The organism is Collinsella aerofaciens ATCC 25986, assembly GCF_964239575.1.
Classification (GTDB): Bacteria; Actinomycetota; Coriobacteriia; order Coriobacteriales; family Coriobacteriaceae; genus Collinsella; species Collinsella aerofaciens_BQ.
This window is the reverse complement of the sequence record NZ_CAXSQQ010000002.1, coordinates 57672-115342: the sequence shown is the minus strand read 5'-3', so window position 1 is coordinate 115342 and position 57671 is coordinate 57672. Positions and strand designations below refer to the sequence as shown.

Below are 57671 nucleotides of genomic sequence, written 5' to 3'. Positions count from 1 at the left end.
GACGTTTTGGCCTAACACAGCGCGCTTCGCTCCTCGCGTGCTGCGCTGGAAAACGCTTCGCGTTTCCTCAGCTCCGCACCCTTGCGGGTTCGAATCCCTCTGCGATGGGCCCAAAAAGGAAAGGCCCCCATCGCTGGGAGCCTTTTCAATCAAGTGGTGGGCGATGAGGGATTCGAACCCCCAGCCTTGTGCGTGTAAAGCACCTGCGCTAACCGTTGCGCCAATCGCCCGCAGGGATTGAGTATAGCGGAAACCCCGTGCTGTTCACCGCTAATTCATAACGAAACTTACGCGGCGACTTCGGCGCCCTTGTCCTCGTCGATAAAGAAGCGCTTGTACCAGATGAGGAACGTCAACGTGGTATAGATCTTGCGCTGGTTGAGCGCGCGACCCTCAAAGTGATCGTCAAGCAGTTTCATGAGCGCATCGGTGTCAAAGAAATCGGCAGCCCACGGTGCGGTGAAGTATTCCTTTACGTAGTCGTAGTACTTTTGCTCGCGCAGCCAGAACTTGACCGGTACGGGGAAGCCCACCTTCTTGCGCGTTGCCCACTCGTCGGGCAGCGTGCGGTTGGCAGCGTGACGCAGAACGAGCTTGCAGCCTTCTTCGTTAACACGGTAGTTGGCGGGAATGTGCTCGGCAAACTCCATGACCTTCTTGTCCAGGAACGGGACGCGAAGCTCCAGAGAATGCGCCATGCACATCTTGTCTGCCTTGAGCAGGATGTCGCCCGGCAGCCACATGTTCATATCCAGATACTGTTTCTTGGAAAGCTCGCAGCAGTTGGGAACTTGCTTGTAGTACTCGGCGCACATCTCCGCGGCGTTCTTGCCAGTGTCATAAGCGGGCTTGAGCACCTCGTCGACCTCGGAGGGATCGAACACCTTTGCCTGACCCACATACCAGCGCTCGGGAACCTCGGCGCATTTCGTCAGGAAGTTGTGGCCCTTAAAGTAGGGGAGATGCTGAACGAGCGAGCCCAGGGCGCGACGTACGCCGAGCGGCACGCGCTTCTTAAAGGAGCGCATCTCGGGGGTGTCCTCGTACCACTCGTAGCCGGCAAACAGCTCGTCGGCACCCTCGCCCGAAAGGACGACGGTGACCTCCTCGGAAGCCATCTGCGCCAGATAGTACAGCGGCACGCTGGACAGGTTCGATTGCGGCTCGTCCATGTGATACTGGATATCGGGCAGCGCATCGAAGAACTCGTCGGCGGTAATCATCTTACGCACGTTCTTGATGCCCAGCTTGTCGGAAAGCTCGGCAGCGTAGTTGGTCTCGTTGAAGTTCTTGTAATCAAAGCCGACAGAATACGTGGTGTCGGGCATGAGACAGGCGGCAATGTAGCTGGAGTCCACGCCGCCAGAAAGGAACGAGCCCACCTTAACATCGGCGATTCGGTGTGCAGCGACGCTTTCGTGCACGACCTTGTCGCACTCGTCCACGTACTCCTCGAAGGTCTTGGAGTTGTCGTCGGTGAAGTCACAGCTCCAGTAACGCTTGATGTCCATGGTGTTGGTCGTCAGGTCATACGTAAAGCAATGCGCCGGGGCAAGCTTGAACACGCCCTTAAAGAAGGTCTCCTCCGTGGCGGGGAATTGCAGCGTCAGGTAGGGGCGCAGCGCGTCGTGGTTGACAGCCTTCTCAAACTTGGGGTGGTCCAGGAAGCTCTTGATCTCGGAGCCAAACAGCAGCGAGCCGTCGGATGCCTGGTAGTAATAGAACGGCTTGATACCAAAGATGTCACGAGCGCCAAAGAGCTTGTTCTTGTTCTGGTCGTGAATCACGAACGCGTACATGCCGCGCAGGCGGTTGACCAGGTCCTCGCCCCACTCCTCGTAACCGTGTACCAGGACCTCGGTGTCGGCGTTGCAGTGGAAGGCGTAGCCGGCTGCCTCCAGCTCGGCGCGAAGCTCCTGGAAATTGTAGATCTCTCCGTTGAAGACAATCGTGACCTTGCCGTCGTCGCTCGACATGGGCTGAGCTCCAGCTTCGGAAAGATCAAGAATCGAAAGACGACGGAAGCCGAGGGCAACGTTGTCGACGATATGCTGGCCGCCCATATCGGGACCACGGTGGATGATGCGATTCATCATGGCCGTGAGAACCAGCTCACTCTGTTCATCTGTACCGGTAAAACCGACAAAACCGCACATGCAAGATCCTTTCTGCTGACGGCTCAGGTGTACTGCCGCAAGGATCGCGGCAGCTGATGTCAAATAATCTTTACTATCATGCCAATCTTTTGTTTCGTGATAGGGCATAAGCGCCGAGCGAACCGAAAAAACCACGGCCCGATCTTCAGATGAAGCGGCGGGTCGTGGTTGTGAACGCTATGTATGAGCGGTTAGCGCTTGCTGCGCTCGGCGAGACGGTGCTCCACCTTGGTGACGATGTGGATGAGCGGAATCGTCACGACCAGATAGTAAAGTGCGGCGCAAATGTAGGGCGTAATGTTGCCCGTGGTGGCCGTGAGGTTTTTGGAGAACAGCATGAGCTCCATGACACCAACGCTCGAAAGCAGCGACGTGTCCTTGTACAGCATAACGAACTCGCTGGTCATAGTCGGTATAACGTAACGTACAGCCTGCGGGACCACGATGCGCGACATAGCTTGGGACCAAGTCATGCCAAGCGAGTAGGCAGCTTCCGCTTGACCAGGCGTACGCTCTCGATGCCGGCACGGAAAATCTCGGCAAGATAGGCCGAGCAGTTGATGGCGAGCACGCCAACGCCGAGCGGCAGATTGGGCACGTTGAGACCGATCATAGGGAACCCAAAGAACGCAATGTAGATCTGCAGGAAGAGCGGGGTTCCGCGCAGGACGTTGATGTATGTCACGGCGATGCCGCGCAGCATACGACTATGACTGATTTTCATAAAGGCAAACAGCAAGCCGATGGGGATGGCGAGCGGAAAACCGATGGCGGTCACGGCAAGTGCTATGCCCCAGCCCTTAAAGAGCGAGGCGATTGAGGTGACGATAATCTGCGGCTTGCAGAACATGCCCAAAAACGGGTTGGAGTTCCATGCGGCAACCCAAGGCTGGGCATCGAGCCAGGCGACGATTTCTTGCACCATGGTGCTCTCCGAGACGCTGATGGTGGGGCTCTCGGGAAGATCTCGCTTGTCGCCGTCGGTGACATAGCTGCCGGTGACGGCATAGGCACCCGCGTTGCTCGGGAATACGACGTCGGGGACGACAACGCGAATCTGCGAGCCGGCAGCGACGGGATCGGCGAACTTGATGACGAGCTTTGAGCCGTCCAGCGAGCACGATGCCTTGACACCCGTCTGGTTCAGTCCGTCGAGCAGCGTGACCTTAACATCGGTGCTTTCAAATGACCCGCCTTCGGGCAGCTCAAGCTCAATTTGCGAAACGTCGCCCTCGTCGCTACCCGTTGTCGCTTCCCAGGTCAGGCGGGTTGCGATGCCGCCGAGCACGCCGTTGCCGCCGTCTTCGTTTGACTTGGCGGTCGCCGAGGTGACGGCGAGTGAAGCGCCCGTCGCGTCGTCTGGGCTCGAGACATCCTTGTTATCGGCCCCGCTCGTGGGTGCCATGCCAAACCACTTCTCGTACAGTTTGCCATAGGCGCCGGAGCTCTTGATCTTGACAAGGGCATCGTTGATGGCCTGTGTCAGCTCGGGGTTGTCTTTAGAGACGGCAATGCCAAACTGCTCGCCCGTCGGAACCTCTTTGATGATCTCCATACCGGTAAAGGAGTTCGAAACCATCCACTGCTCAACGGGAAGATCGCATACGACCGCCTGGCACTGACTACTCATGACGGCGGTGAAGGCTGCCGTCCAGTCGTCAAAGTTGACGGTGGTTGCCTGCGGCAGGTTCTCGATTGCCCACTCCTCGGATGTGGTGCCCGACTGCACGGCAATTTTGACGCCCGGTGCGTTGAGGCTGTCGACCGTGTCGTATCCAGTGTTCTTTGCAACTGCGACGCCCTGGTTGGAGTCGATATAGGGGTCGGTGAAGTCGACCTCTTCCTTGCGCTCGTCGGTAATCGTGATGTTGCATGCGCCGACATCGGTCTTTACACCCTGTTTGACCATGGGGATAATGCCGTCGAACTTTTGCGCCGGCAAGTAGTTGAGCTCCAGACCGAGCTCGTCCGCGATCATGCCCATGAGTTCATAGGTAAAGCCCTGGTCTTCGCCGGAATCGTTGACGTATTCAAACGGGGGTGTGGCCAAGTCACTTGCGACGGTGAACTTGCCATTCTCGACGAGTGTGTAGGTGCTCGAGGCGTTCTGGGAGGACGAACAGCCGCTCGCGCCGATGGTGGTGGCAAGGGCCACAACGATCGTCGCGAAGGCGCAGACGATGCGCCGGGTCAACTGGACATGTGCCGAGCGGTGGCGACGTTCGAAGTGTCGTTTCATCTGGAATCCTTTGCTTGGGCATGATGAGTCGGCATTGTGGGTCAATGAGGCGCATCAAGACATTTGGATAAAGAATAGCACCCAGATTTCCTTGTTTTTACACGGGGTGGACACTGTTGTCATTTATTGGCCCACAGCACAGTCCATGCAATTTTTTAGAAGGCTGCAGTGCGCGCAAGGTCAGGTGGCATATTAGGATGGTTGATAATACAGAATGTTTCATCGTTTCTGCCGCGGGACGTCTTTTGCCCTTTAAGGCTGAATTTAGCGAGAGAGGTCTTTGTATGTCGAGTCCGACACAAGAGAAGCTAACTCTGATGCGCTATATAGAGTTGCTCGAGGAAGATGACCTTGTTGTTTCCAGACCGAGCGCTTCGTGCGACCAGCGCATTGAGTTTGCGACTGACGACTCGCGCCAGGTGCGTCCGGGCACGTTGTTTGTCTGCAAGGGCCGCGCGTTTAAGCGCGAGTACCTGCTTTCGGCAATCGCCGATGGCGCCGTGGCCTACGTTTCCGAGGTCGATTACGATGTTGATCTTCCCGCGGTGATTGTGAGTGATATTCGTCGCACGCTCGCCGTGGTGGCAGATGCCTTTTATGGGCACCCGTCGGGTAGGGTGAAGGTCTGCGCCTTTACAGGTACCAAGGGCAAGTCGACCTGTAGCTTTTATCTGCGCGGCATTCTCGCCAACGAGGCCAAGCTTACGGGCTGTCATCGACCCGCTCTTAATACGGGCATTGAGTTCGACGACGGCATCGAGACGGGTCCTTCCAAGCTGACGACTCCCGAATCCTTTCTGCTGCAGTCTCGCATCGCACATGCTGCGGAGGCGGGTGCCCCGTGGCTGGTTATGGAGGCATCGAGCCAGGGCCTCAAATACGAGCGCACGGGCAAGATCGCCTTTGAAGTCGGCGCCTTTACCAATATCGGCGAGGATCACATTTCGCCGATTGAGCATCCGACGCTCGAGGATTACTTTGCCAGCAAGCTCAAAATTTTCTCGCAGAGCCGTTTTGCCGTGGTCAATCTCGATATGGATAAGGTCGATCGTGTGCTCGAGGCGGCATCTCGTTGCGAGCGCACGGTGACGTTCTCCCTGACCGACGAGCGTGCCGACGTGCTTGCGCTGGCGATTCGTAATGGCGACTGCGGCGTGGTGGCAACGGTGCGCACGCCCCGCTTTACGCGCGACATTGTGATTCCCACGCCGGTTAAGTTCAATGTGTCCAACGCGCTTGCCGCTATTGCCTGCGCCGAGGCCCTGGGCATTTCCGAAGAGGGTATCGTCCATGGCTTTGAGGGCGTCTTCGTTCCCGGCCGTATGGAGCTCTATCCGTCCGTATCGGGCAAAATCTTGGGCGTCGTCGATTTTGCACATAACGGCATGAGCCTCGAGACACTCCTGCGTGACCTGCACGAGAACTATCCCGAGCGCGAGCTGGCGGTTGTATTTGGCGCTACGGGCGGTAAGGGTGTCGATCGGCGCACCACAATGGGTATCGCCGCTGGCAAGTATGCCGACCGAATCGTGATTACCGAGGATGACCCCGGCCCCGAGGATGTCGAGGATATTTGCGCTGAGATCGCGCGCAACGTTCAAGCGCAGGGAAATGATAACTGGCAAATCGTGACTGATCGCGTTGCCGCTATCGAGACTGCCGTGCGCGAAACCGTCCGTCCTGCCGTGGTCATCGTGACCGGTAAGGGCGAGGAAGAGCGCATGCTGCGCAAGAACGGACCCGAGCCTTGCGAGCGCGACGGTTCGATTCTCAAGCGCACCCTTGCGGCGTACGACGCCTAAGACCAGAAGCCCCTTCTACGTAAATGGAGTGACCATGTCCCACAATACCCTGCCGACCGTCGCTGAGCTTTCGGGCGAGATGCGCGAGCGTCTTGCCAAGGTTAAGTACGTCTTTACCGACCTGGACGCCACCATGCTCGCGCCCGGCTCGTGCGTGCTGCGCGACAACGACGGCAACCCCTCGACCAAGCTCGTCGAGGCTGTCGTGGCACTTGCCCGCGCCGGCATCCAGGTGGTTCCCACCTCGGGCCGCAACCGTACCATGATCCACGAGGATGCGCGCGTGCTCGGCCTCAACTCCTACATCGGCGAGATGGGTGGCCTGGTCATGTACGATCTCAAGGCCAACGATTGGGAGTATCTGACCGGCGATATGCCCTACGACCCCGCCTGCGGCCTCACGCCGCATCAGGTGATCGAGCAAACCGGCGTGTGCGAGAAGATTCTCGCCCGCTGGCCGCATAAGATCGAGTACCACAACGACATGTCGACTGGCTACAAGTACCGCGAGGTCACCGTCGGCATGCGCGGTGATGTGCCCGACGACGAGGTCCAGGCCATTCTTGACGAGGCCGGCTGCGGCCTGGTCTGGGCCTGCAACGGTCACCTGACCCATCTGTCCAAACCGACGACGCTCGAGCTCGAACGCGTCGAGGATGGCCGCGCGTTTAACATCAATCCCGCCGGTCTCAACAAGGGCGTCGCTATCGCACGTTTCTGCGAGCACCTTGGTATCGAGCGCGAGGAGACGCTGGCGCTCGGCGATTCCGAGTCCGACTTCTACATGGCCGACCACGTGGGCACGTTCTGCCTGGTCGAGAACGGTTTGACCAGCGCCGGCGCGCCCGAGTTCCTGGATGTTTGCGATAACGCCTACGTCACGCGCGGAAAGATTGTCGACGGCTGGGCGGCAACGGCCGAGCTGCTGGTCGCGGCTCGTTCGTAGTGCGGTCCTATCGCGCTGAGCCATATCTTTTCGAGAGAGAATCTGGTGAGGTCATGTCCGATATTGAGAATCTGGCTGGCGACACACGCCCCATTGGCGTATTCGACTCGGGCCTGGGCGGTCTGACGGTTGCGCGTGCGATTGCGACGGCGTTGCCGCACGAGTCCGTCTACTACTTTGGCGACACCAAGCGCTGCCCCTACGGCACCCGCACCGAGGACGAGGTGCGCTCGTTTGCGCTGCAGGCGGGCCGTTGGCTGTCGAAGCACGACGTCAAGATCATGGTCATCGCCTGCAATACGGCGACCGCTGCGGCCTTGCGTCTGGCCCAGCAGGTGCTCGACGTCCCCGTCATCGGTGTGATCGCACCGGGCGCACGCGCGGCAATCAACAGCACCCGCACGCGCCGGGTGGGCGTGCTCGCCACCAACCTCACCATTCGCTCAGGCGCTTACACGCGTGCCATTCAGGACCTGGATGCCGGCGTCGACGTATACGGCTGCCCTGCCTCGAGCTTTGTCGAGGTCGTTGAGCACGAGCTCGCCTCGGGCGCACATCTGCAAGAGCAGTGGCTCGAGAACGAGGACATCTTTGATACGCCTGCCGTACGCGCGCTGGTCGGTGCCACGGTTGAACCGCTGCGCGACCACGGCATCGATACCGTGGTGCTCGGCTGCACGCATTTTCCGCTGCTCGTGGGGCCTATTCGCCATGCGCTGGGTCCCGGAGTGCGCGTGGTGAGCTCCGCCGAGGAGACCACGCGTGAGTTGACCGATATTCTCACGCGCCGCGAGCAGCTGGCGGGCGACGCAGCCGAGCCGCAGCATCGTTTTGCAACGACGTCCGATAACATTGCCGAGTTTGCGGTGGCGGGCAGTTTTATCTTTGGCCAGCCGCTCAAGAGCATTGAGCATATCGATATCGACGAACTGAAATAGATACAAGGTCACCGACCAAAGGCTCACGTTCACCTTTTGCCGAAAGGATTTTTCCATGGAGTATATGCAGGTCAATCGCGCCAACGGCCGCGCCGCCGATGAGCTGCGCCCCATCAAGCTTACCCGCGGCGTCATGAAGCACGCCCACGGTTCGTGCCTGGCCGAGTTTGGCGATACGCACGTGCTGTGCGCCGCCACCATCGAGGAGGGCGTGCCGGGCTGGCGCAAGGGCGCCAAGGCCGGTTGGGTAACGGCGGAGTACGCCATGCTGCCGGCATCGACCGGCAAGCGCTGCAAGCGCGAGCATGCCAACCGCAAGGGCCGCTCCATGGAGATCGAGCGCCTGATCGGCCGCAGCCTGCGTACCGTCGTCAACATGAAGGCACTCGGCGAGTACACCGTTACCGTCGACTGCGACGTGATTCAGGCAGACGGCGGCACGCGAACGGCGAGCATTACCGGCGCCTGGGTGGCGCTGCACGAGGCCCTTGCCATGTGGGTCGAGGCGGGTAAGCTCGAGCGCATCCCGCTCACGGGCCAGGTCGCCGCGATTTCCATGGGCGTTGTCGACGGCAACACCCTGCTCGACCTGGATTATTCCGAGGACAGTCACGCCGAGGTCGACATGAACCTTGTCGCCACCGATACCGGTGAGATGATCGAGCTTCAGGGCACTGGCGAGCAGGCGCCCTTCGACCGCAAGCGCCTCAATTCCCTGCTCGATTTGGGCGACAAGGGCATTGCCGAGCTCATCGAGCTCCAGCGCCAAGTCCTCGCCTAACCTGCCAAAAAGGGACAGGTTTATTTTGGCAGGTTTTATCTGCGGAAACGCCGATAGATAAGGTTGATGCCACATGAAAGGGGGAGACGCCGAAGGGTCAGTCCCTTTTACGTGACTTTGCTATACGGACAAGGAGACCACTCATGGCACTTGAGAAGATCGACATCGACACCCTCGACCCGGCGGCGACCATCGTCGTGGCAACGGGCAACGCCCACAAGCTCACCGAGATCGAGGCCATTTTGGGCAAGGTTATGCCCGAGGTTCGCTTTGTGGCGCTCGGTCAGCTGGGCGATTTTGAGGACCCCGAGGAAAACGGCACGACGTTTTTGGAGAACGCCATCATCAAGGCGCAGGCTGCCGTCGAAGAGACGGGGCTCATGGCCATTGCCGACGATTCGGGCCTGGTCGTCGACGCGCTGGACGGTGAGCCTGGTGTGTATAGCGCGCGCTACGCGGGCGTTCACGGCGACGATGCCGCCAACAATGCCAAGCTGCTCGTGAATCTGGAGGGCGTGGCCGACGAGGACCGCACTGCGCGCTTTATGAGCGTCGTCGCGCTCATCGACACGGACGGTTTGGTCACCTATGGTGAGGGCGCCTGCGAGGGCGTTATCGCGCACGAGGGCCGCGGCGATCACGGCTTTGGCTACGACCCGCTGTTCCTGCCGGTCGACACGCCGGGCAAGACCATGGCCGAGCTGACGGCGGACGAGAAGAACGCCATCAGCCATCGATTCCATGCGCTCGAGCACCTATCCGCCAAACTGACGGGCGAGGAGTAGGCCGTGCGTGCGGTGGTGCAGCGCGTGCTCAACGCCGGCGTGACGGTAGACGGCGAGTGCGTGGGCAAAATTGGGCGCGGCTATCTGGTGCTGCTGGGCGTGGGCCACGGCGACACGCGCGCCGAGGCCGATAAGCTGTGGGGAAAGCTCCGGGGCTTGCGCATTAACGAGGACGAGAACGGCAAGACCAACCTGGCACTTGCCGATGTCGACGGCGAGGTTCTCGTGGTGTCGCAGTTCACGCTGTTCGCCGATTGCCGTCACGGCCGCCGTCCATCGTTTACGGATGCCGGCGCCCCCGATGTCGCCAACGAGCTCTACGAGTACTTCCTGACGCTTGTGCGCGAGGACGTCGAGCACGTAGCGCATGGCATCTTCGGTGCCGACATGAAGGTCGACCTCGTCAACGACGGTCCATTCACCATCGTCCTGGACACCGATGCTCTGTAAGTAGCTAATTAGCTACTTGCGTATGGCCACAACAGGGTGCTATAGTATTAGAGTTTTGTCTATCTTAGGGGTATTATCCCCTTTTTGAATTGCACCTTCTGGAGGCCCTGTTCATGGAAGAGATGGAAGTCAATCACGTCGACGACATCCACGAGAAGCTGACCGATATGGTGGGCGATCGCGTTAAGGTGAAGGCCAACATGGGCCGCACCCGCGTCGTCGAGCGCATGGGCACCATCAAGAGCGTCCATCCGGCAGTCTTTATCGTCGAGGTCGACGAGCGCCGTGGCCGCAAGTCGCGTCAGTCCTACCAGTATATTGATGTTCTCACCGGCCAGGTCGAGTTGTTCGATCCCGAGAGCGGCGAGCACATTTTTACCCCGCTCGGCAATCAGCTCGAGGAGCACTAGCGGTGACCGATTGGTCCCTGACCCTTTCCGCGCCGGCAAAGATCAACCTCTATCTAGGGGTTCATACCGAGCGTGACGACCGCGGCTACCATAAGGTCGATTCCCTGATGGCAGCCGTCGGTCTTGTCGATACCGTGACGGTTACGCCGGCACAGGCGCTGACCGTCCAGACGATTCCGACATCCGACTTTCCCATGCAAAAGAATACGGCGTATCGTGCTGCGCTCGCTATGGCCGAGCATTATGGTCGCGAAGCCAATGTCTGCATCACGATCGAGAAGCGCATCCCGTTGTGTGCCGGCCTGGGCGGTCCTTCGACGGATGCCGCGGCGGTCATTGTTGCCTTGGCAGAGCTGTGGGGTATCGACCGCACCGATCCCGTGCTGGACAACATTGCGCGCGGCATTGGCGCCGACGTTCCCTTCTTTTTGCATGCCAGCCCTGCATTTTATGTGGGTGGGGGAGACGTGCTGGCAACCGAGTACCCCGCACTTCCCGCGACACCCGTCGTGCTGGTCAAGCCGCGTGAGGCAAGCGTTTCAACAATTGAAGCCTATCGACGTTTTGACGAGACCCCAGCGCCTGCGGACAAGCCTGGAGCGATCGCATCTGCCCTTCGCTCGGGAGACGCAGAGGCGGCCTACGCGCTCGTCCACAACAACCTGGGTGTCATTTCCGCGCAGATGGAGCCGCGGATTCAAACAGTGCTCGACTGGCTTCGTTCACGGGACGGTGCCATTGCCGCAAACGTGTGCGGTTCGGGTGCCTGCTCGTTTGCTCTCTGCGATAGCGCCGCCACGGCAGCCAATCTTTCGGTAGCCGCTCATCAAAACGGCTGGTGGGCTTATGCAACGGAGCTCGTTTCCGACACGGTTCGCATTGAAGCGCCAAAGAAGTAAAAATTTCTCTGGCACACGACGGAAATCTTTGTTACTATAGTCGAGCTAACGGGTTGTGGCTCAGTTTGGTAGAGCACTGCGTTCGGGACGCAGGGGTCGCTGGTTCAAATCCAGTCAACCCGACCAGAGCATGAGGAGGGACCGCTTCTTGCGGTCCCTTTTTTTAACTATTGTTGTGATACCGCGATACCCGCGGTATACTCATTCGAGCTTGTCTCGCTGTATTGTGGAGGTCTACATGTTTGGACTGAGGGCTCCTGAGCTCATCATTATTCTCGTCGTTGTCCTGATTATCTTTGGGCCCAAGAACCTGCCGAAGCTCGGTAAGTCCCTCGGCTCTACCGTCAAGAATATCCGCGAGGGTATGGAGGGCGACGATAAGGGCGAAACCAAGCAGGCCGAGGAGGTTGTGGTCGAGGAGTCCGAGGAGGACAAGGAGATCGCAGAGCTCGAGGCCAAGCTCGCTGCTGCCAAGCAAAAGAAGGCAGAGGACAGCGACGCGGACGCAGAGTAGTCCCATCCCTTTGGGGTGAGCACCTGACCGGCTTGCCCGCAGGCTAGCCGGTCTTTTTTCGTTTTGTTGACAGTTGATCGTTACATCATAGTTGGGGAGATATCCGTATGGACGCAAGCCAGATCGTACTGACCGCTGAAGGCCGCCAGAAGCTCGTCGAGGAGCTCACTTGGCGTGAGGGCGATTACGCCAAGGAGATCGTCGAGGACATCAAGGAAGCCCGCGCGTTCGGCGACCTTTCGGAGAACTCCGAGTACGATGCCGCCAAGGACAAGCAGGCCCAGAACGCCGCTCGTATCGCCGAGATCCAGGCCATCCTCGCCAACGCTCAGATCGCTGCCAGCACGGGCGACCTGACCGTCTCCATTGGCTCGACTGTTACCCTGGTCGACCCCAACGGTGAGCTTATCGAGGTCACGCTTGTCGGTACCACCGAGACCAACTCGCTCGAGCACAAGATCTCCAACGAGTCTCCGGTCGGTCACGCCATCATCGGTCACGGCGAGGGCGATTCCGTCGAGGTCGTTACGCCTTCCGGCAAGACTCGCGTCTACACCATCGCCAAGATCGCACGCTAGACCACGGTCCCGCGTAAAGGTATGTTTTCGCTCCCTGGGACCGAATCCTGGGGAGCGTTTTAGTTTGAGGAGCTAACTTATGGCAGAGAACCAGAACGCCGCCGATCAGGCATCGACGCTCAACGACGAGCGCGCCACCCGCCTGGCCAAGCGCGCCGCCCTGTTCGAGGCGGGCCAGAACCCGTATCCCGAGCACTCTGAGCTTGAGGACTACGTCGCCGATATCGAGGCTAAGTACGCCGAGCTTGCCGATGGCGAGGACACCGAGGATGTCGTGAAGATCGCCGGCCGCGTGGTCGCCAAGCGCGGTCAGGGCAAGATCATGTTCATCGTCGTGCGCGATGCGACTGCCGAGATTCAGCTGTTCTGCCGCATCAACGACATGGACGAGGCTGCCTGGAATACGCTCAAGGCCCTCGACCTGGGCGATATCCTGGGCGTGACCGGCGTAGTCGTGCGCACCAAGCGTGGCCAGCTTTCCGTTGCCCCCAAGAGCGCGACGCTGCTCTCCAAGGCCGTTCGCCCGCTGCCCGAGAAGTTCCACGGTCTCTCCGACAAGGAGACCCGCTATCGCCAGCGCTATGTCGACCTGATCGCCAACGACGACGTTCGCGAGACCTTCCGCAAGCGTTCGCAGATTCTCTCCACGTTCCGCCGCTTTATGGAGTCCGATGGCTACATGGAGGTCGAGACCCCCATCTTGCAGACCATCCAGGGCGGCGCTACGGCTAAGCCGTTCATCACGCACTTCAATGCGCTCGATCAGGAGTGCTACCTGCGTATCGCCACCGAGCTGCACCTCAAGCGCTGCATTGTCGGCGGCTTTGAGCGCGTGTTCGAGATCGGCCGCATCTTCCGTAACGAGGGCATGGACCTTACCCACAACCCGGAGTTCACTACGATGGAGGCCTACCGTGCCTTCTCCGACCTCGAGGGCATGAAGGCGCTCGCCCAGGGCGTCATCAAGGCCGCTAACAAGGCCATCGGCAACCCCGAGGTCATCGAGTATCAGGGCCAGACTATCGACCTGTCCGGTGAGTGGGCAAGCCGCCCCATGACCGACATCGTCTCCGACGTGCTCGGCAAGCAGGTCACCATCGACACGCCGGTTGAGGAGCTTGCTGCCGCCGCACGCGAGAAGGGCCTGGAGATCAAGCCCGAGTGGACCGCCGGCAAGATCATCGCCGAGATCTATGACGAGCTGGGCGAGGACACCATCGTCAACCCCACCTTCGTGTGCGATTACCCCATCGAGGTCAGCCCGCTTGCCAAGCGTTTTGAGGACGACCCGCGCCTGACGCACCGCTTTGAGCTGGTTATTGCCGGTCACGAGTACGCCAACGCGTTCTCCGAGCTCAACGACCCGGTCGACCAGGCCGAGCGCTTTGCCGCCCAGATGGCCGAGAAGGCCGGCGGTGACGACGAGGCCATGGAGTACGACGAGGACTACGTGCGCGCCCTCGAGTACGGTATGCCTCCCGCGGGCGGCATTGGCATTGGTATCGACCGCGTGGTCATGCTGCTCACCAACCAGGCTTCTATCCGCGACGTGCTGCTGTTCCCGCACATGAAGCCCGAGAAGGGTTTCCAGTCCGGTGCCGCTGCCGCCAAGGCTGCCGAGGCCGGCAACGCCGCGAGCCCGTTCGTTAAGTCGCTTAAGCCCACGCTCGATTACTCCAAGATCGCCGTTGAGCCGCTGTTTGAGGAGTTCGTCGACTTTGATACCTTCTCCAAGAGCGACTTCCGCGCTGTGAAGGTCAAGGCATGCGAGGCCGTCAAGAAGTCCAAGAAGCTGCTGAACTTTACGCTCGACGACGGCACCGGCACCGACCGCACCATCCTCTCCGGTATTCACGCTTATTACGAGCCCGAGGACCTGGTTGGCAAGACCTTGCTCGCCATCACCAACCTGCCTCCGCGCAAGATGATGGGTATTCCCAGCTGCGGCATGCTGATCAGCGCTGTCCACGAGGAGGAGGGCGAGGAGCGCCTCAACCTGATTCAGCTCGACGCCTCCATCCCCGCCGGCGCAAAGATGTACTAATTGGTTCCGCCGTTCTACCGAACGGCGGACCAGCCGACGCTGCGCGACGCCCAGGGCGACAATTTGTCATTCAAAAGGCAAGGCATGACCAGAAGGTCTATGCCTTGCCTTTTTCATGCCAACTTGTTCGCCCTGGACGTCGCTCGCTGTCGTTGCCAAGGCATCGGCGTTGCCTTGATTAGCACTTGGGGACGGTCCTTTTCGTCGGGGGGCCTACCGGCTCATTGGGGGTTTGCGCCTTCCATGCATGACAGTCGTCTCTTTTATGTTTCCTTTAGCCGTCGCTGTCTAGGATGGGGGTTAGTCGGTAGGAAGGGAGCGTCTATATGGACGACGCGAGCGAGCGTGCAATCGAAGAGGACATGCTCGATCAGTTCAATTACTTTGATGATGAGGACGAGGAGCTGATCGACCGTCGCGAGCCAGCGCCGCTTGATTCCTTTGATCTGGTCGATGGAGAGACTGATGAGGTTGAGGACGAATCAACGGAGTTCCCACAGTCTTCGCGCCTTAACTCGCTGCTTTCGAGAGCCCCCATGCACCACGGCGTTCGTGCTGGCGCGCTCCATATGAAAACTGACTGGCACCAGATCGTGACGGCAGGCGATGAACTTGCCGTCGATGCGCCGCTCACCGATAAATCATCCATCATCTGCCGCACCGGTATGCTTATGCTCGCGAGCGGAACGGGTGCCTGGCGTGTTCGCGATACCATGAATCGCGTCGCCGCCGTACTCGGTGTGACCATCCACGTTGACTTAAGTCTCCTGTCGTTTGAGTGTACTTGCATCGAAGATGGTCACTGCTTTAATGAGGTTGTCAGCTTGCCCACAACGGGCGTCAACACCCATCGCATTTGGATGATGGAGAGCTTCCTAAAGGAAATCGAGACATATGGTCGCCGTTTTACGGTGCATGAGTATCACGAGATGCTCAAGACCGTTGAGAGCTCAAAACCTGATTACGTGCCTTGGCAACAGGGCCTTGCGGCGGCCTCCGCCTGTGGCGCCTTCGTTTTTTTGCTCGGCGGCGGCCCTATCGAGATGGCCTGCGCGTTCGTGGGCGCGGGTGTCGGCAACTTTGCCCGCTCCCATATTCTCAAGCAAGGCCTTGGTCAGTTCAGCGCGCTGACGACCGGCGTTGCGCTCGCTTGCGTTTCGTATCTGCTGGCATTGCTCGGCCTTGGCCAGGTCATACCGGGGGCAATGTCGCACCAAGAAGGCTATATCGGCGCCATGCTCTTTGTGATTCCCGGCTTTCCACTCATTACGGCAGGCCTCGACATCGCTAAGCTCGACATGCGAAGCGGTATCGAGCGCCTTTCATATGCCGTATCGATTATTGTGATGGCGACCCTCGTAGGTTGGATGGTTGCCGAGTGTGTTGGCCTGGCGCCGGACGACTTTGCCCCACTGGGCCTTTCGCCGCTTGCCCTTACGCTCCTGCGCGTGGTGATGAGCTTCGTTGGCGTATTCGGCTTCTCGGTGATGTTCAACAGCCCGGTAAAGATGGCCGCGGCAGCTGGGTTGATCGGCGCCGTGTCCAATACCCTGCGTCTGACCCTTGTCGATGCGCCGACGATGATTCCCTTCCTGGGCCTCAGCACGGGAATGCCTCCCGAGGCAGCAGCGTTTATCGGCGCGCTGGTATCGGGGCTGCTCGCAAGCTTGGCTGAAGTCAAGCTCACCTACCCGCGCATCGCCCTCACGGTGCCTTCGATTGTCATTATGGTGCCGGGCTTGTATCTGTATCGCTCGATGTATTACATGTGCACCTTCGACACGGTCAATATGCTCGGCTGGTTTGTGCGCGCAGTGCTCATCGTAGCGTTTCTGCCCGTTGGACTGGGTGTGGCGCGTACGCTCACCGACCCTCGCTGGCGCCACACCAGCTAATTGGTACAAGGGGGACAGGTTACTTTGCACCAAATGAGTTGCGGTGAAATAGGGACTGAATTGCTGCTTAAAGGGTCAAAACAGTCCGTATTCCACCGCAACTTATGGGGTCGGGGGATTATCGGTGCCCTGCATCTTCATAAACTCAACGCTTACGAAGCGCATGCGTTTCGTGCTAGGCTGGTTCCACCACATAAGTAGTCGCAGACGCGCGTACCACGGGCGGGCGAGATGAAGTTCCAACAGCTCCATCTTGCCCGCCCGTTTTTGTTGCGTGGCGCCGCGGTACAACACAGAGAGGAATCTGCCCTTTATGCCTATCAACAAACGAGAGAGCCTGCTGTTCACCTTTATCATGTGCTTTTGCATGGTGCTCTGGATGAGCATCTACAACGTTGCCCTGCAGCACGGGGCCATCAACGGCGAGGTCGTTGCCACTGCGTGGCTCGGCTTCCCCGTTGCCTACATTTTTGCCATGTGCTGCGACTGGTTCGTCGCCAGCCCGCTCGCCAAGGGTTTCGCCTTTAAGTACTTGGTCACGCCGGGCAAGAGCTCGCCACTTGCCATGACGCTCGCCGTCAGCTCCTGCATGGTCGTTCCCATGGTCATCATCATGTCGCTGTACGGTGCCTGTGAGGGTCTGACGCACATGCCCGGCGGCATCCTTGCGAACCTGTATTCCGTGCCCGCGATCTGGATGATCAACATCCCGCATAATTTTGTGATGGCGCTGCCGTGGAACCTTTTGGTAGCCGGTCCGATTTCCCGCTTCGTCTTCCGTCGCGCCTTCCCTGTGGGGACGGTTTTCGAGGAGGAGCATGCCGAGCTCTTGGAGCAGGCTATGGCTCCTGAGTGCGAGTAGCTCGCTTAGGGATCTGCTGAGCGCGGGCGACTTGCTTGGTTGGAGCCCTAAGCGTGGATAGCTCTCTCGGCGACATCGCGGGCGTGAGCGGTGCGCATGACCGGAGGGCCCGTGCTGCTCCGTTGCCCGACGTGCTAGCGCGCAGAACAATCTGTTGGTGCATTCGGCGGCTGCTGAAGCGTTTCGGCAGCCGCTTTTTATACGGAGTTTAAATACAACAGTCTGTTGTATTACGTAGAGTGGTATATCTCTAGCGGGAAAAATGCGAGAGACGGAGCATTATGGCGTTGCTAGTAGGACTGGACGTAGGGTCGACGACGACCAAAGTTTACGCGATGCACGAGGATATGACCGAGGCGTGGTGGGGATATCGCCGCCACGGGGCGTGTCAGACAGCGAGCGTGCGCGCCATGCTCGGCGAGCTCGCCGAGCGCTTTCCCCATGAGTCACTGCGCGTTGCGGTGACCGGCTCGGGTGCGCGCGATATCGCGACCGCGCTGGGCGCCTCGTACGTTCAGGAGGTGGTCGCCAACGCGCTCGCGATCAGCAGGTTCTATCCGCAGACGCGCTGCGCCATCGAGCTGGGCGGCCAAGACGCCAAGATGATCTTCTTCCGCACCAACGATAAGGGAGACATCGAGGTTGCCGACATGCGCATGAACGGCTCGTGCGCAGGCGGTACCGGTGCATTTATCGACGAGATGGCAAAGCTCATGGGGGTCGGCACCGAATCGGGCGAGTTCGAGCAGCTCGCAAGCCGGGGAACGACCGTCCACGAGGTCTCGGGCCGCTGCGGCGTGTACGCAAAGACCGATATCCAGCCGCTGCTCAACGAGGGCATTCCTACCACCGACCTGGCGCTTTCGGCGCTTCACGCGGTCGCCCGCCAAACGGTCGGCGGTCTGGCCCAGGGTATCGACATCGAGCCGCCGGTAATCTTCGAGGGCGGTACGCTCGCCTACAACCCCACACTGGTCCGCGTGTTCCGGGAGCAACTGAATCTATCGGACGATCAGGTTATCGTCCCGCGCGATCCGCAGATCATGGTCGCGCGCGGTGCCGCCCTGTCGCTGACCGACATGTTCGCATCGTCCCAACCGATCGACCTTCCCGACGCTTTTGTCCGGCTGGATAAGCTCGAGACGGTCGCGCCCGCAAGCGGGGAGGGACGTCTTGCCCAGCCCTTTTTTGCCACACCTGCCGAGCAGGCGGATTTTACGGCACGCCATGGCAAAGAGACGCCGGCAAAGGGTCCGGATGCGTATGCGCCCGGAGAGACGGTGCGTGTGGCGCTCGGTATCGATTCGGGGAGCACGACGACCAAGTTCGCCCTGGTCGATGAGGCGGGTGAGCTTGTCGATTCGTTCTACGCGTCTAATAACGGCAGACCGCTCGACGTCGCCCAACAGGGTCTTGTCAGCTTGAAGAACCGCTGGGAGACAGCGGGAGTCACGCTTGCGATCGATGCCGTGGGCACCACGGGATACGGCGAGGAGCTTTTCGCGCGCGCGTTCCACGCCGACTACCATACGGTCGAGACGGTCGCGCACGCCCGCGCCGCGTGCGCATGCGTTCCCGATGCGACCTTCGTGCTCGATATCGGCGGACAGGATATGAAGGCCATCTGGCTCAACCACGGCGTGCTGACCGATATCGTCGTCAACGAGGCGTGCTCTGCGGGCTGCGGCTCGTTCCTCGAGGGTTTTGCCAAAAACCTCGGAATAGCCGTTGAGGATATCGCGACCGAGGCATTTTCGTCCAAAGCCCCCGCCGTTCTCGGCAGCCGCTGCACGGTGTTCATGAACAGCAGCGTCGTTTCCGAGCAGCGGCGCGGTAAGGGTCCGGGCGACATCATGGCCGGTCTCTGCCGGTCGATTATCGAGAACGTGTTCACCAAGGTCATTCGCGTTTCAAATCTCAACCGTCTGGGCGACAAGGTCGTCGTCCAGGGCGGCACGTTCCGAAACGACGCGGTGCTGCGCGCATTCGAGCAGTATCTGGGCAAACCCGTCACGCGTGCGCCCCACCCGGGGCTGATGGGCGCTATCGGTATCGCCCTGCTCGCGCGCGAGGAATGCCGCAAGGGCGACGCCGGCACGTCGTTTATCGGGCTCGATGCCGTGGAGCGCTTCGAGCATCGCGAGTTCGGCGGCGTTACCTGCCGTCGGTGCAACAACCGCTGCCAGCGCGCGGTCGTGGCATTTGGCGACGGCTCGCTTTACGTCACGGGCAATCGCTGCCCGCGCGGCGGCGCCATCTCATGGGATGAGCTCGTGCGCGAGGTTCCCGCGGCGGAGGAGCTGCGTCCGCAGGGTGCTTGCGAGGCACAGGCACCCGGCACGGGGCGCGACCGGACCGCGGCTGCCCCCAATCTCTTTGTCGACCGCGAGAAGCTGCTGTTCGAGTCGTACCCCACGGTTCCCGTCAGCGGGGGGCGCGATGTCACGATCGGCATTCCCCGTGTGCTCGAGTTCTGGGACACCATGCCGTTCTGGTCGACGTTCTTCAGCACGCTCGGCTTTAAGGTGCGCGTCTCGGGACGCAGCACCAAGGCGATGTACGAGCGCGGTCTGGCGCACGTCACATCCGACACCGTGTGCTTCCCGGCCAAGCTCGTCCACGGGCACATCCGCAATCTCGTCGACGCCGGCGTCGACCGCATCTTCATGCCCATCATCACGACGGTGCCCACCGAAAACGCCGCCTCTACCAGCGAGTGGATGTGCGCCGTCGTAAAGGGATACCCCTACGTGATGAGCAATTCCGATAACCCGGAGGAGCGTTTCGGCGTTCCGTTCGATACGCCGCTGTTCCACTGGTACGACGAGGGCGACCGAAACCGCCAGCTCAAGGCGTGGTGCAAGGAGACCTTCGATATCGATGCCGACCTGGTTGCCAAGGCGACCGAGCAGGCGGACCGCGCGCAGGAGACGTTTGAGAACCAGCTGCAGCTGCGCGGCAGGCAGGTGCTCGAGAACGTGCGCGAGGACGGCGGCTACGCGGTGGTGATCGCTTCGCGCCCGTACCACAACGACCCGCTGGTCAACCACGGGCTGCCCAAGCTCTTCTCTGAGCGCGGCATCCCCGTGCTGACGCCCGATGCGGTGCCGGGGGTCTGCAACGTCGATCTTTCCAACAGCCGCATCGACATCGTGAACAACTACCATGCGCGCATGCTGTCGTGCGCGGTCATCGTCGCATCGACGCCCGAGCTCGAGCTCGTGCAGATGGGCAGCTTCGGCTGCGGCCACGATGCGTATCTCACCGACGAGATCGCGCGCATGATGGGCGAGATGGGCTCCAAGGTTCCGATGATGATCAAGCTCGATGAGAGCGACGTCGCCGGTCCCATGGGCATTCGTGTGCGTTCGTTTATCGAGTCGGTCAACCGTCGTCGCGCGGAGGAGCGTGCCGAGGGCGCCCGGGTGCACGCGGTCCATCCGCTCGACGACCCGTATAAGGTCAAGTACACCAAGCGCGACCGGCACGACAAGATCGCGCTGGTCCCCAACACCTCCCATGCGTTCTGCAGGCTCATGACCGCGGCGATGCGCAATCAGGGCGTGCGCGCCGAGGCCCTTGATATCGGGCGCGAGGATGCCATCCGCCTGGGCAAACGCTATGTGCACAACGACATCTGCTTCCCCGCGCAAATCGTGATCGGCGAGGCGCTCGCGGCACTCGAGAGCGGTAAGTACGACCCGCACGACGTCGCCGTGGTGACTGGCAAGTATATCGGCGACTGCCGCCTGACGCACTACATGCCCCTGCTGCGCCGCGCGCTCGACGACGCGGGATACGACTATGTCCCGGTGCTCACCAACGACGACGTCGATGCCCACAATGCGCATCCGGGCTTCAAGCTCGGCCTTGGCCCGAGCATCCAGATCGCCTACGGTCTTCCCATGATCGATGCCCTCGAGGCCATGCTTAGGCGCATCCGTCCCTACGAGCTCGAGAAGGGCGCGGCGGACGCTGCGTTCGACCGCGCGCTCGATGAGGTTATCGAGGGCATGGAGCGCTCCGGGCTGAGAGGCCAGGCGACGGGCTTCAAACGCGCGCTTGCGATCATGGACGCCGTTCCGTACGACCGCTCGAACCCGCATCCGACCGTTCTCATCGTGGGCGAGTACCTGCTCAATTTCCATCTCGGCGCCAACCACGAGATTGAGCGCTACCTCGAGGACAACGGGCTCGAGGTCATCGAGGCGCGCATGACCGACGTGATCCGCAAGACCTATTTCTACAAGCATGCGCAGTCGCGCGAGTTCCACGTCGACCTGTCGCTGCCCGAAAAGGCCTGGTACGCCACGGCGGACAACCTGTTCGAGCTCGCGCACGACCGTTGCGACCGCCTGGGCGCGGCGAGCCCGCTCTACGAGCCGCCGACGCGCATGCCCGAGCTCGTGCGCGCGAGCGATAAGATCCTGCACCATACGTTCGATGCGGGCGAGGGCGTGCTGATTCCGGCGGAGATCCTCGAGCACGCCAAGCGCGGCTGCCGCAACTTCGTGATCCTGCAGCCGTTCGGGTGTCTGCCCAACCATGTCGTGGGGCGCGGGCTCATCCATGCGCTCAAGGAGCAGTATCCCACGGCGCAGTTCCTGCCGCTCGACTACGATCCCGACGTGAGCTTCGCCAACGTGGAGAACCGTCTTCAGATGCTCATCATGAACGCCAAGGCGCAGGGGTGCGGTGAGGCGCATGGCGAGACCGCGTAAGGACGCCGATGCGCCCGATGCACGCACCCGTATCATCGAGGCGTTTTGGGAGCTCATCGAGAACAACAGCATCTTCGAGCTGTCGGTTGGCGAGGTGACCCGCGCCGCCCAGTGCAATCGCGGAACGTTTTACTACTATTTTCACGATTTCGATGAACTCGTCGCCATCGCCATAGCCCAGCTGCTGCAGGATAACGAGCTCATCACCGATGCCCTCTGGCATTTTTCGAGCGAGGGCGACCTTTCGGCGTTCGACCGGCGCGACGTCCGCTGCCTGCTGCGGCGCATCGTCATCACCATGAGGGCGGGTGCCGCCGAGCAGGTCGTGCAGGGCATCCATACGATCATCATCGACCGCGTGAGAGAGATCGTCCACCCCGACGGAGAAGAGCTCAAGGCAGATTCGAGCTTTGCGGTGGGCTTTCTGGTCTCGGGCATCATGGGCTTTGTGATGGCGGTCGGCTTTGCCCGGGAGGGCGGCGAGGAGATAGACCTCGAGCAGCCGGGGGACAGCGCGTGCGCGTACCTGAGGGCGGTCGCCATGCAGACGGTGGAAACGGTCGCGCAAGTCGAGGGCGTCGATACATCCGAGCTGCTCGAACGCGTCTCCAAGGAGGCCGATGCCTATCGCGCATCGCGTGCGACGAGTCCCGACGTGGTGAAAGACGCCTAGGGTTTCTCTTGCGGGGCGCCTGTCGCGCATCGCGCGGTGAGTCCCGCGATGCGGTCATAACCTGCATTCATGTGAGCCGGGTTTATAGATATTCCTCCAGCTGTTAACATAGACAACCTGTGGGTAAAGAGACAAAAGCGCCGCCGACGGGCGGGCGTTTTGATTTCGATGAACTCATGTAAGGAAACGAGCATGTTAGATAGATTTACCGATCGAGCGCGCAAGGTCATGTCGATGGCCAAACAGGAGGCGCTCGATCTGCACTCAAATAAGGTGGGCACCGAGCACCTGCTGCTCGCACTCGCCAAGGAGGACGAGGGCATCGCTGCCGAGGCGCTGCGCTCGCTTGATATCTCCTACGACGACATCATGGACACCCTCAAGGAGGTCCAGACCACGGTTCCCGAGCCCAGTGAGGAGACCGAGGCGGCCAAGCTCGCCTTTACGCCGCTCGTCATTAGTGTGATGGAGCGTTCATTCCGCGTGGCGCGTGAGAACAACCAGACCTACGTGTCGACCGAGCACTTGCTGATCGGAATCGTCGAAGAGGGCAACGGCATGGCCATGGACATCCTCATGCGCCTGGGTGTGTCGTCCGCCTCCATCAAAAAGGCTATCGAGAAACTCACTGCCAAGGACCAGGACAAGAAGCGTCCGCTCGCCGGCGCCGGTGCTGGTCGCCCCGGTGCGGGCCTGCCGTTCTTTAGCGGCTCGGATACCTCTCAGCAAAAGGGGAGTGGCACCGATACGCTTAAGCAGTTCGCGACCAACCTCACGCAGAAGGCGCGCGACGGCGAGCTCGACCCTGTAATCGGTCGCGAAAAGGAAGTCCAGCGTATGATGGAAATTCTTTCGCGCCGCACCAAGAACAATCCGCTCATTCTGGGCGACCCCGGCGTGGGCAAGACGGCCATCGTCGAGGGCCTGGCTCAACAGATTGCAGCCGGCAACGTGCCCGAGAACCTCATGAACCAGAATATCTGGACGCTCGACCTGCCGGGCCTCGTGGCGGGTGCCAAGTATCGCGGCGAGTTTGAGGAGCGCCTCAAGAACGTGATCCAGGAGGCCACCGAAGCCGATGACGTCATCCTGTTTATCGACGAGATGCACACCATCATCGGTGCCGGTTCTGCCGAGGGCTCCATCGACGCGAGCTCCATGCTCAAACCCGTGCTCGCGCGCGGTGCCTTTCAGATTATCGGTGCCACCACGGCCGAGGAATTCCGCAAGTACCTCACCAAGGACCCGGCCTTTGAGCGTCGTTTCCAGACCATCGATGTCGAGGAGCCGAGCGTCGAGGACACGGTCAAGATCCTGACCGCGCTCAAGCCGCGCTACGAGGAGCACCACCATGTGCGCTACACGCAGGGCGCTATCGAGGCCGCCGCAAACCTTTCCAACCGCTACATCCAGGATCGCTTCCTGCCCGATAAGGCCATCGACCTCATCGACGAGGCCGGTGCCCGCGCTCGCATCGCCGCGAATCGCGCGCCCGAGCCGGTGCGCGAGGCCGAGCATCGCATAGAGGAGCTCAAGGCCGCCGCGCAGGAGGCCACCGAGAGCGACGACATGAACAAGGCCGCCGAGATCACCGAGCAGCAGAAGGCCGCCGAGATTGAACTCGCCGAGGCCAAGGCCGCCTGGACCGCCGAGCTCGACGCCAGCCCGCTCACCATCGATGTCTCTCAGATCGCCGACATCGTGTCCGTGACTTCGGGCGTGCCGGTGTCCTCGCTTACCGAGAGCGAGAGCCGTCGCCTGCTGCAAGCCGAAAGCGTGCTCAAGACGCGCATCATCGGTCAGGATGAGGCTGTCGAGGCAGTTGCCAAGGCCGTGCGCCGCAGCCGTTCGCCGCTCAAGGACCCGCGTCGCCCCGGCGGCAGCTTTATCTTCCTGGGTCCCACCGGCACGGGCAAGACCGAGCTCGCCAAGACGCTCGCCGAGTACCTCTTTGGCAGCAAGGATGCACTCATCAGCTTCGACATGTCCGAGTTCGGTAGCGAGTTCGAGGTCTCCAAGCTCATCGGTAGCCCTCCGGGTTACGTCGGTCACGACGAGGGCGGCCAGCTCACCAAGGCCGTTCGTCGCCACCCGTACTCGGTCGTGCTGTTCGACGAGATCGAGAAGGCGCATCCCGACATCTTCAACATCCTGCTGCAGGTGCTGGAGGAGGGTCGTCTGACCGATAGCCAGGGCAAGACGGTTGACTTCCGCAACACCGTGATCATCATGACGTCCAACGTGGGCGCCCGCGAGATTGCGCAGGATGCGAGCGTTGGCTTTGGCACCACCGGCGAGCAGGGTCTTACCTCGAGCGAGATTAAGGGTCGTGCGATGGGCGAACTTAAGCGCCTGTTCCGCCCCGAGCTGCTCAACCGTATCGACGACATCGTGGTGTTCCAGAAGCTTTCGGGCGAGAATCTGACCAAGATCGCGCACCTGCTGGTGGACGACCTGCGTCAACGCCTGATTGCCAACGGCATGAACATCAAGCTCACCGATGCGGCCTACGACAAGATTGTGGCCGAGGGCACCGACCTCACCAATGGCGCGCGTCCGCTGCGCCGTGCCATCCAAAAGCTCATTGAGGACCCGCTGTCCGAGGAACTGCTGGCCGGTGAGTGGGGCGAGGGCGATACCGTTCAGTGCGATGTGGCCGACGGCAAGTTTGTCTTTAGTCACGGCACGGGCGAGATTCCGGCACCGCGTCCGGCGGGCACGCTCGGTGGCGATACCGCCCCGGCGGCTCCGCACACCGGCAACGTCGCGCCCGTGAGCGGCGGCGTGACCTCGGGCCCCGGCGGCATGATGCAAGCCGGTTCCGGCGCGCTGTAGGGCGTGGCGACAATTTGATACGCGCAATCGAGGCGCTCCGGAAAGGGCGCCTCGATTTGTAGAGCTGCGGAAGTTGTGACCGTTACGCTATACGGTCCACCGTTAGCCGATGATGCGAGGGCGCTCGGCGTTTTCGACTGGTTTATGCACACAAAGTCTGGGAATATACAAGTCGCATGTCTTACTGTCTAACCAGTTGCGCCAAGGAGGCACCATGGACTACAAGATTACCGGCTACGAGCCCGCCCAGCTGTTCCATTTCTTTGAGGAGGTCAGCGCGATCCCCCGTGGGTCTGGCAACGAGAAGGGCATCAGCGATTTCCTGGTCGCGTTTGCCAAGGAGCGCGGTCTCGATGTGTATCAGGACGAGGTCTACAACGTCATCATTCGCAAGCCCGCATCTGCCGGCGCCGAGAATGCCCCGACCGTGATGCTGCAGGGCCACATCGATATGGTGTGCGACAAGTTGGGCTCCGTTGAGCACGACTTTACGACCGATGGTATCGACCTGGTCGTCAAGGACGGCGTCCTTACCGCCAACGGCACCACCCTGGGCGCCGACAATGGTATCGCCGTCGCGCTTATGCTTACTGTGCTCAACGACGATTCGATTGCCCATCCGGCCCTCGAGTGCGTGTTCACCATCGACGAGGAGACCGGCCTGGTTGGCGCCGAGACGCTCGACAAGTCCCAGATCAGCGCCCGCACCATGATCAACCTCGACTCCGAGGAGGAGGGCGTTGCCACCGTCAGCTGCGCCGGCGGCGTCGTCGTTACCTACACCTGCCCCATCGTGCGCGAGCACAAGACCGGTAGCACCCTCACGCTCGACATTTCCGGTCTGTTGGGCGGCCACTCCGGCAGTGATATCAACCTGGAGCGCGGCAACGGAAACCTCATCATGGCCCGCATCATCGACCGCCTGATGGTCGCCGGCGAGCCCGCCATCGTCAGCTTCAACGGCGGCACCAAGGACAACGCCATCAACCGTGAGTGCAAGGCCGTTCTGGTCTATGCCGATCACGCTGCCGCCGAGGCCGCGGCCCAGATCGCAAAGGGCATCATCGCCGACGTCACTGCCGAGCTCGAGGTCTTCGACCCCGGCTTTACCTGCACCGTCGAGATTGCCGACGACGCCGAGGTCGAGGCCATGGACGAGAAGTCCGCGCTTGCCCTCATCCGCGCCCTGCGTCTTGCCCCTAACGGCGTGATTCGCCGCAACGTCGCCACCGACGGCTCCGTCGAGGTTTCCTCCAACATCGGCGTGGTCGCCACCTCCGATGACGAGGTCAAGATTATGCTGTCCCCGCGCTCCTCGATCACCTCGCTGCAGAACGAGTTCAAGGACCGCCTGCAGACGCTTGCCGATGTCCTGGGCTTCGACGCCAAGTTTGAGTTCGAGTATCCCGGCTGGAGCTATGCCGAGCATTCGCCGGTCCGCGAAGTCTTTGTCGAGAGCTATCGAGAGCTCTTTGGCTCCGAGCTGCGCATCGAGTCCATTCACGCCGGCCTTGAGTGCGGCCTGTTTGCCGAGGCTCTGCACGGCCTGGACGCCATCGCCGTGGGCCCGACGCTCTCCGATGTCCATACCCCGGACGAGAGCATGGAGCTCGCTTCTGCCGAGCGCTTCTACGAGCTGCTCATCGACGTCCTCAAGCGCCTCGCTGCGTAAAGGTTGCGCTAGCAGCAGTCCGAGCCACGTGCTAGCGGATTGCAAATGACATTATGAGAGGGGGCACCCGGTCTTTTGCGACGGGTGTCCCCTCTCTTTTGTTTGATAATTGCGAAATTAAGGCCACCTAGTCCATTTCTGCCTTGATGAGGTCGAGGGTGCGCTGGCAGTTTTCGCGGACGGGGCCGAGCATATGCTCGCGCAGGTCCGCCATGCCGGGCAGGTCGGCGTATTCGTCCATGACCTCTTCCATGCAAATGGGCACCTCGTAGGCGAGGTCCATCATGGTCGCAAAGCAAAACTTCTCGGATAGCCCGGCATCGGTGAGTGCCGCCTCCAGCGCGGGGTCGCCCATACCGTGGTATCGGCGGATAGCGCCTGGACCGATGCGCCCCACACGATTTTCGCCGCCAACGCTCATGGCAAGGCGCGCCCGGCGGCGCATGCGCTCGTATGCCAGCCCCGATGCGACATCGTACATGGGTGCGAGCGCCGCGTTTGTGCCTTTGCCAAGGATGAGCGAGTAGTTTTTAGCGTGTGCGTCAGGCGCTCCGATAATGGCGTTATAGAACAACATATAGGTAAAAAGCACAAGATTCATGTGGTGGGGGACTGTGTTAATCAGTCGTTCTTGGATGTCTCGTGTAGTTGGTCCTCCGTCGGCGGTGTATTTCTGGATTGGCAATACACCGAGCGCCTGGCAAAAGTCCTCCTGATGCAGCCTTTCGATATTTCCGCTGCTATTGACCATTCTGTCGTACCGTTCAACGACGAGCGCGGCTTCGTCTTCAAATGTGTAATAGGAGACGTTGGCAGTTGGAATGCCAACACGCCGAGCCGTTTTCATGCAGACGAATTCGTTTAAGGCCTGATGTTTGAACCCAACGACACCATTTTTGAAGATATGGGTAGTGGGGGATGACCCTAGACATTCGCACCATTGGCCATCATGCCAAGCTAGTGCAAATTTGCCTTGATTGCCGCCCAGGGACCAGCTTTCGTTGGAGCCCATCCATGTCTCTCTTTCGTCATCGCGAATTGCTTTGAGCTTGTGAGCGATTTGAGAATTGGTAAGCGGGCGGTATGCCGAGACCCTGCCGCGGGCGGCGTCTAATTGATCGGCTCGACAAAACTGAACGGCCCCCGCGCAGTCTAGACCGATATGGCACAAGAGGGCGACGGGGTTGTTGGATGCAACATCATGCTCGGTGGCAATAGCGCGACGCTGCTCTTGACTGTCGGGCAAAAGGCCAAATAGGAACGGGCGGACGATGCTATGGCCATACGTGCGATTGGAAAGCGGCATTGTTAGCGATAACGGTGCTCCGCGATAGGTTGGGGCGTATGCAAAGCTGCAGAGTCCATGCTCGTCTTGGCGGAGAGTGCCGGCGATTTCGCCACAAATGAGGGTCGCGAGCTCCATCTCTGCCATTTATTTCACAACCTTGCAGCCAAAGGAGAGGTTTGAAGTGCCGGAAAGGCCTTGCTCGGCTGCGATTTGGGCCAGCAAGGCACCATAGGAAGATGGCGTTCCTTGTCGAGTGGGTCGTCTGCCTGCGCTTGGCTTTGGCAGGGTATTCGAGTTCGCGATAGGGAGGTTCACTATCGTCGTCGGATGTTCGGAGGGCGATGCGATGGAGTCGTTATCGCTTTGCGCGAAGAGACCAATGCCGAGTGCGTTAAAGACGGTCAGCAACTTGTCGAGTCGAATGCCGGTGGCGTCTCCTAGCTCGAGCGATGCGAGCAGGCGTTCCGAAACACCGGCTTTTTTAGCGAGGGCGGCACGGGTGATCCCCTGCGCCTCGCGCGCCTGACGCACGTAGATGCCGGCTTGGCGCGGCGTGGTGATGGGAAGGGTATCCATGGCAATCTCCTAACGTGCAGACTTTTGCATATCAGTATGACATGCAAAAGTCTGCATGAAAAGGCCTCATGCAAAACTCTGCATGAGGCCTCATACGGACGTTTAGTTTTGAAGGGTGTTTTACAGCACCAAAATCCCCAGGTGCTCCAGCAAAATCTTGAGGCCGATGAGGATGAGCACGACGCCGCCCACGATGGTGGCGGGTTTTTCGTAGCGCTCGCCAAAGGTGTGGCCGATCGCTACGCCGGCGACGGAGAAGATAAACGTTGTGACTCCGATAAGCGATACAGCGGGAACGATGTCAACCGAGAGCGCAGCAAATGAGATGCCCACGGCCAGGGCGTCGATTGAGGTGGCGATAGCCAGAATCAGGTACTCACCCAGGTCAATCTTTTCGGCATCCTTGCCGTCGCTCTCGTCCTCATCCTCGTCTTCGGTAAAGGCCTCCCACAGCATTTTGCCGCCGATAAAGGCCAAAAGGATAAAGGCGATCCAATGGTCGATGGGTCCGATGATGCTCATGAATTGACTGCCGAGCGCCCATCCGATTACGGGCATGCCGGCCTGGAAGCCGCCAAAGAACAGGCCGAGCACTACGGCGACCTTAAGGTTGATCTTCTTCATGCCAAGGCCCTTGCAGATGGATACGGCAAAGGCGTCCATCGAAAGGCCGATAGCGAGCAATACGAGCTCTGCGAGTCCCATAGTCTGGCTCCCTTTCTGCGGGCGGGCCCGCGTGTACCTCTTGGGGGAGTAACAAAAAAGACCCGTGGCGTACGCGTTGTGCGCACAGCCACGAGTCTCGTTCATTAAGGCAAGCCAGACCGCATCGGCCAGTATGTTGACTTGCCGCGCCACCGGAGGCGAACCCGGTCACGCGACTACTCCCTCATTTATGCGAATCCCGATGCTACCACATAAGCAGCTCATTTGGATTGGGGCTCTCAGCTGTGTTCGCTCATTCTGTAAGCATCGGATTTTGCGGGCGTCACAGGGGCAAACCGTGAGAAACTTATTGACGTTTATGGAGCGTATACGATGGGAGCGATGCCTTGGATAAGAACGAGCTGCAAAAGCGTATGGAACAGGCCATTCGCCTGACGGCACCTGGCCAGCCGATCCGCACCGCCCTCGACATGATCATTGCCGGTCACCTGGGTGCCCTTATCTGCGTCGGCGACACCGAAAACGTGCTCGCTGCCGGTAACGACGGCTTCCCGCTCAACATTTCGTTTACCTCGAACCGCCTGTTCGAGCTTTCCAAGATGGACGGTGCCATCGTTATCGATGGCGACCTCACCCAGATCCTGCGCGCCAACTTCCACCTCAATCCCGATCCCTCGCTTGCCACGAGTGAGACGGGCATGCGTCACCGCACCGCCGCTCGCATGTCGGTGCTCACCGACGCCATCGTGATCTCGGTTTCGGCTCGTCGTGCCGTCGTCAACGTGTACGTCCACGGTAAGAGCTACGAGATTCAGCCTGTCACCACCATCATGAGCTCGGTCAACCAGCTCGTTGCCACGCTCCAGACCACCCGTCAGTCGCTCGATCGCTCCCTGCTGCGCCTGACGGCCCTCGAGCTCGACGACTACGTTACGCTCGCCGACATTACCGGTATTTTCTCGAGCTTCGAGATCATGCAACAGGCAAAGACCGAGCTTAAGGATTGCATCGTCAAGCTGGGTAACCAGGGCAAGCTCGTGCAGATGCAGCTCGAGCAGCTCGCGGGCTCCAGCATGGATACCGAATACGACTTGATGATCCGCGACTACGCAAGCGATTCCTCCGAGGCAAACGCCGAGAAGATTCGCGCCGAGCTGAGCCGCATGACGCCTAAGGACCTGTCCGACCCGCAGCACGTGGCGGCAGTTCTGGGCTATGACGACCTGGACGAGGACTCCGTCATGACGCCGCTGGGCCTGCGCACGCTTTCGCGCGTGTCCGTCGTGCGCGACGGCGTGGCCGAGAAGATCGTCGACGAGTACGGCTCGCTGCAGGAGCTCATGGATGACATCAGCGAGGATCCGGAGCGCCTGGGCGACTTTGGCGTCAACAACCCTGCCATTCTTGCGGACTCCCTGTACCGCATGAAGGGCACCAAACAAGGGAACGCATAATGGCGCCCGTATGCGCCGTGGTCGTTGCCGGTGGCAGCGGCCAGCGCTTTGGTAACCCCGGTGGCAAGCAGCTCGTCAATGTAGCGGGCCGTCCGCTTATGAGCTGGTCCATCCGCGCGTTTGACCGTAGCGATAAGGTCGGCCACATCGTGGTGGTTTGCCCTGCCGAGCGCCGTGCCGAGATGCGCCGCCTGGCCATCGACCCGTTTGACTATGACACGCCCATCAGCTTTGCCGATGCCGGCGATACCCGTCAGGATTCCACCCGTGCCGGCGTGCATGCGGTTCCGGCGGGCTTTGAATACGTCGCCATTCACGACGGCGCTCGTCCGCTCATTACCACCGAGGCCATCGATCACGCTATCGACGTGCTGGTGAGTGACCGCGCCCTTGATGGTGTCGTGTGCGGTCAGCCCGCGATCGACACGCTCAAGATCGTTGACGGCGACAATATCGTCGAGACTCCGCCGCGTGAGCTCTACTGGGCCGCGCAGACGCCGCAGATCTTTAGCGTCGATGCTATGAAGCGCGCCCATGCCGCGGCGATTGCCGAGGGCTTTATCGGTACCGACGATTCATCGCTGGTCGAGCGCATGGGCGGGCGCGTCCGCTGTGTCCAGAGCCCGCGCGACAACCTTAAGGTGACGGTGCCCGAGGACCTGCGTCCCGTAACTGCGATTCTGCTTGGCCGCATGGCCGAGGGAGAGGACCTTCCCCATGTTCAGTAACCTGCGCATTGGCCACGGCTACGACGTCCACCGTTTGGTGGAGGGGCGTCGATGTATCATCGGCGGGGTCGACATTCCCTACGAGCGCGGCCTGCTGGGCCACTCGGATGCCGATGTGCTCGCGCACGCCTTGGCCGACGCCATTCTGGGCGCCTGCCGCGGGGGAGACATTGGCAAGCTGTTCCCCGACACCGATCCCACCTATGAGGGCGCTGATTCGATGGTACTGCTTGCTCGCGTGATGGACTATGCGCGCGAGCTGGGCTTTGAGTTTGTCGATGCCGATTGCACTATTGCCTGCCAGCAGCCCAAGATCACCCCGCACCGCGATGCCATGCGCGCCAATCTTGCCCATGCCCTGGGCGTCGATGTCGAAAACGTGGGCGTCGCCGCCACTACGACCGAAAAGCTCGGTTGGGAAGGTCAGGGCGAGGGAATCGGCGCCTGGGCCGTCTGCCTGCTACAGAAAACCGTTAAGGAGTAACGAATGCGTATCTACAACAGCGCTACCCATAAAAAGGAAGAGTTCCAGCCCATCGAGTCCGGCAAGGTCCGCATGTACGTGTGCGGCCCCACGGTCTACGACAACATCCACATCGGCAACGCCCGCACGTTCATCAGCTTTGACGTAATCCGCCGCTGGCTCATCGCGAGCGGCTACGAGGTCACGTTCGCCCAGAACCTCACCGATGTCGATGACAAGATCATCAAGCGCGCCAACGAGCAGGGCCGCACTGCCGCCGAGGTCGCGACGGAGTTCTCCGACAGGTTCATCGGCGTCATGCGCGCTGCCAACGTGCTCGATCCCGATGTGCGCCCCCGCGCCACCAAGGAGATCGGCCCCATGATCGCCATGATCAAGACGCTTATCGAGCAGGGCCACGCTTACGCAGCCGATAACGGCGATGTGTACTTTGCCGTGCGCAGCGATCCCAACTATGGCCAGGTCTCGGGCCGCAACATCGACGACCTTATGGTCGGCGCGCGCATCGAGGAGAACGAGGACAAGAACGACCCGCTCGACTTTGCCCTGTGGAAGGCCGCCAAGCCCGGCGAGCCCAGCTGGCCGAGCCCCTGGGGCGAGGGCCGTCCCGGTTGGCACACCGAGTGTGCCGCCATGGTGCATCGCTACCTGGGTACCCCGATCGACATCCACGGCGGCGGCTCCGACCTTTCCTTCCCGCATCACGAGAACGAGTGCGCCCAGGCCACCTGCGCCTGGCACCAGGGCTTCTCCAACACCTGGATGCACACGGGCATGCTGCTGGTAGACGGCGAGAAGATGTCCAAGTCGCTCGGCAACTTCTTTACGCTGGCCGAGGTCCTGGAGCAGCACTCCGCTGCCGCCCTGCGCCTGCTGATGCTGCAGACGAGCTATCGCTCGCCGCTCGACTTTTCTTGGGAGCGCCTGGAGGGTGCCGAGAACTCGCTCACGCGTATCGCCGGTACGGTCGAGAACCTGCGCTGGGCCGCGAACCATGCGACGGCCGACGCCGATGCGGCAGCATCCGAGGCGTTTGCCGCCAAGGCCGCCGAGACCCGTGCCACCTTTAAGGAGTGCATGGACGACGACTTTAACACCGCTGGTGCCATGGGCGCCGTCTTTGGCTTTGTAACCGAGTGCAACCAGTATCTGGAGCAGGCGGGCGACGCTGCCGACAAGGCCGCCGCGCTTGCCGCCGCCGACACGCTGGCCGAGCTGCTCGATACGCTTGGCGTCGAGCTTCCCGAGCCCAAGGTCGAGCTGCCGCTGGGCCTGCTGGGCGTTGCCGCCGGCCTGGTCGCCTACACGGGCGACGACGTGGACGAGGCAGCTTCCAAGATTCTCGAGGCCCGCGCCGAGGCCCGTGCCGCCAAGAACTGGGATCTGGCCGACGCCATCCGCGACCAGCTCAAGGACCTCGGGCTGACGATCGAGGATACCGCCGCCGGCACTCGTATTAAGAGTCTCTAGTATTTGTCGACCGTTCGAGGTGCGGCAGATTGCCTTGAAAGAGGAGGGCATAGACCTGGTGGTCATGCCCGACGATTGAAAGGCAAGGTGCCGTGGCTCGGACGGTCGATTCTTGTTCGTTATCTTTTTAAGGAGGCCGTTTTATGGCCGACAATCGCAAGCGTGCACCGCGTGGAGGCAAGCAGGCTGCTTCTGGCTCGCGTCCGATTCGCCGCAACGACCGCGCTGCCGCTCCCAAGGGCCAGCGCGAGCGCTCCCAAGCCCAGGCTGCACGTCCGCAGCGAGATCGCAACCGCGACAACGTTCAGGCTCCCAAGGGCGAGTTTATCGAAGGTCGTCGTGCAGCCGCCGAGGCGCTGCGCACTGGTTTTCCCATCAAGTGCGCGCTCATTGCCGAGGGCGGGGAGCGCGATGCCGCCTTGTCGCGCCTGGTCGACGACCTCAACGCCGTGGGTGTCCGCATTAAGTATGTGCCGCGCGCGCAGCTCGACGCACTGTCGAGCCACGGCGCTCACCAGGGCATCGCGCTCGAGGTTGGCAACTTCCCCTATGCCGATGTCGCCGATATTCTCGACCGCGCAGGCGAGGGCCCGGCACTTGTCGTGGTGCTCGACCACGTGACTGACGACGGCAACTTTGGCGCCATCGTGCGCTCCGCCGAGGTTGTGGGCGCGGCGGGCGTCGTCATTGCCAATAAGCGTGCCGCCGGCGTGACCGTGGGCAGCTATAAGACCTCAGCCGGTGCCGTCATGCATCTGCCTATCGCGCAGGTTCCCAATATCGCCCGTGCGCTCGACGATTTTAAGGCCGCTGGTTTTTGGGTGGGCGGTGCTTCCGAGCACGCCGAAGGCAGTTGCTGGGATGCTCCTTTCGAGGGCCGCGTGGCGCTCGTCATGGGCTCCGAGGGCGACGGCATCTCGCGTCTGGTGCTCGAGAAATGCGACTTTTTGACCAAGCTTCCCCAGCGCGGTATGACCGAGAGCCTCAATGTTGCCCAGGCGACCACGGCGCTGTGCTTTGAGTGGCTGCGCCGCAACGCCGGCGAGCTGATGGGGGAGGAGTAGCGCATGTCCAAAAAGAACCGTGCCAAGTCCAAGGCCAAGCGCTTTGGCGAGGGCTCGGCCAAGCCGATTGTTTCGGCCGCGACCTATGGCGTGGGCGGCAATGCGTTTGCGCAGGCTATCGCCGACCCAGTCTCGACGGTGCACTCCAACAAGCCCGAGCTGCTGGTGGTCGACGGTTACAACGTGATCCACTGCACGCCGCGCTACGAAAAGCTCGTGTACGACCATTCCGACGATCCGTATTCCAGCGACGTTCACGATATGGCGCGCACGGCGCTCATTAATGACGTAGCTGCGTTTGCCCAGGGCCGCTACGAGGCCGTGATCGTATTTGACGGCGCGGGCAATATCTCCAGCGAGCGCCCCAACCTACCGGCCCGCGGTGTGCGCATTGAGTTTTCGCCGACGGGTGTTTCGGCCGATACCGTGGTGCAGAAGCTCTGCATCGAGGCGCGCGAGGAAGGCCGCGCGTGTTCTGTAGTGTCGAGCGACGGCACGATCCAGGCCGTCGTCATGGGCAAGGGCGTTACGCGCATCTCGAGCCGTATGCTGGTGGACGAGATCAAACAGATCGACAACGACGTGCACGAGGCCGAGGAAGCTCCACAAATCAAGATGACTCTGGGCAGTCGCCTGAGCCCCGATGCCCTGGCCAAGCTCAAGGCCCTGCGCGGGAGGTAGGGAAGTTGGCGGGGCAATGCTGCCTCGCTAACTCCATTCAGCGATGTCGATCATTCTTTCGAGGCGCCACGTTAGCGCCTCTTTTAGATATGGCAGCCTTGCCGTGAGCGCGTCGTTTCTGGAAAGAATCTCGATTGCCTCGTCAACGAAGCCTTCGAGTTTGTCGCAGTCAAACCAGCCCATGTCCTCGACGAGCAACATTTGTTTGGCGGGGCTTGAATGAAATTGTGCGCTGGTAAAACTGTGCTCTCCCGCCCTAAGCTCCTCTAGTGATATGTTGCACCAGAGCGATGAGCCCGAATCGAAGATGGGGGCAGGTCTGCAAGCTTGCGTGTTTACGTTTCGCACGAGGCCGAAGTTGCGCCAATGACGATCGTAGTTGGCAATGATGTCGTCACATACGATCATGCGGTCAAGGGCATCCTTGACGCCTGTCACCCCGAGCTCCTCGCAGTTTGCTACATATCGCTCGTAGTCGGTTAGCCGTTCATCTGCGTTTGCGTGCTGGTTTACATAGAACGCAGGGACATACTCTTCTTCATCAGTTAAGAAGACATCGCATGTGCTCAGGGCGGAAGTGCCCGTGCCCTCGAGCGAGTAAGGCACATAATCGCAGGCGTTTAGGATGCGACGGTGGAGCGCGGTCGCCACCAGCTCGTTATAAGGTTCCTGGTCCAGGTGCGCTCCTGCCTTATGCAGAATTCGACGTTCGCCCTCGCACGTCCAGTACTTTTGAAGATTGCCGTCCGAGGTGTTATCGGGCTTTGCGGCAGCCGCTTTTCCCTCTGGGGCAAAGGGTGCAATGGACAGCGAGACGTCATCAAAGGCGTTATTGAAGAAGTTGATATCCTCCCAGGTGAGACCGGAACCTTGGGGCCTAATCCAATACTGGTCGGATAAGGAGAGGCCGAGATTTCGCTGGACGAGTTCATCGGGAACATCGACTGCGGCTTCTGCAAGCAGGGAGGCTAGCCCAATGCGTGCGAGCGGGATACCGCGGCCGCGCCACCAGATGCGGAAGGAGTCTAGCGATATGGGGCTATTAGGGCCAAGTACTCCAATAGGGGCGTGGGCGTAATCGATGTCGGCACCGATGTGGGTAAAGTCTTTTCGCGATGTACTGTAGACCAGCTGAGCGACTTCGTACGTGCGGTTCATGAGGGTGAACGCGATCTCGCTCTTACCGTGGCCGCGGCGGGGACGTCCCCCCGTTTTGGTCACAGAGCGGAGTCGCGTGTCGACGCTGTCTTTGTCGATGAGCCATACACCAGAAGCCTTGCGGGCCTCAAGTGCTCCGTTTTTTATGAGCTCCTGCACCCTGCGCGGAGTGATGCCGAGCAGCTCGGCGGCTTCTTTGGTAGTAAGCATCGCGAAACCCTTCGCCAGAACGAATAGTTTTATATATAGCAATTCTAATTAAAACTATTCGTTCTGGCGAATGGTTTTAAGATTGAGGGCGCACTGACAGAAATGAACGGGCCTGGTACGCGTTGTTGCTGGATTTTGCATATTTGTATAACGCCGTGCGGCCTGTTGCGCCCCGTCCGCAATTCCTTTATTCTTAACACGCTTCGCGTGAAAGCGCCAAGTGTGCCAGTGTGGCGCAACGGTAGCGCAACTGATTTGTAATCAGTGGGTTGCAGGTTCGATTCCTGTCACTGGCTCCATGAGAGTTTCGGGCTCTGTTTCCTTGTGGGACAGGGCCCGTTTCTATTTATGTCGATAAGTCAGCGTGTTTGGCGCCAACCAAGCTTCAGGTTTGTCTCGATCCGTAACACGAGTGGGCTGAAGACCCTCCTTATAGTTACAGATCGAAACATTGCCAAGGGAAGGCCGATAACATCTCGATCCGTAACACGAAGAGGCTGAAAACCGTTCTTACTGTTACAGAATGAGACGTAAGCGGGGGTTTCTGCGAAACATCTCGATCTGTAACAGATAGGGGAGGAATAACCCTCTTACTGTTACAGGTCGAGACATAGGCCGGGGCGAGGTTGGTCATCGTCATCGAGCGTGGATTATCGGACACACGAGCGTGGAAAATCTTCCGCCTAGTGAATGAGCGTGGATAATCTGCCACTTTGGATTCGATGGCACGGCAAAGTGGGAGATTATCCACGCTCGATTTCAAACGGAAGAAAATCCACGCTCGATTTTGCCTGGGAAGAGCAATCTTCTGTCTGGGCAGCCCCGATCTCGACCTATATATAGGTGCAAATAAGCTGGTATCGAAGTTCGATACTGAAGGTGTACTCCACTACAGCAAAGTGTTACCTTGGGAAACGTCACCTCAGTATCCAAAACCACTGTCCTTCATATCCAAACTCAATAAAACCGCAGGTCACGGCTATATAGATACGCCCGGCACCGTGTATCTAGAGGTTTTCGTTGACAGCCCCCAAGGTGGCATCGTATTATCTTCTTCGTTCGCGGGGGCGACGGTCCAAAAGACCAAAGGACCTGCGGATACTTGAACGATTGGGAGTTTGCCCGAGTGGTTAATGGGGACGGGCTGTAAACCCGTTGGCTCTGCCTACATAGGTTCGAATCCTATAGCTCCCACCCGTCAAGTGCCTGTATAGCTCAGTCGGTAGAGCACTTCGTTGGTAACGAAGAGGTCACCAGTTCAAGTCTGGTTGCAGGCTCCATCCGGCGGTGTAGCTCAGTTGGTTAGAGCACACGGTTCATACCCGTGGCGTCACTGGTTCGAATCCAGTCACCGCTACCATAGGTAACACGGTGGCTTCTCAATAGTATGTTGAGAGGCCACTATGGTATAAAGGCAAAGTCCCGTCCGGGGACGACCTGTTAAGAGGAGGGCTTTATGGCCAAAGAGAAGTTTGAGCGCACTAAGCCGCATGTTAACATCGGCACCATTGGTCACGTCGACCACGGCAAGACCACGCTGACCGCTGCCATCACCAAGGTTCTCTCCGAGACCGAGGGCTGCAAGGCTGACTTCACTGCGTTCGAGAACATCGACAAGGCTCCCGAGGAGCGAGAGCGCGGCATTACGATTTCCGTCTCCCACGTTGAGTACGAGACCGCTGCCCGTCACTACGCTCACGTTGACTGCCCGGGCCACGCTGACTACGTCAAGAACATGATCTCCGGCGCTGCTCAGATGGACGGCGCTATCCTGGTCATCGCTGCTACCGACGGCCCCATGGCTCAGACCCGCGAGCACATCCTGCTCGCCCGTCAGGTCGGCGTTCCCTACATCGTCGTCTTCCTGAACAAGTGCGACATGGTCGACGATGACGAGCTCATCGACCTCGTCGAGATGGAGACCCGTGAGCTCCTCTCCGAGTACGATTTCCCCGGCGACGACATCCCCGTCATCCGTGGCTCCGCTCTGGGCGCTCTCGAGGGCGACGCCAAGTGGATGGACGCCATTCGCGAGCTCATGAAGGCCGTCGACGAGTACATCCCGACGCCTGCTCGTAACAACGACCTCCCGTTCCTGATGGCCGTTGAGGACGTTATGACCATCTCCGGCCGTGGTACCGTTGCTACTGGCCGTGTCGAGCGCGGTGAGCTCAAGCTCAACGAGCCCGTCGAGATCGTCGGCATCAAGGATACCCAGAACACCGTCGTTACCGGTATCGAGATGTTCCGTAAGTCCATGGACTTCTGCGAGGCTGGCGACAACGTCGGTCTGCTGCTCCGCGGCATCAAGCGTGAGGACATCGAGCGCGGCCAGGTTCTCTGCAAGCCCGGTTCGGTTACCCCGCACACCAAGTTCACCGGCGAGATCTACGTTCTGACCAAGGAGGAGGGCGGCCGTCACACCCCGTTCTTCGATGGTTATCGTCCTCAGTTCTACTTCCGTACCACCGACGTTACCGGTACGGTCAAGCTCCCCGAGGGCACCGAGATGGCTATGCCTGGTGACCACATCACCATCGAGGGCGACCTCATCCACCCGATCGCCATGGAGGAGGGCCTGCGCTTCGCTATCCGCGAGGGTGGCCACACCGTCGGTTCGGGCATCGTCTCCACGATCATTGAGTAAATTAGCTCTTTGATATAGCTGACTTAGAGAACCCGGCACTTATATGGGTGCCGGGTTCTTTTCTGCAATGGATATTGAGCCGTTGCTGGTGTCGAGAGGATCGATAATGGTCCTGGATGCACCGTCGATTAGCTCTCGATGGCTTCATTGATGTGTTCCAAATATGAATGGATCCACCGAGAACCAATTGACTCGAGGTTTTCATTGACAGCACTTACGTGGAGCTGATAAAGTAACAACTCGTGCCCGTACGGGGCGGAAATGAAAGGTTCAGGATACATGCGTACTCTAGTTACTCTTGCGTGCACTGAGTGCAAGCGCCGCAACTATACGACCACCAAGAACAAGTCGACCATGCCTGATCGTATGGAGATCAAGAAGTATTGCCCCTGGTGCCGTCACCACACGCTGCACAAAGAGACTCGCTAGTCTCTAGTCACATACGCCAGTAGTTCAATTGGTAGAGCATCGGTCTCCAAAACCGAGTGTTGAGGGTTCGAGTCCTTCCTGGCGTGCCAGTCATTATTCCGTAAGCTCCCACTTGGGGGCTTACGGTTTACTCATGTATAAGCGCATTGCGCGGAGGTAACCCAAATGGCCAACAAGAAGAACAAGAAGAAGGCTCAGCAGCCGGCACCTGCCAACAAAGCTGCCGCCAACTCCAAGGTTGAGGCCAAGAAGGCCGTTGCCAAGAAGAACGAGAAGGCTGCGAAGTCCAAGAAGAATGAGAAGCCTGGTTTCTTCGCCCGCACCAAGAAGTATTTCGCTTCGGTCAAGTCCGAGATGAAGCGTGTCACGTGGCCCGATAAGAAGGAGCTCGTAAACTACTCGGTTGTTGTTTGCGCTTCTCTGATCGTCGTCGGCGTCGTCATCGCTCTGCTCGATGCTGGCTTTGGCGAGGCTCTTGCTCTGTTCTCTGGATTGAGGGGCTAAACCATGTCTAAGCGTTGGTACGTCGTTCACACTTACTCTGGATACGAGAACCGCGTTAAGTCCGATCTCGAGCATCGCATCGAGACTATGGGCATGCAGAACCGTATCTTTGATATCGAGATTCCTATGGAGCGCGTCACCGAGATTAAAGAGGGTGGCAAGCGTGAGACCAAGGATTCCAAGATCTTCCCGGGTTATGTCCTGGTCCGCATGGAGATGGATGACGATGCTTGGACGTGTGTTCGTAACACGCCTGGCGTCACCGGTTTCCTAGGCGGCAACGGCAAGCCCGCTCCGCTTTCCCGCGACGAGTACAACAAGATGACTCGTCGTCCCGGTAAGGGCGATTCGCCCAAGCGCACCTCGGTTGATATTGAGGTCGGTACGTCCGTCCGCGTCACCGATGGCCCGCTTACCGACTTTGATGGCAAGGTCTCCGAGGTTAACACCGAGGCTGGCAAGCTCAAGGTCACGCTGATGATCTTTGGCCGCGAGACGCCGGTCGAGCTCGACTTTAACCAGGTCGCTGTCATCGCTTAAGTTTTCGTCCGTTCGCGCGAGCGTGCTTCTTCTGTGACTGCTCATCTCAGGAGTGCTTCTAACACGTGCGTGCTTACGATATAGCAAGTACTTCACACTCGTGATTCGAAAGGAATGACCATGGCTGAGAAGAAGGTTGCCAACGTCATTAAGCTCCAGATTCCTGCTGGTGCAGCAAACCCCGCTCCTCCCGTCGGCCCCGCCCTGGGCGCTGCTGGCGTGAACATCATGCAGTTCTGCCAGGCCTTTAACGCCGAGACGCAGGACAAGAAGGGTGACATCATCCCCGTTGAGATCTCTGTCTACGAGGACAAGTCCTTCTCCTTCATCACCAAGACCCCGCCGGCGGCTCACCTTATCAAGAAGGAGCTGAACCTCAAGTCTGGTTCCGCTAAGCCCCAGGCTGACAAGGTTGGTCAGCTCTCCCAGGAGCAGCTCACCAAGATCGCCGAGATCAAGATGCCGGACCTCAATGCCAACGACATTGACGCCGCCAAGAAGATCATCGCCGGTACCGCCCGTTCCATGGGCGTCACCATCGCTGAGTAGCGATTTCTTATGGTAACGGCGGGTGCTCCGACCGGGGCGCCCGTTAAATGTGTGCAATAGGGCACACGATACGATGTGGGAGGGCTCACGCCCGTTTAACCACAGGAGGTAATGCACATGGCTAAGCATGGTAAGAGCTATAACGCCGCTGCCGAGAAGATCGACCGCGCCACGCTCTACACCCCCCTTCAGGCTGCCAAGCTCATCAAGGAGCTCGACACCGCCAAGTTCGACGAGACCGTCGAGGCTCACTTCCGTCTGGGCATCGATACTCGTAAGGCTGACCAGAACATCCGTGGTTCCATCTCCCTGCCCCACGGCACCGGCAAGACCGTTCGTGTTGCCGTCTTCGCCGAGGGCGAGAAGGCCCGTGAGGCTGAGGCTGCCGGCGCCGACATCATCGGTTCCGACGAGCTCGTCGCCCAGATTCAGAAGGGCGAGATCAACTTCGACGCCGCTATCGCTACGCCGAACATGATGGCCAAGGTTGGCCGCATCGGTAAGATCCTTGGTCCCCGTGGCCTCATGCCGAACCCCAAGCTCGGCACCGTGACCATGGACGTCGCCAAGATGGTCTCCGAGCTCAAGGCTGGCCGCGTTGAGTACCGCGCCGACCGCTACGGCATCTGCCACGTGCCCCTGGGCAAGAAGTCCTTCTCTGAGCAGCAGCTCGTCGAGAACTACGCTGCCCTGTACACCGAGATTCTGCGCGTCAAGCCCTCTTCTGCTAAGGGCAAGTACGTCAAGTCCATCTCCGTGTCTTCCACCATGGGCCCTGGCGTCAAGGTCGATCCCGCTGTCCAGCGTGACTTCCTGGCTGAGTAACTGCTAGTTACTGCCTGAGTACAGCAAGCATTGCTAAAGAAACCCGGTTCTGCCTTGTGCAGGACCGGGTTTCTTGCTATCGCGTCAAAAGCACCATAAAGGGGACAGTGTCCCCTTTATGGTGGTTACCAGGGTGTTCTGGCTGTTGAAGACTCGATGGCTTCGTGGCGTTTGAGCTCGCGGCGCATGGTTTGTGAGTTGAGCCAAGCTGCTTGCCAGCCGCGGATGGGGTAGTGCGTCTGGTCGAGCTCAAACTGCGTATAGCCGCAGGCGTTGATGATCGTCGTTCCACACACATGCTGACGCTCGCGCTGAAAATCGCAACCGTAGCTTTGGTGCACATGCCCGTGCACCATGTAGTCGGGATTCCAGGATTCGAGTGCTGTGTTAAAACACTCGAATCCTCGATGCGGCAGATCGTCCAGATCACCCATACCGGCGGCGGGTGCATGGGTAAGCAGAATGTCGCACCCGCCGACCATCCTAACCTTACGCGACAGCTTACGCATGCGCTTGGACATCTCGCGTTCGGTGTACATGTTGGCGCCGTCGCGATAACGCATGGACCCGCCAAGGCCCGCAATGCGAATCCCTCGGTACGTGTACACGCTGTCCTCTACGCAGATACATCCACCCGGTGCATGACGTGCGTAGCGGTCATCGTGATTGCCGCGCACGTAGATGAGCGGTTTGTTGATGACCGTAACCAAAAACTCAAGATAGTCCGGGTCCAGATCGCCGGCGGACAAAATCAGGTCGACTCCCTCAAAGCGTTCCTTGCGAAAGCACTCCCAAAGGCATCGTTCTTCGGTATCGGCTATGGCAAGGATTTTCATAGGGCAGGGACTTTCGGCTCATCGTCGAGCTGCGGAATGGTGCCTACCACGTTGTCCGCCAGCCAATTCATCTCGACAATCTGCGTGCTCGGCAGCGGAGGGAAGCCTTCGATCTGTACCACGCCGTTCTGGCTGTGGAGCTCGCCGCCAAAGGGGTTGATGGATCCCACAACAATGCCGTTGCGGAGCAACTGCACGAGTTTGCGCGTTTGGTAGGGTAGGCCCGGAGCGTAACGGATGTCGATAACGCCGGAGCTCATGCCATACCAGTAGTTGACAGCGCGCACTTGGTTGTCGTCGCTGGTCTCGTCCCACGTGCCGTGAAGAAGGCTGCGAACGATGAGCTCGTAGTAACGGCCCCAGTTCCATACGGGCATGGCGATGCCGGTGACTTTGCCGTCGACCAAGCGGTGAAGCCCGTAGGCCGTTGGGTCTTCGAGCGACTTTGACATGTCAGCGCCGGTCATGACGCTTACGCCTTCGCGGCACATGGCTTCGGCAAGACCACCGGCGGGAACATCGCCCCAGGTGAGGATGACCTGCGCGCGCGGGTCGAGCAGCGAGGCGCCAATCGCAAAGGCGTTGATCTCGCTGAGTGCGCCCGAGGCGAAGACCGACGCGTGGTAACCGATGCGGTGGTTGTCCGCCATGCTGGCCGCAAGGGCGCCCAGCAGAAACTTGGCCTCGTACATCTTGCCAAAGTACGAACGGACGCTTTGATGGGGAAGGCCGATAGAGCAGTTGAGGAACCGAACCCGGGGATACTCAACGGCAGCCCTGAGCGTGTATTCCATCAGGCGGTGCGAGGTCGAGAAGATGACGTTTGCTCCATGTTTGACAGCCGTTTCCACGGCGGCGTAGAACACATCCGGATCGTGACAGTCCTCGAACGCCTCGGTGCGCACGATACCGCCAAAGTGCTCATCGAGATACTGACGCCCTTGGTCGTGCAGGCTGTCCCAGCTCGACGTCGCACAGGGGAACTCATGGATAAAGGCGATGCGCAGGGGGTTGGCCGTCGAGTAGACGGTCTTGCCCATAAAGAAGTTGAGCACGCCAGAGGTGGACTTGGCGGGCGTCTCCTCCTCGTCGACGCTCGGTGCTTCGACAAGATCGACCTTGTCCTCGTCATTTTTGCCGGCAATGACCAGCTCGCGCCAGATCTTGCACAGGCGGTTTACGACGATATCCGTTGGCGTATCCAGCAGGCGGTCCTGGTTGTACACATTGAGGTAGACGAGCATGGCGTCGGCGGGCGTAATGTCCAGGTGATCGCCGCCTGCGCGAAGGTAGGCACGCTTAAAGAGCAGGAAAGTGTGGCGCAGGTAGTCGACCTTTTTCTGCGGCCATTTTTCGATAAGGTTCTGACCGAGCATCTTCGCGAGCGTTTCGTAGCTTCCCTCACGCGAGAACTCGATCTCGTATAGGGGGCAGACGCGCCAAAACGCGCAGAACTCGCCGTACAGGCGGCTTTCGACGGAATCCCATGTGCCGGGGTAGAGACGGGTGACCTTGGCCGAAACCGTCGGGGCGTCTAGGAATTTGAGGACACTGACGCGTTTGTTGCCTTCTTGGACATAGAACCGATGCATGAACTCGGTGACGATGACGGGGTCGCGATAGCCCTCGGTCACCTGGATGTCGTAGAGGTTGGACCACTTGCGGGCGAACTCGGTGCTAAACGGAAGCAGGGGCATAAAGTTACACGAAAAGGCGGACTGACGGCCCTTGGTGACCGTGCCGACGACCATTTCGAGCGGAATATCCCGCAGGCCGACATTCTCTCGCTGACCTAAGGGGAGCTGAGCAACCAAGCTATCGAGGTCCGTAAGGTATGGATGCTCGCTTTGGCTAATGGCGCGTCGACGTCCTTGCTCGCCGCGCTTGCGTGCTTGACGATAGGCCTCTTCCATAATGTTGCTCCCTTAGTCGTTTAAACAACTATATGAACCATGGTACCACGAATGAAAACCACTACAAAGATGCCTGACCCCTTTGCGGTGGTTTAGGCGATGATGGGGGCGATGGCGCGGATGCAGGCGTCGGCAGCGGTGAAAGTGGTGCTGTCGTCGCTGACGATAAAGATGATCTTTCCTTTGATGCCGAAGTCGCCGATTTCGCTAAAGAGCACGTAGGGCTCTTTGTCAAAGCCCGAGATGGGCGAGACGGCCGTTTTAGTTGCGCTCGTGAGCTCGTCTGCCAGCACGTCAAGGGAAGCCCACTTAGACGTGTCCTTTACGGCAACGGGCACGGCCACGCGTCCAAAGGGCATCAAATGCACGAGCGTGTTCTTGGAGATGTTGGAGTTGGGGACGATGATAGTCTGCCCGCAGGCATCTTCGATGGTCGTGTGGCGCCAGGTGATGTCCTGGACCACGCCTGATACACCACCGACCTCGATGTTGTCGCCAGGCTTGATGATGCCCATAAAGGTCACCTGCATGCCGCCGATAAGGTTTGAGAGCGTGTCCTGAAAGCCCAGGGAGATGGCGATGCCGCCGACGCCAAGAGCGGCGACGAGCGCGTTTGCGTTAATGCCAAAGCAGTTGTCGAGGATAAAGCTGCCGCCGATCATCCAGATGACGGCGCGAGCGATGTTGATGAAGATGCTCGATGCTGGAAGCGGGTTATCGTCGCGGTTGAGTAGGTGGCGCAGCGTCTTGGAAACGACTTTGGTGGCGATTGCCGTGCCTATTGCCAAGATGCCGGCCCAGATGATGTTGTGGACCCACCGTTGCTCAAAGAAATGAAGAATCGGCTCAAACAATTCCATGTAGGGAAAACCTCCTAATGATCATTCAACCATGATACCCACCAAAAAGCCCGTCCGATCACATCGGACGGGCCGTTAACTTGAGATGGGGCGGTCGCGGTGGCGTAAGCTGGGGCGCCGGCGAGCACGCCGGTAAGGAGTGCGGCGGTCAAGCAAGACGGGGAAGAGGTCTTTTCATGGCAGTTTCCTTAGTCCTTAGCCAGAATGTCTGGTTGAATATCGGATTATCGACATAATATGCGAAAACCGCCGCAAGGGCGCTTGTCCCTTAGCGGCGGTTTTGACGTTTGCGCAGATAAAACCTGCCAAAATAAACCTGTCCCTTTTTGGTAGGTTTAGCTTAGCAGCATGCGGTCGTTGGCGAGCTCGCCGCCCGAGACCTCCTCGAATTTCTGCAGCAGGTCGGCCACGGTGAGCGACTTCTTCTCATCGCCCGCCACGTCGTAGATCACATGGCCCTCGTGCATCATGATCAGACGGTTGCCCAGACGGATGGCGTCGTTCATGTTGTGCGTGACCATGAGCGTGGTCAGGTGGTTCTCGTCGACGATCTCCTCGGTCAGGTTGAGCACCTTAGAGGCCGTCTTGGGGTCGAGGGCCGCAGTGTGCTCGTCGAGCAGCAGCAGGCGCGGCCTGGTGAGCGTGGCCATCAGCAGGGTGAGTGCCTGGCGCTGGCCGCCCGAGAGCAGGCCGACCTTGGCGTTGAGACGCGTGTCCAGACCAAGGTCCAGGCGCTTGAGCAGCTCGACGTACTCATCTTTCTCGGCCTTGGTGACGCCCCACGAAAGGCCGCGACGCTGGCCGCGACGCTTGGCGAGGGCCAGGTTCTCGGCGATTTGCATGTCGGCAGCGGTACCGCGCATGGGGTCCTGAAACACGCGGCCCAGGTACTTGGCGCGCTGCGACTCGCTCAGGCGCGAGATGTCGGTGCCGTCGAGCTCAATAACGCCCGAATCGAGCGGGTACACGCCGGCGATCATGTTGAGCAGCGTGGACTTGCCGGCGCCGTTGCCGCCGATCACGGTTACAAAGTCGCCGTCATTTAGGGTGAGGTCGACGCCGGTGAGCGCGCGCTTCTCGGTGACGGTGCCCTTGTTAAAGGTCTTCTTGACGTGCGAGAGCTTAAGCATCTGCCTCATCCCCCTTCGTGTAGGAGCTGCGGAGCTTATAGCGCTCCCAAACCACGGGCACGCACAGGGCCACAGCGACAATCACGGCGGAGAGCAGCTTCATGTCGTTGGCGTCCATGCCCAACTGCAGCACGATGGCGCGGATAAGGAAGTACACCACGGAGCCAAAGACGGCGGAGGCAAGACGGACGCTAAACTGCGTGAGGCCGCCGGGAAGCAGACGGCCGAGCACCTCGCCGATAACAATGGCGGCAAGACCGATAACGATGGCACCGGTGCCCATACCAATGTCGGCATACTTTTGGCTCTGGCAGATGAGCGCGCCCGAAAGGCCGATGAGGGCGTTGGAGAGCACGAGGGCGATCATCTTAGTGGAGTTGGTGTTGACGCCCAGGGCGCGGATCATGTACTCGTTGTTGCCGGTGGCTCGCAGCGCCGAGCCGATCTCGGTGCCAAAGAACCAATACAGGATGGCAACGATAGCCACGGCGAGCAGGATGCCCAAGATGATGGCAACGGTGGACTGCGGCAGACCGGTCATATTGCTGACGGCCGAGAACACGGTGCCTTTGGCAAGAATGGGCGTATTGGACTTGCCCATGATGCGCAGGTTGATGGACCACAGGCTGATCTGGGTGAGGATTCCGGCGAGGATCGCAGGAATCTCAAAGACGGTGGTCAAAATGCCCGTGACGGCGCCCGCGATGGCGCCGGCGCACATACCGGCCAGCACGGCGAACAGCGGGTCGACGTTGTTATTGACGATGAGCACAGCGCAGACGCAGCCGCCGAGGGCAAAGCTGCCGTCGCAGGTCATATCGGGAATGTCGAGCAGGCGGAACGTGATAAACACGCCAAGCACCATAATGCCCCAGAGGACGCCCTGCGAAACGGCGCCCTGCAATGCAATGAGCATGCTTCATACCTCCTAGGATAGGGTGGACACGTGATTCACCATAATAGCGGTAACAATGCATAGAAGAGTTACGGACAGACGTTTTGTTTTACCTGAAACAAGCAGGGCGGACGCCGGTCTACAGCGCCCGCCCCTGTGGCTCAGATATTGAATAACGCGGCTAAAGCGCGAGCACGGGCTCTAGACGCATGCCGCGTATGGCATTACGCGTCCAGGGCGGAAAGGTCGATGCCCAGGGCCTCGGCCATTTCGTCGTTCTTGACGACGACCAGGTCCTTGCTCGAGAGGTGCTTGATCGGCATATCCTCGGGCTTGGCCTCGCCCTTCAGGATCTTAACGGCCATCTCGCCCGCGGCGTAGCCCAGGTCCTCATAGTTGATGGAGAGGGTGAACAGGCCGCCGGCCATGCACATACCCTCCTCGCCAGTCACGAAGGGAAGCTTGTTTTCCTTGCAGATCTGGCCGACCTGCGAGGCACCCGCGGCGATGGTGTTGTCGGTGGGGGAGTACAGCGCGTCGACCTTGCCCACGGCAGACTCGACGACGGACTGAATCTCGTTGGAGCTCGAGACGGTGAAGTCAGTGTACTCGAGGCCCAGCTTGTCGAGCTCCTTCTTGGCGGCCTTGATCTGGACGTCGGAGTTGGACTCGGCGGTGCAGTAGAGCAGGCCGACCTTTTTAACGTCGGGCAGGACCTTCTGCATCATCTCGAGCTGCTCGGCGACCGGGGTGAGGTCGGAAGCGCCCGTGACGTTGGTGCCGGGCTTGTCGTTGTCCTGGACCAGGCCGGAGGCGGCGTAGTCGGTGATGGCGCAGCCCACGATGGGGATATCGGCCGTGGCGCCGGCGGCAGCCTGCGCGGCGGGCGTGGCGATGGCATAAATCAGGTTGACGTTGTCGCCCACAAACTTGTCAGCAATGGACTTACACGTGGACTGGTCGTTCTGGGCGTTCTTCTGGTCGATCTTGACCTTAAGGCCGCTCTCCTTGATGGCCTTGACAAAGCCGTCGTTGGCGGCATCGAGTGCGGAGTGCTCGGTGAGCTGCAGAACGCCGACGGTGTAGTCGGGACCAGCGGCAGCAGAGCCGGAACCAGAGTTGCCGCCGCATCCGGCGAGCGGAGCGAGCGCGAGCAGGCCGGCGGAGACCAGAAGGCTCCTGCGGCTGATGGTGATGTCCTTCATATCGTTACCCCCAGTATAGAAATGGCTGGAAACACTGCACTCAAACAAAGTGCAAGTGGAACTATAGTAGCGCGGATGTCCATTTTTACAATAACCTGGCGGGTTTTTTAATACAGAACCGGATGGGCGGTACGGGTAGTCGAATGGACGGCGGAGGTTCTTATGCGGCAGAGGCGTCGTCCTCCTCGTCGAGGGCGGCGAAGAGCTTCTTGCCGTCGAGGAGACGTGTGGTGACGTTTCTCATGCGGCCAATCTCTACGGTGCGCAGCGTATCATCGGCGCCTCGGGCGTCGTAGACCGTTCCCAGCAGATACGAGATGCCATCGCGCTGCCTGATGGCAAAGGGGCGGAGTGTCATCCGTGCCGCTTCGGTTTCGCCGCGTGTCGTGACGCTCGAAATATCAAAACTCACCGTGGTTCCGTGGTCGATGGCCTGCTCGACGAGCTCGCACGTGTCGATGCGCTTGATGGGCGTGCGTGTTGCCTTGGTAGCCTTGCTGTCTGCGCTTGGAGCGGGTTCGGGTGTATCGAGGTAGCCGCGAACGTCGGCGCTCGCCATGGCAACTAAGTGCTGCGCCATGCTCTTGCGGATAGCGATAGGCGTGGAGCGGTTGCGCATGACCATACCGTGGAGCCGGATGATCTCTTCATCGGTGAGCGGGCGGGTAAGAAGTTTGTAGCCCACGCCGCGTTTGTACTCAATTTCGTATCCGGCATGGCGAAGCGCGGAGATGGCGGTGTAGATGCTGCGCCGCGCCGCCGAGATGGGCATGCGGGCGGGGTCGTCGGGATGGGCGAGGCGCCGAATCAACTCATCGGAAAGCATGGCTTTGTCCTCGCCGGTGTTTTCGCTTAATAGTTGCAGGATGCGAACGGCGCGATAGGCTGCCATCGAGGCGGCGCCCCTCGTCGTGGTGTCGTAGGTTTCAACAGCGGCTTCGGTCATCGTGCCCACGTCCTTTCCGTTTTGGGTGGCGACGGTATGGAGCCTAGGACGTGGGGCTTTCCCAGGGGCGCAGGGCGCTCTGGGCGGTCGGTAGTCGTCGGCAAACGGTGGGTCGAGTTTTCAACAGCCCTGCTCAACTGACCAAAAACTTGCCAAAAGCTTGACGGATGCTGTTGAAAAAAAGCGTCTCTCGACCGATGTCGAGAGACGCTTATGCGATGAGCGTTGGCGTGTGGCGACGCGAGCTGGCGTCCGACGATTAGAAGTCGGCGTTGCCCACGGTGCGCGGGTGCGGCAGGACGTCGCGGATGTTGCCCACGCCGGTCAGATACATGACCAAGCGCTCGAAGCCCAGACCGTAGCCGGCGTGCTTGCAGGAACCGTAGCGGCGCAGGTCAAGGTAGTACTTGTACTGCTCGGGATTCATGCCCAGGTCCTTGATGCGGGTCTCGAGCAGATCCAGGCGCTCCTCGCGCTGGGAGCCGCCGATAATCTCGCCGATACCGGGAACCAGGCAGTCGGCGGCGGCGACGGTCTTGCAGTCCTCGTTCATGCGCATGTAGAACGCCTTGATCTCGGCCGGGTAGTCGGTCACAAAAGTCGGTCGCTTAAAGTGCTCCTCGGTCAGGAAGCGCTCGTGCTCGGTCTGCAGGTCGATGCCCCAGCTGACGGGGTAATCAAACTGGTGGCCAGCAGCGACTGCCTGCTCCAGGATTTCGACGGCCTCGGTATAGGTGACGCGGGCGAAGTCGGAGTTGGCGACATGGTCCAGGCGCTCGAGCAGACCCTTGTCCACAAACTTGTTGAGCATATTGAGCTCGTCGGGGCAGGTTGCCATAACGTCCTTGAGGACGTACTTGAGCATGGCCTCGGCGTTATCCATGTAGTCGTTAAGGTCGGCGAAGGCCATCTCGGGCTCGATCATCCAAAACTCGGCGGCGTGGCGCGTGGTGTTGGAGTTCTCGGCACGGAAGGTGGGACCAAAGGTGTACACGTCGCCAAAGGCCATGGCAAAGTTCTCGGCATTGAGCTGGCCGGACACGGTGAGGCTCGCATGCTTGCCAAAGAAGTCCTGGCTCCAGTCGACCTCGCCGGACTCGGTGAGGGGCGGATTTTTGGGGTCGAGCGTGGTCACGCGGAACATCTCGCCGGCGCCCTCGCAGTCACTCGTGGTGATGATGGGGGTGTTGACGTAGACAAAGCCCTGCTCCTGGAAGAAGCGGTGGATGGCGGCAGCCGCGACAGAGCGGATGCGGAACACGGCGCGGAACAGGTTGGTGCGCGGACGCAGGTGCTGCTGGGTGCGCAGGAACTCGACGGTTGTGCGCTTCTTCTGCAGCGGGTAATCCGGGGCGCTCGTGCCCTCGACCTCGATGGAGGTGGCAGAAAGCTCGAAAGGCTGGGGCGCATCGGGGGTCAGCTTGACGGTGCCGGTGCAAATGAGTGCGGCCGAGACGTTTTGATGGGCGATCTCGTCGTAGTTGTCGAGTGCCTCGCGGTTCATGACGACCTGCAGGTCGCGGAAGCAGCTGCCGTCGTTGAGCGTAACAAAGCCAAAGTTCTTCATGTCGCGGACGGACTTGACCCAGCCGGCGACGGTGACGGTCTGGCCGCCGAGCGACTCGGCATCGGCATAGAGCTGCGCGATTTTGGTGCGGTTCACGTATCCTCCCATAACGGTTGAATGATAGTTATCCATACAGTTCGATATTCTAGCAGCTCGGCTCATTTGAGCTATACAGATAAAGCATTGGCGGGATGGTTTTTCAAACGAAAAGCGCCCGCGGCCAAATGGTCGCGGGCGCTTGACGAGGTGCCTTTTGGCTGTGTGGCGTGGGGCCTGGCTACTTGGTCTTGGCAACCAGCAGCGGGTCGCCAAGCTTGACGAGCGGGTTGCCGCCGATAAGCGTTCCAGACTCGCCGACATGGCCGATGCTCTTAAGACGATCGAGCTCGGAGACGATGACGGTCACGATGTCCTCGTGACCAGCGGCCTTAATGGCCTCGCGGTCGAAGCTGATGAGCGGCTGGCCTGCCTTGACCACATCGCCCATCTCGACAAAGCGGGCAAAACCCTTGCCGTTCATTTCCACGGTGCCCAGGCCAACATGGATGAACACGCGAAGACCGTCCTCGGTGATCATGCCGATGGAGTGGTTGGTGACAGTGGTGGCGCCGATGCGGCCGTTGGCGGGCGCATAGATGGTGCCGGTAATGGGCTCGATGCCATAGCCCTGGCCAAGCATGCCCGAGGCGATCGTCTCGTCGGGAACCTCGTCCAGGTTGACGAGCACGCCGTTGACGGGGGCATAGATGACGCCTTCGCGGGTGGCGAAGCTTGCTGAGGGCGGAACGGACGCCTCGCCGGTCGAGGTGAAGGTGGACTTAAGCGAATCGAGCAGACCCATAGTTGCCTCCAACTTAAATAGGCGCATATCGCGCGTTTGGTTTGCCGGAAACGTTTCATATGTGTTTCGCGGCTTGGTCAACGCCCCTATTCTACGCTGCTCAGCGATACCTCTGAGCTGGGATTATGTGATATATCAGTTGGAGGGAAACTTATTGCTGGTGTGTTTCTGCGCCACGGGTTCAAGTGGGGTACGCTTGAAGGCAAAAACTAGGGCGCTTAATTTGCGCGAAGGGAGCACATATGATTGTCGAGAACCATGCGCTGTGGGGCGAGGAGCCGACCGAGGATTATCCGGCGACGTTTACGTATCTGGGTGCCGAGCCGCTGCCCGACAAGCCCAATGGCCGCCGCCCCGCGGTGATCATCTGCGGCGGAGGCGGGTTTACGCATATCGCTCCGCACGAGCAGGACCCGGTGGCGTTTGCATTTTTGGACCGCGGCTACCAGGCCTTTGTGCTCAACTATGTCACGAGTTCTACGGGTGACGTGAGCTTTCCGCACCCCCAGGCAGATCTTGCCAAGATGGTCGCCACGGTGCGCGCCAACGCCGACGAGTGGCATGTCGATCCCAAGCGCGTGTGCGTCGTGGGCTTTTCTGCTGGCGGCATGATTTGCGCCTCGCTGGCAACACAGTGGAAGACCGGCCCCTTCGCGGCACTTGCCGGGGCGCGTCCGGACGACATTCGTCCCGATGCCGTGGTGCTGGGCTATCCATTGCTCGACTTTGCCTATGTGCGCGACATGCAGACGCGCGATCCGCGCATTGACTTGCGCGTGCCCAAGACGGGCGGCAAGACGGGACGCGATTTGCTCAACGACTACCTGTCGATGGTGACGGGCGGCGAGGCAACTGACGAGCATCTGGCCGACATCTGCCCCACCACGCATGTTTCGCGTCAGATGCCGCCGACCTTTGTGTGGGGCGTGTCCGACGACAAGACGGCACCGATCGCGCAGGTCTACCCGTTTGCGCAGCGCATGGCCGAGGAGGGCGTTGCATGCGAGATACACGTCTTCGACCAGGGTGGTCACGGCCTTTCGCTCGGCAACGCCAACACCGCGGTCGACAACGAGGACAAGCAGGTGGCGGTCCGTCCCTGGATCCGCCTAGCCTTCCGCTTCCTGGAGCGCCACGGGTTTTAGTTACGGCGTTTTACCAAACGCCGTAACCACTTGACGCTGCAAGCCCGCCAGGGCGGCAATCTGCCTTTCAACTTCGGCGGCATGACCAGAAGGTCAATGCCGCCTCGTTTCAAGGCACCTTGCTCGCCCTGGCGGGCTTTCGCTGTCGGTTCCAAGACATCGGCATCGTCCTAGCTGTCAAGGGCTTGGCGTAGGTAGTCATTGGGGACGTTCTTAAGCGACTAGTCGAAAGGGACACTCTTGCGGCACTTGGCACTCGGGGACGTTCCTTTTGTGCCGGCACTTGGGGACGTTCCTTGCAGCAATCTGTCGATTGAACGTCGTTGTGTGTTCGCGCTATCATGCATGGTTACAATTGGTTAGCCATGGCAAACGGTTAGCCATGGTGAACATAAATACAACGCCCTGTGGGCGCCGGGGGAGGAACACGGACGTGAAGCTCGATACACTCGAGATTGGAAAGGACGCCGTTGTCGCATCGGTGGCATCGGATGATCAGGCACTCCGACAGCATATTTTGGACATGGGTCTAACGCCGGGCACCGAAGTCACCATGATGAAGTACGCCCCCATGGGCGATCCGCTCGAGATCCGCCTGCGTGGCTACGAGTTGACACTGCGCAAGGACGATGCCGCTCGCATCGAGCTCGTGGGTATTCACGACACCGATACGGGTCCGCGCGCTAACGCCGCAATCGGCACGACGGAGCATCCGGCTCTGGGCGAGGGGACGTATTCGCCCCGTGCGGCAAAGACGGCCGTGCCCGAGGGCGCACCGCTGCACTTTGCCCTCGCCGGCAACCAAAACTGCGGTAAGACCACGTTGTTCAACCAGCTGACGGGCTCCAACCAGCACGTCGGTAACTTTCCCGGCGTGACGGTCGACCGCAAAGATGGCACCATCCGCAACCACCCCGAGGCAGGCGTTACCGACCTGCCCGGCATCTATTCGCTGTCGCCGTACACGGGCGAAGAGATCGTCAGCCGCCAATTCATCTTGGACGAAAACCCCGACGCCATCATCGACATCATCGACGCCACCAACATCGAACGTAACCTGTACCTGACGCTGCAGCTTATGGAGCTCGACCGCCCCATGGTCATCGCGCTCAACATGATGGACGAGGTGACGGCCAACGGCGGCGCCGTGGACGTCAACCTGCTCGAGAGCCTGTTGGGCGTGCCCGTTGTTCCCATTAGCGCTGCCCGCAACGAGGGTATCGGCGAGCTGGTGGATCATGCCTTGCACGTGGCGCGGTTCCGCGAGCGCCCCGGTCGCCTGGACTTCTGTGCGCCCGATGGATCGGACGGCGGCGCACTGCATCGCTGCATCCACGGCATTGCCAACCTGATCGAGGACCATGCCGTGACGGCGCACATCCCGGTGCGCTTTGCGGCGACCAAGCTGGTCGAGGGCGATGAGCTGGTAACCGAGGCGCTTCACCTGGATCGCAATGAGCTCGACGCTATCGAGCACATCATCACCCAGATGGAGGGCGAGGCCGGCACCGACCGCCTATCTGCGCTGGCCGATATGCGTTTTAGCTTTATCGGCGACGTGTGCGGGCGTTGCGTCGTCAAGCCGCACGAGAGCCGCGAGCACGTGCGCTCCGTCAAGATTGACCGCATCCTGACAGGTCGTTACACAGCCATTCCGGCGTTTCTGGTGATCATGGGCCTCGTCTTTTGGCTGACGTTTGGCGTGATCGGCGCGGCGTTGCAGGGACTTATGGAGGACGGTATCGCTGCCATCATCGCCTCGGCCGATGCGGGCCTCAAGGCGTTCGGTACCAACGACGTGGTGCGCTCGCTGGCTGTCGACGGCGTGCTTACGGGCGTGGGCAGTGTGCTGACCTTCCTGCCGATTATCGTCGTGCTCTTTTTGTTCCTCTCCATTCTGGAAGACTCCGGATACATGGCGCGCGTGGCCTTTGTCATGGATAAGGTGTTGCGTCGCTTTGGCCTGTCGGGCCGCAGTTTCGTGCCCATGCTCGTCGGTTTTGGCTGCACCGTGCCGGCTATCATGTCGACCCGTACGCTCCCATCCGAGCACGACCGCAAGATGACGGTCATGCTCACGCCGTTTATGAGCTGCTCAGCCAAGCTGCCGGTTTACGGCTTGCTGTGCGGGGCGTTTTTCCCGCAGGCGACGGTTCCCGCCATGGTCTCGCTCTATCTGATCGGTATCGTGGTCGGCTGCGTCGCGGCTTTGGTGCTCAACCGCACGGCATTTAAGGGCGACCCGGTGCCGTTTATCATGGAGCTCCCCAATTACCGCCTGCCGAGCGTCAAGACGACGGTGATGCTGGCATGGGATAAGGCCAAGGACTTCATCACCAAGGCCTTTACCATTATCTTTGCCGCTACGGTGGTCATCTGGTTCCTGCAGACGTTCGATATCCGCTTTAACGTGGTCGCCGACCAGTCGCAAAGCCTACTTGCCGGTCTGGGTAGCATCATCGCGCCGGTGTTGGCCCCGCTCGGCTTTGGCGACTGGCGCGCCTCGACGGCGCTCGTCACGGGGCTCATTGCCAAGGAGAGCGTCATCTCGACGCTCACGGTGCTTTTGGGCGCAACGTCGCCCGCGGCGCTGTCGACCATGTTTTCGCCGTTTACCGCCTACGTGTTCTTGGTCTTTACGTTGCTGTACCCGCCTTGTGTGGCGGCAATCGGCGCCGTCAAGAGCGAGTTGGGCGCGCGCTATGCCGTGGCCGTATTCGCGTTTCAGGTCGCCGTTGCCTGGATCGTGGCGTTTGTCGTGCATTCGGCGGGCATATTGCTGGGGTTGGCTTAGTTATGAATTGACGGCGCAACCTCTGTGTATCGAATTGTTTTCGGCCCCGCATCTGTACTGACGGATGCGGGGCCGTTGCTATATAATCGCCTCCGCTCAAAACGATTGGAGGCGTTATATATGACTCAGACAAGGCAAGACGGCATCACGCTCAAGCAGTGGCTCCCGCTCATCGGGCTCACCTGCTGTGCGTTCGTGTTCAACACGTCGGAGTTTATGCCCATCGGCCTTTTGACTGATATCGCCGCGTCGTTCTCGCTCACCGAGGCCCAGGCGGGCATCATGATCTCGGTCTACGCCTGGGGCGTCATGCTGCTGTCGTTGCCGCTCATGGTGTTTGCCTCGCGCTTCGAGTTCAAGCGGATGCTGCTGGGCGTGCTCGCCGTGTTCTCGCTGGGCCAGTTTCTGTCCGCTGTGGCGCCGACTTATCCCATCCTGGTCTGCGCGCGCCTGGTGGTCGCTTGCGCACATGCCGTGTTCTGGTCAGTCGCCTCGATTATGGCCTCGCGCCTGGTCGACACTCGCCACGGCGCGCTCGCCATCAGCATGATCGCTACGGGCTCGTCCATCGCGCAGATCTTTGGCCTGCCTCTCGGTCGCGCCATTGGCTTGGCCGTGGGCTGGCGCATGACGTTTGCCGTGGTCGGGGGCCTCTCAGCCATCGCGGTCGTCTACCAGGCAGCGGTGTTCCCGGCCATGCCGGCGGGTGAGCGCTTTACCGTCAAACAGCTGCCCGAGCTGCTCAAGAACCCGCTCCTCATCGCGCTCTACGCAGTCACGGTCTTCATGGCGACCGGCTATTACGCAAGCTACAGCTATATCGAGCCCTTCCTGGCGCAGGTCGCGCACGTCGATGCGGGCGCCATTACCATGACGCTGACGGCGTTTGGCTGCTCTGGTTTGCTCGGAAGCTGGCTGTTTGGCCGCCTGTTCGATGGGCATCGCTTCCCGTTCTTGGCTATCACGCTCTCCGGCGTGCCGGTGGCCCTGCTGCTCATGGGGCCGGCCGCATCGTCGCTCGTGACAGTGCTTGCCGTCTGCGCACTGTGGGGTTGCTGCGCCACGG

Annotated in this window: 49 protein-coding genes and 7 tRNA genes (2 of these 56 cut by a window edge); 39 read left to right on the top strand and 17 right to left on the bottom strand. The window is 60.1% G+C overall.

What is annotated here, in order from left to right; all coding sequences use genetic code 11:
* A protein-coding gene (locus tag ACESUZ_RS02400) for an aminotransferase class III-fold pyridoxal phosphate-dependent enzyme (RefSeq protein WP_373198224.1) crosses the window boundary here: on the top strand, positions 1-15 show its final stretch. Its footprint begins 1269 nt before the window's first position; 15 of the gene's 1284 nt are visible here — the last part of the coding sequence; its start codon lies beyond the left edge, outside the window; the stop codon is at positions 13-15.
* Positions 16-154: 139 nt separating this feature from the next.
* Here the strand turns inward: ACESUZ_RS02400 and ACESUZ_RS02395 are convergent.
* The 4 genes from ACESUZ_RS02395 to ACESUZ_RS02380 all read right to left on the bottom strand — a co-directional run bounded on the left by ACESUZ_RS02395 (position 155) and on the right by ACESUZ_RS02380 (position 4395).
* A tRNA-Val gene (locus ACESUZ_RS02395) sits at positions 155-230 on the bottom strand.
* A gap of 57 nt (positions 231-287) precedes the next feature.
* The gene (gene asnB / locus ACESUZ_RS02390; protein WP_035137562.1) at positions 288-2156 is read right to left on the bottom strand and encodes an asparagine synthase (glutamine-hydrolyzing); all 1869 of its coding nucleotides are present in this window, start codon (positions 2154-2156) and stop codon (positions 288-290) included.
* Between the two features lie 191 nt (positions 2157-2347).
* A complete protein-coding gene (locus tag ACESUZ_RS02385; protein ID WP_373198222.1) occupies positions 2348-2611 on the bottom strand; it encodes an ABC transporter permease subunit in 264 nt (87 codons plus the stop codon).
* Between the two features lie 14 nt (positions 2612-2625).
* Positions 2626-4395 carry an ABC transporter permease subunit gene (locus ACESUZ_RS02380; protein WP_373198220.1) on the bottom strand — a complete coding sequence of 590 codons (1770 nt, stop codon included), beginning with the start codon at positions 4393-4395 and terminating at the stop codon, positions 2626-2628.
* A 317-nt stretch (positions 4396-4712) separates the two neighbouring features.
* Between ACESUZ_RS02380 and ACESUZ_RS02375 the strand changes: the two genes are divergently transcribed.
* From ACESUZ_RS02375 to ACESUZ_RS02290, 18 genes are all read left to right on the top strand, one after another.
* Complete coding sequence (locus ACESUZ_RS02375; RefSeq protein ID WP_373198218.1) at positions 4713-6197, top strand: Mur ligase family protein; 1485 nt, start codon at positions 4713-4715, stop codon at positions 6195-6197.
* A gap of 34 nt (positions 6198-6231) precedes the next feature.
* On the top strand, positions 6232-7143 hold the full coding sequence (locus ACESUZ_RS02370) for an HAD family hydrolase (RefSeq protein WP_271758007.1): 912 nt from the start codon (positions 6232-6234) through the stop codon (positions 7141-7143).
* Positions 7144-7196: 53 nt separating this feature from the next.
* The gene (gene murI, locus ACESUZ_RS02365; protein WP_373198215.1) at positions 7197-8081 is read left to right on the top strand and encodes a glutamate racemase; all 885 of its coding nucleotides are present in this window, start codon (positions 7197-7199) and stop codon (positions 8079-8081) included.
* 55 nt (positions 8082-8136) lie between these two features.
* Complete coding sequence (rph, locus tag ACESUZ_RS02360) at positions 8137-8862, top strand: ribonuclease PH (RefSeq protein ID WP_373198213.1); 726 nt, start codon at positions 8137-8139, stop codon at positions 8860-8862.
* Positions 8863-9005: 143 nt separating this feature from the next.
* Entirely contained in the window at positions 9006-9647 is a 642-nt protein-coding gene (rdgB, locus tag ACESUZ_RS02355; RefSeq protein WP_022094898.1) for an RdgB/HAM1 family non-canonical purine NTP pyrophosphatase, read from the top strand.
* Positions 9648-9650: 3 nt separating this feature from the next.
* A complete protein-coding gene (dtd, locus tag ACESUZ_RS02350; protein WP_373198211.1) occupies positions 9651-10097 on the top strand; it encodes a D-aminoacyl-tRNA deacylase in 447 nt (148 codons plus the stop codon).
* Positions 10098-10210: 113 nt separating this feature from the next.
* Complete coding sequence (locus tag ACESUZ_RS02345) at positions 10211-10507, top strand: Veg family protein (RefSeq protein WP_006234957.1); 297 nt, start codon at positions 10211-10213, stop codon at positions 10505-10507.
* A 2-nt stretch (positions 10508-10509) separates the two neighbouring features.
* Complete coding sequence (ispE, locus tag ACESUZ_RS02340) at positions 10510-11406, top strand: 4-(cytidine 5'-diphospho)-2-C-methyl-D-erythritol kinase (RefSeq protein WP_373198209.1); 897 nt, start codon at positions 10510-10512, stop codon at positions 11404-11406.
* 49 nt (positions 11407-11455) lie between these two features.
* A tRNA-Pro gene (locus ACESUZ_RS02335) sits at positions 11456-11532 on the top strand.
* A gap of 112 nt (positions 11533-11644) precedes the next feature.
* Positions 11645-11920, top strand: a complete 276-nt coding sequence (tatA, locus tag ACESUZ_RS02330) for a twin-arginine translocase TatA/TatE family subunit (RefSeq protein WP_373198208.1) — start codon at positions 11645-11647, stop codon at positions 11918-11920.
* A gap of 107 nt (positions 11921-12027) precedes the next feature.
* Complete coding sequence (gene greA, locus ACESUZ_RS02325) at positions 12028-12498, top strand: transcription elongation factor GreA (RefSeq protein ID WP_373198206.1); 471 nt, start codon at positions 12028-12030, stop codon at positions 12496-12498.
* Positions 12499-12577: 79 nt separating this feature from the next.
* Positions 12578-14542, top strand: coding sequence for a lysine--tRNA ligase (gene lysS, locus ACESUZ_RS02320; RefSeq protein WP_373198205.1), 1965 nt, complete (start codon positions 12578-12580; stop codon positions 14540-14542).
* A 326-nt stretch (positions 14543-14868) separates the two neighbouring features.
* Positions 14869-16437 carry a threonine/serine exporter family protein gene (locus ACESUZ_RS02315; protein WP_373198203.1) on the top strand — a complete coding sequence of 523 codons (1569 nt, stop codon included), beginning with the start codon at positions 14869-14871 and terminating at the stop codon, positions 16435-16437.
* A 313-nt stretch (positions 16438-16750) separates the two neighbouring features.
* Positions 16751-17299 carry a DUF2798 domain-containing protein gene (locus tag ACESUZ_RS02310; RefSeq protein WP_022094319.1) on the top strand — a complete coding sequence of 183 codons (549 nt, stop codon included), beginning with the start codon at positions 16751-16753 and terminating at the stop codon, positions 17297-17299.
* Between the two features lie 281 nt (positions 17300-17580).
* Positions 17581-22020, top strand: a complete 4440-nt coding sequence (locus tag ACESUZ_RS02305; protein ID WP_373198201.1) for an acyl-CoA dehydratase activase — start codon at positions 17581-17583, stop codon at positions 22018-22020.
* Positions 22004-22693 (top strand): TetR/AcrR family transcriptional regulator, encoded by a 690-nt coding sequence (locus ACESUZ_RS02300; protein WP_055309426.1) that lies wholly within the window; start codon positions 22004-22006, stop codon positions 22691-22693. Before ACESUZ_RS02305 ends, ACESUZ_RS02300 begins: the two co-directional genes overlap by 17 nt.
* A gap of 192 nt (positions 22694-22885) precedes the next feature.
* A complete protein-coding gene (locus ACESUZ_RS02295) occupies positions 22886-25528 on the top strand; it encodes an ATP-dependent Clp protease ATP-binding subunit (protein ID WP_373198199.1) in 2643 nt (880 codons plus the stop codon).
* 214 nt (positions 25529-25742) lie between these two features.
* A complete protein-coding gene (locus ACESUZ_RS02290; RefSeq protein ID WP_373198198.1) occupies positions 25743-27200 on the top strand; it encodes an aminoacyl-histidine dipeptidase in 1458 nt (485 codons plus the stop codon).
* A 127-nt stretch (positions 27201-27327) separates the two neighbouring features.
* Here ACESUZ_RS02290 and ACESUZ_RS02285 read toward each other — a convergent pair whose 3' ends face one another.
* The 3 genes from ACESUZ_RS02285 to ACESUZ_RS02275 form a co-directional block, all read right to left on the bottom strand.
* On the bottom strand, positions 27328-28632 hold the full coding sequence (locus ACESUZ_RS02285; RefSeq protein ID WP_055250328.1) for a type II toxin-antitoxin system HipA family toxin: 1305 nt from the start codon (positions 28630-28632) through the stop codon (positions 27328-27330).
* Entirely contained in the window at positions 28633-29064 is a 432-nt protein-coding gene (locus ACESUZ_RS02280) for a helix-turn-helix domain-containing protein (protein WP_055250326.1), read from the bottom strand.
* A gap of 120 nt (positions 29065-29184) precedes the next feature.
* Entirely contained in the window at positions 29185-29769 is a 585-nt protein-coding gene (locus ACESUZ_RS02275) for a manganese efflux pump MntP (RefSeq protein ID WP_055250325.1), read from the bottom strand.
* A 374-nt stretch (positions 29770-30143) separates the two neighbouring features.
* Between ACESUZ_RS02275 and disA the strand changes: the two genes are divergently transcribed.
* The 6 genes from disA (at position 30144) to ACESUZ_RS02245 (ending at position 35611) form a co-directional block, all read left to right on the top strand.
* Positions 30144-31184, top strand: coding sequence for a DNA integrity scanning diadenylate cyclase DisA (gene disA, locus ACESUZ_RS02270; protein WP_369796797.1), 1041 nt, complete (start codon positions 30144-30146; stop codon positions 31182-31184).
* Positions 31184-31912 carry a 2-C-methyl-D-erythritol 4-phosphate cytidylyltransferase gene (ispD, locus tag ACESUZ_RS02265; protein WP_035137545.1) on the top strand — a complete coding sequence of 243 codons (729 nt, stop codon included), beginning with the start codon at positions 31184-31186 and terminating at the stop codon, positions 31910-31912. Before disA ends, ispD begins: the two co-directional genes overlap by 1 nt.
* Positions 31902-32396 (top strand): 2-C-methyl-D-erythritol 2,4-cyclodiphosphate synthase, encoded by a 495-nt coding sequence (gene ispF / locus ACESUZ_RS02260; RefSeq protein ID WP_373198195.1) that lies wholly within the window; start codon positions 31902-31904, stop codon positions 32394-32396. The genes ispD and ispF overlap by 11 nt, the downstream gene beginning before the upstream one ends.
* 3 nt (positions 32397-32399) lie before the next feature.
* The gene (gene cysS, locus ACESUZ_RS02255; protein ID WP_373198194.1) at positions 32400-33866 is read left to right on the top strand and encodes a cysteine--tRNA ligase; all 1467 of its coding nucleotides are present in this window, start codon (positions 32400-32402) and stop codon (positions 33864-33866) included.
* 143 nt (positions 33867-34009) lie between these two features.
* Complete coding sequence (gene rlmB / locus ACESUZ_RS02250; protein ID WP_373198192.1) at positions 34010-34930, top strand: 23S rRNA (guanosine(2251)-2'-O)-methyltransferase RlmB; 921 nt, start codon at positions 34010-34012, stop codon at positions 34928-34930.
* Between the two features lie 3 nt (positions 34931-34933).
* On the top strand, positions 34934-35611 hold the full coding sequence (locus ACESUZ_RS02245; protein ID WP_006234978.1) for an NYN domain-containing protein: 678 nt from the start codon (positions 34934-34936) through the stop codon (positions 35609-35611).
* 27 nt (positions 35612-35638) lie between these two features.
* Here ACESUZ_RS02245 and ACESUZ_RS02240 read toward each other — a convergent pair whose 3' ends face one another.
* Positions 35639-36979, bottom strand: coding sequence for a DNA-binding protein (locus tag ACESUZ_RS02240; RefSeq protein ID WP_373198190.1), 1341 nt, complete (start codon positions 36977-36979; stop codon positions 35639-35641).
* A 224-nt stretch (positions 36980-37203) separates the two neighbouring features.
* On the opposite strand from ACESUZ_RS02240, the gene ACESUZ_RS02235 reads away from it, so the two are divergent.
* The 11 genes from ACESUZ_RS02235 (at position 37204) to rplA (ending at position 42473) form a co-directional block, all read left to right on the top strand.
* Positions 37204-37278, top strand: a tRNA-Thr gene (locus ACESUZ_RS02235).
* An 813-nt stretch (positions 37279-38091) separates the two neighbouring features.
* Positions 38092-38173, top strand: a tRNA-Tyr gene (locus ACESUZ_RS02230).
* 10 nt (positions 38174-38183) lie between these two features.
* A tRNA-Thr gene (locus ACESUZ_RS02225) sits at positions 38184-38259 on the top strand.
* Between the two features lie 3 nt (positions 38260-38262).
* Positions 38263-38339: transfer RNA gene (locus tag ACESUZ_RS02220), tRNA-Met, on the top strand.
* A 96-nt stretch (positions 38340-38435) separates the two neighbouring features.
* Complete coding sequence (gene tuf / locus ACESUZ_RS02215; protein ID WP_035137538.1) at positions 38436-39626, top strand: elongation factor Tu; 1191 nt, start codon at positions 38436-38438, stop codon at positions 39624-39626.
* Positions 39627-39905: 279 nt separating this feature from the next.
* A complete protein-coding gene (gene rpmG / locus ACESUZ_RS02210; protein ID WP_022093895.1) occupies positions 39906-40055 on the top strand; it encodes a 50S ribosomal protein L33 in 150 nt (49 codons plus the stop codon).
* Positions 40056-40068: 13 nt separating this feature from the next.
* Positions 40069-40144: transfer RNA gene (locus ACESUZ_RS02205), tRNA-Trp, on the top strand.
* A gap of 76 nt (positions 40145-40220) precedes the next feature.
* Positions 40221-40559: a preprotein translocase subunit SecE gene (gene secE / locus ACESUZ_RS02200; RefSeq protein WP_035137537.1), complete on the top strand. Its 339-nt coding sequence runs from the start codon at positions 40221-40223 to the stop codon at positions 40557-40559.
* A 3-nt stretch (positions 40560-40562) separates the two neighbouring features.
* A complete protein-coding gene (gene nusG, locus ACESUZ_RS02195) occupies positions 40563-41099 on the top strand; it encodes a transcription termination/antitermination protein NusG (protein ID WP_373198187.1) in 537 nt (178 codons plus the stop codon).
* 120 nt (positions 41100-41219) lie between these two features.
* Positions 41220-41648, top strand: a complete 429-nt coding sequence (gene rplK / locus ACESUZ_RS02190; RefSeq protein WP_022093893.1) for a 50S ribosomal protein L11 — start codon at positions 41220-41222, stop codon at positions 41646-41648.
* Between the two features lie 117 nt (positions 41649-41765).
* Positions 41766-42473 (top strand): 50S ribosomal protein L1, encoded by a 708-nt coding sequence (gene rplA, locus ACESUZ_RS02185; RefSeq protein ID WP_022093892.1) that lies wholly within the window; start codon positions 41766-41768, stop codon positions 42471-42473.
* A 125-nt stretch (positions 42474-42598) separates the two neighbouring features.
* Here rplA and ACESUZ_RS02180 read toward each other — a convergent pair whose 3' ends face one another.
* The 9 genes from ACESUZ_RS02180 to ACESUZ_RS02140 all read right to left on the bottom strand — a co-directional run bounded on the left by ACESUZ_RS02180 (position 42599) and on the right by ACESUZ_RS02140 (position 52666).
* Entirely contained in the window at positions 42599-43309 is a 711-nt protein-coding gene (locus ACESUZ_RS02180; RefSeq protein WP_117799696.1) for a metallophosphoesterase family protein, read from the bottom strand.
* Entirely contained in the window at positions 43306-45222 is a 1917-nt protein-coding gene (locus tag ACESUZ_RS02175; RefSeq protein ID WP_271747307.1) for a BMP family ABC transporter substrate-binding protein, read from the bottom strand. The genes ACESUZ_RS02180 and ACESUZ_RS02175 overlap by 4 nt, the downstream gene beginning before the upstream one ends.
* A gap of 92 nt (positions 45223-45314) precedes the next feature.
* Positions 45315-46082: a mechanosensitive ion channel family protein gene (locus ACESUZ_RS02170; RefSeq protein WP_373198185.1), complete on the bottom strand. Its 768-nt coding sequence runs from the start codon at positions 46080-46082 to the stop codon at positions 45315-45317.
* 335 nt (positions 46083-46417) lie between these two features.
* Positions 46418-47212, bottom strand: coding sequence for an ABC transporter ATP-binding protein (locus tag ACESUZ_RS02165; protein ID WP_055250279.1), 795 nt, complete (start codon positions 47210-47212; stop codon positions 46418-46420).
* Complete coding sequence (locus tag ACESUZ_RS02160) at positions 47205-48128, bottom strand: ABC transporter permease (protein ID WP_055309412.1); 924 nt, start codon at positions 48126-48128, stop codon at positions 47205-47207. The genes ACESUZ_RS02165 and ACESUZ_RS02160 overlap by 8 nt, the downstream gene beginning before the upstream one ends.
* 203 nt (positions 48129-48331) lie before the next feature.
* Positions 48332-49312, bottom strand: a complete 981-nt coding sequence (locus ACESUZ_RS02155; RefSeq protein ID WP_373198182.1) for an ABC transporter substrate-binding protein — start codon at positions 49310-49312, stop codon at positions 48332-48334.
* Between the two features lie 160 nt (positions 49313-49472).
* Positions 49473-50258 (bottom strand): hypothetical protein, encoded by a 786-nt coding sequence (locus ACESUZ_RS02150; RefSeq protein ID WP_373198181.1) that lies wholly within the window; start codon positions 50256-50258, stop codon positions 49473-49475.
* A 259-nt stretch (positions 50259-50517) separates the two neighbouring features.
* Complete coding sequence (gene asnS / locus ACESUZ_RS02145) at positions 50518-51921, bottom strand: asparagine--tRNA ligase (protein WP_373198179.1); 1404 nt, start codon at positions 51919-51921, stop codon at positions 50518-50520.
* Positions 51922-52102: 181 nt separating this feature from the next.
* Positions 52103-52666: a PTS sugar transporter subunit IIA gene (locus ACESUZ_RS02140; protein WP_373198177.1), complete on the bottom strand. Its 564-nt coding sequence runs from the start codon at positions 52664-52666 to the stop codon at positions 52103-52105.
* Between the two features lie 242 nt (positions 52667-52908).
* Here ACESUZ_RS02140 and ACESUZ_RS02135 point away from each other — a divergent pair, with 242 nt between their 5' ends.
* The 3 genes from ACESUZ_RS02135 to ACESUZ_RS02125 form a co-directional block, all read left to right on the top strand.
* On the top strand, positions 52909-53811 hold the full coding sequence (locus tag ACESUZ_RS02135) for an alpha/beta hydrolase (RefSeq protein WP_373198176.1): 903 nt from the start codon (positions 52909-52911) through the stop codon (positions 53809-53811).
* Positions 53812-54193: 382 nt separating this feature from the next.
* Positions 54194-56605 carry a ferrous iron transport protein B gene (gene feoB / locus ACESUZ_RS02130; RefSeq protein WP_373198174.1) on the top strand — a complete coding sequence of 804 codons (2412 nt, stop codon included), beginning with the start codon at positions 54194-54196 and terminating at the stop codon, positions 56603-56605.
* A gap of 120 nt (positions 56606-56725) precedes the next feature.
* Positions 56726-57671: the 5' portion of an MFS transporter gene (locus ACESUZ_RS02125; RefSeq protein ID WP_373198172.1), read on the top strand. Its footprint extends 251 nt past the window's final position; only the first 946 of its 1197 coding nucleotides appear in the window; the start codon lies at positions 56726-56728; its stop codon lies off the right edge, out of view.

Coding starts and splice junctions, on each gene's coding strand:
- ACESUZ_RS02315 (WP_373198203.1), top strand. CDS start 14,869: ATGGACGACGCGAGCGAGCGTGCAATCGAAGAGGACATGCTCGATCAG.
- nusG (WP_373198187.1), top strand. CDS start 40,563: ATGTCTAAGCGTTGGTACGTCGTTCACACTTACTCTGGATACGAGAAC.
- ACESUZ_RS02170 (WP_373198185.1), bottom strand. CDS start 46,082: ATGGAATTGTTTGAGCCGATTCTTCATTTCTTTGAGCAACGGTGGGTC.
- ACESUZ_RS02310 (WP_022094319.1), top strand. CDS start 16,751: ATGCCTATCAACAAACGAGAGAGCCTGCTGTTCACCTTTATCATGTGC.
- rdgB (WP_022094898.1), top strand. CDS start 9,006: ATGGCACTTGAGAAGATCGACATCGACACCCTCGACCCGGCGGCGACC.
- ACESUZ_RS02380 (WP_373198220.1), bottom strand. CDS start 4,395: ATGAAACGACACTTCGAACGTCGCCACCGCTCGGCACATGTCCAGTTG.
- asnB (WP_035137562.1), bottom strand. CDS start 2,156: ATGTGCGGTTTTGTCGGTTTTACCGGTACAGATGAACAGAGTGAGCTG.
- ACESUZ_RS02140 (WP_373198177.1), bottom strand. CDS start 52,666: ATGGGTCTGCTCGATTCGCTTAAGTCCACCTTCACCTCGACCGGCGAG.
- ACESUZ_RS02135 (WP_373198176.1), top strand. CDS start 52,909: ATGATTGTCGAGAACCATGCGCTGTGGGGCGAGGAGCCGACCGAGGAT.
- cysS (WP_373198194.1), top strand. CDS start 32,400: ATGCGTATCTACAACAGCGCTACCCATAAAAAGGAAGAGTTCCAGCCC.
- ACESUZ_RS02385 (WP_373198222.1), bottom strand. CDS start 2,611: ATGTCGCGCATCGTGGTCCCGCAGGCTGTACGTTACGTTATACCGACT.
- rpmG (WP_022093895.1), top strand. CDS start 39,906: ATGCGTACTCTAGTTACTCTTGCGTGCACTGAGTGCAAGCGCCGCAAC.
- ACESUZ_RS02375 (WP_373198218.1), top strand. CDS start 4,713: ATGCGCTATATAGAGTTGCTCGAGGAAGATGACCTTGTTGTTTCCAGA.
- ACESUZ_RS02160 (WP_055309412.1), bottom strand. CDS start 48,128: ATGCTCATTGCATTGCAGGGCGCCGTTTCGCAGGGCGTCCTCTGGGGC.
- ACESUZ_RS02290 (WP_373198198.1), top strand. CDS start 25,743: ATGGACTACAAGATTACCGGCTACGAGCCCGCCCAGCTGTTCCATTTC.
- ACESUZ_RS02285 (WP_055250328.1), bottom strand. CDS start 28,632: ATGGCAGAGATGGAGCTCGCGACCCTCATTTGTGGCGAAATCGCCGGC.
- ACESUZ_RS02245 (WP_006234978.1), top strand. CDS start 34,934: ATGTCCAAAAAGAACCGTGCCAAGTCCAAGGCCAAGCGCTTTGGCGAG.
- rplK (WP_022093893.1), top strand. CDS start 41,220: ATGGCTGAGAAGAAGGTTGCCAACGTCATTAAGCTCCAGATTCCTGCT.
- greA (WP_373198206.1), top strand. CDS start 12,028: ATGGACGCAAGCCAGATCGTACTGACCGCTGAAGGCCGCCAGAAGCTC.
- ACESUZ_RS02280 (WP_055250326.1), bottom strand. CDS start 29,064: ATGGATACCCTTCCCATCACCACGCCGCGCCAAGCCGGCATCTACGTG.
- disA (WP_369796797.1), top strand. CDS start 30,144: ATGGAACAGGCCATTCGCCTGACGGCACCTGGCCAGCCGATCCGCACC.
- ACESUZ_RS02345 (WP_006234957.1), top strand. CDS start 10,211: ATGGAAGAGATGGAAGTCAATCACGTCGACGACATCCACGAGAAGCTG.
- ACESUZ_RS02150 (WP_373198181.1), bottom strand. CDS start 50,258: ATGACCGAAGCCGCTGTTGAAACCTACGACACCACGACGAGGGGCGCC.
- lysS (WP_373198205.1), top strand. CDS start 12,578: ATGGCAGAGAACCAGAACGCCGCCGATCAGGCATCGACGCTCAACGAC.
- rplA (WP_022093892.1), top strand. CDS start 41,766: ATGGCTAAGCATGGTAAGAGCTATAACGCCGCTGCCGAGAAGATCGAC.
- ACESUZ_RS02295 (WP_373198199.1), top strand. CDS start 22,886: ATGTTAGATAGATTTACCGATCGAGCGCGCAAGGTCATGTCGATGGCC.
- ACESUZ_RS02240 (WP_373198190.1), bottom strand. CDS start 36,979: ATGCTTACTACCAAAGAAGCCGCCGAGCTGCTCGGCATCACTCCGCGC.
- ACESUZ_RS02175 (WP_271747307.1), bottom strand. CDS start 45,222: ATGGAAGAGGCCTATCGTCAAGCACGCAAGCGCGGCGAGCAAGGACGT.
- tuf (WP_035137538.1), top strand. CDS start 38,436: ATGGCCAAAGAGAAGTTTGAGCGCACTAAGCCGCATGTTAACATCGGC.
- tatA (WP_373198208.1), top strand. CDS start 11,645: ATGTTTGGACTGAGGGCTCCTGAGCTCATCATTATTCTCGTCGTTGTC.
- ACESUZ_RS02305 (WP_373198201.1), top strand. CDS start 17,581: ATGGCGTTGCTAGTAGGACTGGACGTAGGGTCGACGACGACCAAAGTT.
- feoB (WP_373198174.1), top strand. CDS start 54,194: ATGGTGAACATAAATACAACGCCCTGTGGGCGCCGGGGGAGGAACACG.
- ACESUZ_RS02180 (WP_117799696.1), bottom strand. CDS start 43,309: ATGAAAATCCTTGCCATAGCCGATACCGAAGAACGATGCCTTTGGGAG.
- ACESUZ_RS02370 (WP_271758007.1), top strand. CDS start 6,232: ATGTCCCACAATACCCTGCCGACCGTCGCTGAGCTTTCGGGCGAGATG.
- ACESUZ_RS02300 (WP_055309426.1), top strand. CDS start 22,004: ATGGCGAGACCGCGTAAGGACGCCGATGCGCCCGATGCACGCACCCGT.
- rph (WP_373198213.1), top strand. CDS start 8,137: ATGGAGTATATGCAGGTCAATCGCGCCAACGGCCGCGCCGCCGATGAG.
- ispF (WP_373198195.1), top strand. CDS start 31,902: ATGTTCAGTAACCTGCGCATTGGCCACGGCTACGACGTCCACCGTTTG.
- ACESUZ_RS02155 (WP_373198182.1), bottom strand. CDS start 49,312: ATGAAGGACATCACCATCAGCCGCAGGAGCCTTCTGGTCTCCGCCGGC.
- rlmB (WP_373198192.1), top strand. CDS start 34,010: ATGGCCGACAATCGCAAGCGTGCACCGCGTGGAGGCAAGCAGGCTGCT.
- murI (WP_373198215.1), top strand. CDS start 7,197: ATGTCCGATATTGAGAATCTGGCTGGCGACACACGCCCCATTGGCGTA.
- secE (WP_035137537.1), top strand. CDS start 40,221: ATGGCCAACAAGAAGAACAAGAAGAAGGCTCAGCAGCCGGCACCTGCC.
- ACESUZ_RS02165 (WP_055250279.1), bottom strand. CDS start 47,212: ATGCTTAAGCTCTCGCACGTCAAGAAGACCTTTAACAAGGGCACCGTC.
- ispD (WP_035137545.1), top strand. CDS start 31,184: ATGGCGCCCGTATGCGCCGTGGTCGTTGCCGGTGGCAGCGGCCAGCGC.
- ACESUZ_RS02275 (WP_055250325.1), bottom strand. CDS start 29,769: ATGGGACTCGCAGAGCTCGTATTGCTCGCTATCGGCCTTTCGATGGAC.